At 41.3% G+C, this 57,671-nt stretch carries 35 protein-coding genes and 1 pseudogene; 30 read left to right on the top strand and 6 right to left on the bottom strand.

Features of this window, described 5'->3' with window-relative positions; translation table 11 throughout:
• Positions 1-214 precede the first annotated feature (214 nt).
• Entirely contained in the window at positions 215-397 is a 183-nt protein-coding gene (locus AC1TO6_RS08095) for a hypothetical protein (protein ID WP_482101099.1), read from the top strand.
• 57 nt (positions 398-454) lie between these two features.
• Here the strand turns inward: AC1TO6_RS08095 and AC1TO6_RS08090 are convergent, their stop codons facing one another.
• Entirely contained in the window at positions 455-3,199 is a 2,745-nt protein-coding gene (locus AC1TO6_RS08090) for a DEAD/DEAH box helicase (protein ID WP_482101098.1), read from the bottom strand.
• Complete coding sequence (locus tag AC1TO6_RS08085; protein WP_482101097.1) at positions 3,196-4,776, bottom strand: SWIM zinc finger family protein; 1,581 nt, start codon at positions 4,774-4,776, stop codon at positions 3,196-3,198. Before AC1TO6_RS08085 ends, AC1TO6_RS08090 begins: the two co-directional genes overlap by 4 nt.
• 565 nt (positions 4,777-5,341) lie before the next feature.
• Between AC1TO6_RS08085 and AC1TO6_RS08080 the strand changes: the two genes are divergently transcribed.
• From AC1TO6_RS08080 to AC1TO6_RS07995, 18 genes and pseudogenes are all read left to right on the top strand, one after another.
• Entirely contained in the window at positions 5,342-5,797 is a 456-nt protein-coding gene (locus tag AC1TO6_RS08080; RefSeq protein WP_482101096.1) for a transcriptional regulator, read from the top strand.
• A 419-nt stretch (positions 5,798-6,216) separates the two neighbouring features.
• Complete coding sequence (locus AC1TO6_RS08075) at positions 6,217-6,912, top strand: hypothetical protein (protein ID WP_482101095.1); 696 nt, start codon at positions 6,217-6,219, stop codon at positions 6,910-6,912.
• Positions 6,905-8,203: a permuted SH3 domain-containing protein gene (locus tag AC1TO6_RS08070; RefSeq protein ID WP_482101094.1), complete on the top strand. Its 1,299-nt coding sequence runs from the start codon at positions 6,905-6,907 to the stop codon at positions 8,201-8,203. Before AC1TO6_RS08075 ends, AC1TO6_RS08070 begins: the two co-directional genes overlap by 8 nt.
• A 166-nt stretch (positions 8,204-8,369) precedes the next feature.
• Complete coding sequence (locus AC1TO6_RS08065; protein WP_482101093.1) at positions 8,370-8,840, top strand: general stress protein; 471 nt, start codon at positions 8,370-8,372, stop codon at positions 8,838-8,840.
• Positions 8,841-9,606: 766 nt separating this feature from the next.
• Positions 9,607-13,482: a S8 family serine peptidase gene (locus AC1TO6_RS08060; protein ID WP_482101092.1), complete on the top strand. Its 3,876-nt coding sequence runs from the start codon at positions 9,607-9,609 to the stop codon at positions 13,480-13,482.
• 459 nt (positions 13,483-13,941) lie between these two features.
• Positions 13,942-14,559, top strand: a complete 618-nt coding sequence (locus tag AC1TO6_RS08055) for a 3'-5' exonuclease (RefSeq protein ID WP_482101091.1) — start codon at positions 13,942-13,944, stop codon at positions 14,557-14,559.
• An 86-nt stretch (positions 14,560-14,645) separates the two neighbouring features.
• A complete protein-coding gene (locus AC1TO6_RS08050) occupies positions 14,646-15,863 on the top strand; it encodes a polysaccharide deacetylase family protein (RefSeq protein ID WP_482101090.1) in 1,218 nt (405 codons plus the stop codon).
• A gap of 228 nt (positions 15,864-16,091) precedes the next feature.
• Positions 16,092-17,006, top strand: a complete 915-nt coding sequence (locus AC1TO6_RS08045; protein WP_482101089.1) for a DMT family transporter — start codon at positions 16,092-16,094, stop codon at positions 17,004-17,006.
• Positions 17,007-17,173: 167 nt separating this feature from the next.
• Complete coding sequence (locus AC1TO6_RS08040; protein ID WP_482101088.1) at positions 17,174-18,370, top strand: aminotransferase class I/II-fold pyridoxal phosphate-dependent enzyme; 1,197 nt, start codon at positions 17,174-17,176, stop codon at positions 18,368-18,370.
• Between the two features lie 118 nt (positions 18,371-18,488).
• Positions 18,489-20,702, top strand: a complete 2,214-nt coding sequence (locus AC1TO6_RS08035; protein ID WP_482101087.1) for a 5'-nucleotidase C-terminal domain-containing protein — start codon at positions 18,489-18,491, stop codon at positions 20,700-20,702.
• 230 nt (positions 20,703-20,932) lie between these two features.
• A complete protein-coding gene (locus tag AC1TO6_RS08030; protein WP_482101086.1) occupies positions 20,933-22,444 on the top strand; it encodes an N-acetylmuramoyl-L-alanine amidase in 1,512 nt (503 codons plus the stop codon).
• Between the two features lie 84 nt (positions 22,445-22,528).
• Positions 22,529-24,436, top strand: a complete 1,908-nt coding sequence (locus AC1TO6_RS08025) for a S8 family peptidase (protein ID WP_482101085.1) — start codon at positions 22,529-22,531, stop codon at positions 24,434-24,436.
• 191 nt (positions 24,437-24,627) lie between these two features.
• Entirely contained in the window at positions 24,628-25,689 is a 1,062-nt protein-coding gene (locus AC1TO6_RS08020) for a C40 family peptidase (RefSeq protein WP_482101084.1), read from the top strand.
• A 192-nt stretch (positions 25,690-25,881) separates the two neighbouring features.
• Positions 25,882-27,945 (top strand): S-layer homology domain-containing protein, encoded by a 2,064-nt coding sequence (locus tag AC1TO6_RS08015; protein ID WP_482101083.1) that lies wholly within the window; start codon positions 25,882-25,884, stop codon positions 27,943-27,945.
• A 1,206-nt stretch (positions 27,946-29,151) separates the two neighbouring features.
• A complete protein-coding gene (locus AC1TO6_RS08010; protein WP_482101082.1) occupies positions 29,152-30,885 on the top strand; it encodes a hypothetical protein in 1,734 nt (577 codons plus the stop codon).
• 150 nt (positions 30,886-31,035) lie between these two features.
• Positions 31,036-32,649, top strand: coding sequence for an S-layer homology domain-containing protein (locus tag AC1TO6_RS08005; RefSeq protein WP_482101081.1), 1,614 nt, complete (start codon positions 31,036-31,038; stop codon positions 32,647-32,649).
• Between the two features lie 574 nt (positions 32,650-33,223).
• A complete protein-coding gene (locus tag AC1TO6_RS08000) occupies positions 33,224-33,379 on the top strand; it encodes a transposase (RefSeq protein WP_482101080.1) in 156 nt (51 codons plus the stop codon).
• Positions 33,380-33,604, top strand: a pseudogene (locus AC1TO6_RS07995) (IS3 family transposase); the annotation flags it as partial.
• Between the two features lie 54 nt (positions 33,605-33,658).
• Here AC1TO6_RS07995 and AC1TO6_RS07990 read toward each other — a convergent pair.
• From AC1TO6_RS07990 to csaB, 4 genes are all read right to left on the bottom strand, one after another.
• Positions 33,659-35,248: a hypothetical protein gene (locus AC1TO6_RS07990; RefSeq protein ID WP_482101079.1), complete on the bottom strand. Its 1,590-nt coding sequence runs from the start codon at positions 35,246-35,248 to the stop codon at positions 33,659-33,661.
• A gap of 294 nt (positions 35,249-35,542) precedes the next feature.
• Complete coding sequence (gene murJ / locus AC1TO6_RS07985) at positions 35,543-37,048, bottom strand: murein biosynthesis integral membrane protein MurJ (RefSeq protein ID WP_482101078.1); 1,506 nt, start codon at positions 37,046-37,048, stop codon at positions 35,543-35,545.
• Positions 37,049-37,100: 52 nt separating this feature from the next.
• Positions 37,101-38,276: a glycosyltransferase family 4 protein gene (locus AC1TO6_RS07980; RefSeq protein WP_482101077.1), complete on the bottom strand. Its 1,176-nt coding sequence runs from the start codon at positions 38,274-38,276 to the stop codon at positions 37,101-37,103.
• Between the two features lie 3 nt (positions 38,277-38,279).
• On the bottom strand, positions 38,280-39,401 hold the full coding sequence (gene csaB, locus AC1TO6_RS07975; protein WP_482101076.1) for a polysaccharide pyruvyl transferase CsaB: 1,122 nt from the start codon (positions 39,399-39,401) through the stop codon (positions 38,280-38,282).
• Positions 39,402-39,615: 214 nt separating this feature from the next.
• Here csaB and AC1TO6_RS07970 point away from each other — a divergent pair, with 214 nt between their 5' ends.
• The 11 genes from AC1TO6_RS07970 (at position 39,616) to AC1TO6_RS07920 (ending at position 57,629) form a co-directional block, all read left to right on the top strand.
• Positions 39,616-40,335 carry a WecB/TagA/CpsF family glycosyltransferase gene (locus AC1TO6_RS07970; protein WP_482101075.1) on the top strand — a complete coding sequence of 240 codons (720 nt, stop codon included), beginning with the start codon at positions 39,616-39,618 and terminating at the stop codon, positions 40,333-40,335.
• 24 nt (positions 40,336-40,359) lie between these two features.
• Positions 40,360-41,634, top strand: a complete 1,275-nt coding sequence (locus AC1TO6_RS07965; protein WP_482101074.1) for a nucleotide sugar dehydrogenase — start codon at positions 40,360-40,362, stop codon at positions 41,632-41,634.
• Positions 41,635-41,669: 35 nt separating this feature from the next.
• Positions 41,670-43,079 carry an O-antigen ligase family protein gene (locus AC1TO6_RS07960; RefSeq protein WP_482101073.1) on the top strand — a complete coding sequence of 470 codons (1,410 nt, stop codon included), beginning with the start codon at positions 41,670-41,672 and terminating at the stop codon, positions 43,077-43,079.
• Positions 43,080-43,611: 532 nt separating this feature from the next.
• Positions 43,612-46,296: an S-layer homology domain-containing protein gene (locus tag AC1TO6_RS07955; protein ID WP_482101072.1), complete on the top strand. Its 2,685-nt coding sequence runs from the start codon at positions 43,612-43,614 to the stop codon at positions 46,294-46,296.
• Positions 46,297-46,527: 231 nt separating this feature from the next.
• Complete coding sequence (locus AC1TO6_RS07950; RefSeq protein ID WP_482101071.1) at positions 46,528-46,791, top strand: hypothetical protein; 264 nt, start codon at positions 46,528-46,530, stop codon at positions 46,789-46,791.
• A 445-nt stretch (positions 46,792-47,236) separates the two neighbouring features.
• The gene (locus AC1TO6_RS07945) at positions 47,237-49,705 is read left to right on the top strand and encodes an Ig-like domain-containing protein (protein WP_482101070.1); all 2,469 of its coding nucleotides are present in this window, start codon (positions 47,237-47,239) and stop codon (positions 49,703-49,705) included.
• Between the two features lie 317 nt (positions 49,706-50,022).
• Complete coding sequence (locus AC1TO6_RS07940; protein WP_482101069.1) at positions 50,023-51,279, top strand: S-layer homology domain-containing protein; 1,257 nt, start codon at positions 50,023-50,025, stop codon at positions 51,277-51,279.
• Between the two features lie 277 nt (positions 51,280-51,556).
• Positions 51,557-53,392 (top strand): S-layer homology domain-containing protein, encoded by a 1,836-nt coding sequence (locus AC1TO6_RS07935; RefSeq protein WP_482101068.1) that lies wholly within the window; start codon positions 51,557-51,559, stop codon positions 53,390-53,392.
• Between the two features lie 393 nt (positions 53,393-53,785).
• Positions 53,786-55,186 carry an MBOAT family O-acyltransferase gene (locus tag AC1TO6_RS07930; protein ID WP_482101067.1) on the top strand — a complete coding sequence of 467 codons (1,401 nt, stop codon included), beginning with the start codon at positions 53,786-53,788 and terminating at the stop codon, positions 55,184-55,186.
• A 12-nt stretch (positions 55,187-55,198) separates the two neighbouring features.
• Positions 55,199-56,242 (top strand): hypothetical protein, encoded by a 1,044-nt coding sequence (locus tag AC1TO6_RS07925; protein WP_482101066.1) that lies wholly within the window; start codon positions 55,199-55,201, stop codon positions 56,240-56,242.
• A gap of 67 nt (positions 56,243-56,309) precedes the next feature.
• Positions 56,310-57,629: an S-layer homology domain-containing protein gene (locus AC1TO6_RS07920; protein WP_482101065.1), complete on the top strand. Its 1,320-nt coding sequence runs from the start codon at positions 56,310-56,312 to the stop codon at positions 57,627-57,629.
• The last annotated feature ends 42 nt before the right edge of the window (positions 57,630-57,671 follow it).

Raw genomic sequence — 57,671 nt, 5'->3', positions numbered from 1 at the left:
AGGGGTTCTAACCATGACCAGTTTGAGTGAGTAAAGATACGCGTGCGGATTTTTCAGGGACATCCGTACATAGCGAATCTAGTTGCATAGTAGAAATCCGATGGGGGTCGGATTCTTACGCCTAAAAATAACCACTTAAGAATCCTGGAATCGTGTTCTGCACTTGTTTCCAGGATTCGGATAAGTGGAATCGCTAGAGAGGGAAGTGAGAAGTTTGGAGACACTAACTAAAGATCTGCAGAGGATGGAAATGCAAATTGAACAACTGATTAGCATAGTAGCCAATCAAAACAAGCGTTTGAATCGGATAGAAGATGGCGATAGGAAAAATAGACTCGTAACAATACGTAAAATTCCGTACGCGGATGCGTCTGATGGGATTTATGCAAAAAACTAAAAAGGACTCCAGTGCCAACTGCGGCACGGGAGTCCTACACTTAAATGATACTGCTCATTAGCTTTCGAAAGATAACAAATCGTCCAGTTCCGTGTCGGACAAATCCGACAGCCACTGACTTGATTGGATTAAGTCGGCGGATAGTGCCGCTTTCTCCACAAGCATCTTATCGATTTTCTCTTCAATCGTCCCGATCGTCACAAATTTATGGACGTGGACGAATTTTGTCTGGCCGATACGGTAAGCACGGTCGGTTGCTTGGTTTTCAACAGCGGGATTCCACCATCTATCTGCATGCAATACGTGATTTGCACCCGTTAAGTTCAAGCCAGTTCCGCCAGCTTTCAACGACAGGATGAAAATAGGGAATTCACCTTCCTGGAAAGCCTCCACCAGTCGGTCACGTTGACCCTTCGGCATGCTGCCAGTTAAGAAGGGAACGTCAATGCCATGCAGTTCCGACAAGCATTGACGGATGAGTTGCCCCATGCCAATGTATTGCGTGAAGATCAGGCATTGCTCTTTGTTATTTGCGATGTCAGCCGCCATTGAGACGATCAAATCCAGTTTATTAGACCTTGACATCATTTGCTCAGCAGGAGCTTGTGGCTCCTTTAAGAAGAGCGCTGGATGGTTACATAGTTGTTTCAATCGGCTGAGCATTTTTAAAATGAGACCTTTCTTTTCAAAACCGGTAAGTGTCTGCAACTTGAATTTCGTTTCTTCAAGAAAACTTTCATACAAAGCGGCTTGTTCAGTCGTTAAAGGACAGTATTCATTCTGCTCAAGTTTTTTCGGAAGATTGAGCTGCAGATCAGGATCACTCTTCGTTCTGCGCAATAGGAATGGACGAATTTTAGCTCTTAACTTCCGTTTATCCGCTTCTGAATCATCACGCTCAATCGGGATAATGTAGTTATCAGTAAATTTTCGGAAACTGCCAAAATACCCTTTGTGAATGAAGTCGAAAATTGCCCACAGTTCAGATAAACGGTTTTCAATTGGTGTACCCGTCAAGGCAATATGGTGCCTACCTCGAAGTTTTCGTATGACGCGGGATTGCTTTGTCTGCATGTTCTTGATATTTTGCGCTTCATCAAGCGTAATGCTCGCAAATTCTGTCTCCGCTAGCATTTCACCGTCCTGTGAAGCCGTACCGTACGTCGTCAGTACGACGTCAGGCTGCAACTGGTGAATGAGTTCTTTAAAGTTCTCGTCTTTCGCTCGCATCGGACCGTAATGGGCATGGACTGAAAGAGAAGGTGCAAACCGTTCAAGTTCTTTTTGCCAGTTGCCAAGTACACTTGTCGGACAAACGATGAGTGATGGCGTATTTGTATCGGGTCTTGCATGAATGTTAAGCAGATAAGTAATGAGTTGAACAGTCTTTCCAAGCCCCATATCATCTGCCAGACATGCACCGAAGCTATTATCACGCATGAAAGTCAGCCAGTTGTATCCGTCTTCCTGATATGGCCGCAGTTCAGCAAGTAAATCTTTTGAAATGCCGGCAGCAGGAAGACCTTTTTTATCGGACAGCATTTCCATATAACCAAGAAGTGATTTCTGCATCGTAAAAGCAAATAATGGATCATCTAAATCTTCATCCTCTTCAAGAGGGACTATTTCTTCAGGAATGTCTTGGAAAAGTAAGTCTTTAACAGTCCATTCCCCAGCGTCTGCACGGTCCATCAGATCGCGAATTTTTCTCAGCCACAATGGATCGATATGGAACCATTCATCGCCGGAGCGAATGTATTCACGGTTTTCATCGACAAGCTTACGGAAATCCTCGCGACCGATTGCATTACCGGCAAGTGAGAAGTTCCAATCGAAAGACAGCACTTCGTCTAAACCGGTAGCTGATTTATACGATTGCACACCCGCGTTGGTCCGTATTCTTAATTTGGATTCTGTCACTGATTTCAGCCATGCTGGCAGGATGACGGGGTATCCAAATGATTGAAGCAAAGGCAAGTCATCCTGGATGAACATCCGTACTTCAGGATCAGACATCGGTGTTGCTAAGAAGCTTTCACTAGGAGCAATGTCCACTGAACCTAGGAAAGATGTCATTTCAGATTGCTTCTTCACAATGTCATCCGCGTACGGCTTCCACTTGGCAGGAAGCGCTTCTACAGCAGGTGCATTCACTTTCCGCATAGCAGGAGACCAATGTGCCCCGCGTTCTCCTACAATAACCGATTCAAGAAGCCATTCCGTGTCAGTAGTCTCGACTGCTGGTTCAGTCAAGCGGAATGCAAGATTGACCGGCATTGTCGAAACGGTTTCACCCGGCCAGCCGTATGTCCGTAAATGGGGTAACAATGAAGCAAGCAGTTCAGGATTAATGCCAGATGTTGAAAGCTTACTACTCACAGCATGAGCGATTACGGCAGCTGCACCTTCGGAAATACCTGCTTTCTTGCTATCAAAACGAATACTAGTGCCGTCTACTTCCGCATAGTTCCATAAGTCGGGGTCGCTCCATGAATTTGCAGCTTCCCGAACGGACGTAAGTAACGCGTCGTCTTCAGCAGTAAGCCCTTCGAAGGTAATGTAGGGGTGCATCGCTGAAAAAATAGGCAGTAGCTTGTCTGCTTGCACGTAAGCAAAGTCTGCGTCTGTATTGATAAGGAGTCCAAAAAGCGCACGTTCATTGTTAAAGAACAGGAAGGAAACAAGTTCGTCCGGTTCAATCTTCAACCCATTGCCTTCTTCCGCGGCAATGGAAAATAGTCCATCTTCCAGTAAGCGAATGCTCAAGCGGAATAGGCGATTTAATGTAAATGTTCCGGTCATAAATTTAAATTCCCTTTCTCCATTTCTTCCATCAATGCGCGAAGTCTGCGGTTTTTTTCACGCACTGTATCAATGTATTGATTCCAAAAGTCGATTTTGCCACTTTTTTTCGAACCGGCTTTCATTTGTTTAAACAATTTGACGGCTCGCCGATAACTATGTCGGTTCTTTTCTTTTATGAAACCCATGGCAAACGTATGAAGGAGTGGCAAGACAGCTGCTGGATCTGTACTCAGTGCCAATTTCAAGCCGCCTGCTTCCGCCCCGTCATAAGGAACACCGTATCTGTGCATTAGCGCTGCCCATTCGGCAAAACGTTCACGTTCAACAAGGAAATCTGCATATACATCGACACCCGGTTCCCCGTATTGGGCAAACATGCCTTCACGGAGCTCTTCCGAAAAATCAGCGGCTTCAAATAAACCGTCGATTGTGCGCACAAATGCAGGTCGACCAGCCGAAGAGACAGATTCGTTAACGTAGTCACCAATATAGGGGAGCATTGCATGCATAATAATAGACAGTGATTCTACTTCATCATAACTTTCGGCAAGTTTTGCAAGAGGCAGCCATGTAATCACATTATCAGCTGTTACATTGCTGACCATTTCCGCCAAATCTTCATGTTTTCCTTCCGTTAGATGGAAAAAGGCGATAAAAGTTCGAGATTCCTCCGAGTTTTCTTTCGCAAGAATTTCCAACTCAACGCTTCGCGCGGCTTGATAGGGGAAGAGGTTCTCCCAAAAAAGACGGTAAACATGAAACCTTTCGTTGAACAAACCCGAATGTCCAAGCGCAAATGTCCGGACTAGCTCTTTCACTTGTTCATGAAAAGCGTCTGCTTCAAATAGTTTTGGTTTCGCACCAATGGCTGAAACGCTATCGTTCAGTTTGCCCAGTTGCTCAGTTAGCCAGTTTTGTACATACCACTTACCGTAAAAGAATGAGGTCGGTTCACCGCCTAAATGGGCGTTAACATACGACCACCCGGCATCCAGAACATGCAATCGATAGTAAAGTTCAAATAGAGGTTTCCACTCATACTCAAAAGGAATTAACGGAGCCGCTTTTTGATCAATCAAGGACGTTTCATGGATGAACACACCTGGATTTTCAGCTGGCTCAATCGTGCGAAGTGGAATGGTTAGGCGCTTCAGTACATGAATCCATGCTTCAGGTGTGCGTTCAGATATGGAAAGCACCATCTGTTGCGAGTCGGTTCTGCGCCATTCGTGGAGCCATTCAGTCAGAGAATTCTGCTGTGAATATAAGTGGAATATAACGGCGATCCGGTGGGAACACCAGCCGGAATAGCCGCATGTACATTGGGAACTTTCATTATTGAAAAGAAGGCGGACTTGTTCCGAATCCACACCAAAGAGACTTGCAACCACTGTGTTTTCAGATGGATCGTATACATATGAATCGGTTGCGCCATTTCGGACGAGTGCGACTGCACGTCTAACTACGAGTGCTTCGGCATCTACCCCAGGCCGCAGTGCATGTTTAATGCCATTCATATATTCATCTATTTCATTTTCGTGCAAGTAGGATACACGTTCGACAGTTATATTCAACGGATCACTCCCTAAGAAAAGCATTCCTTCTATTATACCGCTTTTTAGCAGCGAGCGGAAATGATGTTATCCATATCTTGTTCTTTTGCACATTTATTTATCTTTATTCAGCATTCATCTCTCACATCCATAGATGGAAGATGAATGCAGTTTTGTTTTCCTGTTCAGCGGTTGTCCAAACGCCTGCTGAACAAAGAAAGCCTCCGGCAGATGTCACAGATTTTGAAAGGAGTTAATCGAGCAAGCTCGATTCAAAATCTGGACGCAATTACGCCGAGGCGTAATTGATTAGCCTTCTAATCGTTTTGCTCGGTTTCTCAAAGAATTCGGTCATTTCAGTCAACAAGGGAGAATTGAATAGATGCTCGCTAGGACAAACTTGTTTGTATTAGCTCAAGCCCCAAACAGCCAAAGGATTTAAAAGTATTAACAAGTAACAGCATATATACAAGCGGAATATAATAGATTAATGTATAGATGAAAAGTTAACAAAACATTCACAAAACGAGTGTGGGTGTGGTAGAATGATAATAAGTAGAATATTCAATAAAAGGGAGGGAGAAAGATGCTATCAGTACAAAGGATGACACCCTTTTTCACAAGCCAAGAAGATTACCGTCTCCGTCTCGTATTTGCCTACCAGTATTTCTCCATCATTAAAGGAGGAGACGTATTTCAATTCATTCCATCGGAAGGAAAAGAAATCGTTGTCAATATGAGAAGTTTGCAAGTTGAAAATCTAGGAGAAGTATTTGTTTTTCAACGTGGGAATCGCTTTATACGCTTGCCACTCTACCAGTTGCTTCTAATTTCGGATCTTCACATGCATCTAACAGTAATCCTAGAAGGGAAGATGGGGATCGAATCACAAGAAAAAATGCCGGAAGTGATATCACTTGAAGCTGCAGCGATTATAGAACATTTAGAGGCGGAAAACAGAACGCGTATGATTGATTATGCGCTCGAAACAGATGACATACAATTATTCGATGAACTGACGGAAGGACTGCAGCAAAATTGAAAAATGAAACTTGAAACACACCTGTCGTTGGACGTTAACGGTAGGTGTTTTTTTGTCTTCAATCCCAAGTGTTATCTATTCTCTCGCTCTATAACAATATCAAACCTGTCAAACTGAATGAAAAGGGATGATCTCCTTCAAAAACAACAATTCGACCATTGTCGATTTCCCGGGAAATAAGCGAAACAACATTTCCCATAATTTTTTTACTGTGCTCTTTTATAGAAGGATAGACAAAAAGTTCGTTTCTTAAACAGTGAAAGAAGGGTTTCCGTCACTTGCAATTCCCTAAACTAGTAAACTGGACATAATTTTAAGCCCTCAAACATTGCAAATCTCTCAATTTTTGCTAAAGTAAGCATAGGAGTATTTGTGACTTCAACAAATTCAGCCATAGTTAGCAGAAGGGGATTACCGCAATGTTTTTTGATTTTAAGTTTTGGCAATTCTTGACGAATCCGTATAAATTGGCGGACCAACTTCAAAATTCTAAGATGCGCGGATTCAAAAGGCGTTTCTTACTCGTATTCCTAATCGGAGTCCTCTTATTCGCACTACGTGATATATGGGGCATGAATACGGAGTCTATTACATCGCTCCTTTCGACGATGACTACAACCGATTATACAATTGCAAGATATGTTTCACTGCTGGGTGCAATACTTTGGGCACTTATTTATATGGTATTTCATTTCTTCGGATTTGCGTACATACTAAGTCGATTAACTGTGATTCCATTTAAAAAACTAATGCCGTTGCAATTGCTTGTAACAGGTATTCTATTGCTCGAGAAAGCGGTTATTTTCTTTGTGTTCACAATGAAAGGGGCGGCAACAAGCGTGTCTTTTCTATCTTTCGGACCGCTTGCAGCAACTTTTCTTAATAACTGGTACATCATTCTTTTCCTCAATCAATTGACAGTGACGACCGCGATTATTATCGCACTTCAATATCAATTCATCCGTTCTTATACGGGGGGTATTGAACGTAAAGGGTTTTTCTGGGTTCTGATAGGAATACACGTAGCAATGGCACTCATTGTAGCAGCTGTTGGATTTATCCCGCTGGAAGACTTATTCCATTCCCTCATAGAAAGGGGTGTCGGCAATGAGTAAAGTAAAGAATATTGCTGTAACCGTTGCAATCAGCTCGTTTTTGGCGGCAAACTTCTATCTGCTCTTTTCTGATAAAAGCGTCATCACCAAATCAGTCTATGTTGATCAATTTGAACGAATGACAAGCAGTGATTACCAGGAGAAACTACCAAAAGAAGGATTTATTGTGCCTGTTGAAACGTATACGGTCTACATTAACGGAGAAGATACAGTCGATTCATGGCTCGTAAAAGAAGGTGACTTTGTCACGGTCGGGGATAAAATCGCGATTTTGCAAACAGAGCGTGCAGAAGGTCAACGTGCTGTCTGGGAAGCAGAACGTGATGCGCTTCTACAGCAGTACTATTCGGTACAAAGCATGATTTCCACTTTGGAGTCCGAACGCCAAGAAGCGCAATCCGATAGTTCATCGAACGTCAATCGACAAGACAATGTCTCAGAAGGTGCAGAAGACACCAAGCTTGAAGTAGGTTTGAATGTGGATGTCAACGTCGATGTGAAACAGGATGGTTTATTTGCGCAAGCAATTGCAGCCGCTGAACAGGATTTGGCAGAAATCGAACGTCAGCAAACGGTTGTCGAAGCACAGCTGACCCAAAATCCGGACAGGCCCGCATTGATTAGCCCTGTGGACGGTGTCGTTTCAAAAGTGACCCGTGTCGGTTCCACGCTCGCCGTCGATATTTTCAGTTCACAAAAATCGATTGTAACGTATACGAAAAACGAAGAATGGCTCAAAATTAAAAACGGTGACCCAGTAATCATTCAAGGTGCTGGCTTCGAAAATGCTGTGGAAGGAACTGTGCTATCCGTTTCACAAGCACCTGCTTTGGACAATGAATGGCTAAATGCATATAAGGCACTTGACGATACACAGGTTACGAATCCGCTTAGCTATTATGAAGTTCGTATTTTAACGGACGAGGCAGTAGAATCTGTTCCGTACGGATCCAACATCAACGCAGTTGTTATCGTCAATGAAGCCACGGATGCCATCTCTGTAAAAGAAAAATGGCTAAATGACTTGTATAAAGAAAGTGCGTCTGTATGGATGATTAACAAAGAAGGACGTGCCGAAAAAAGAGATGTAAAAACCCCGTTTGCGTGGGAAACACGTGCGGTTGTGACGGAAGGTCTGACACTTGGTGATGTAGTACTCGATGAACCATCGCTGGTGGAGTATGTATACGAACCAAAAGTGTTTCTTCCGATGCCTACCGACTTGCCTTCAAAGAAAGAATGGAGAGCATTCGGATGGAGAAATTACGTAAAATATATACTAATTCGATGAAGTACGAACCTCGCAATTTGCGGGGTTTTTTCTTTGTTTAAAACACATAGATTTACAAACTGTAATCTGTTTGTAACAGTTTGCATGTTTTAGACGCGAGCGAAGGGGTATTTTCTAGACTAGCTAGCCAAATAGCTTTTTACAAAATTCTAGGAGGCGTTATGAAATGGTTACAAGACATGTAGTGGGACATTATCATACTGAAACTGAAGCAATTGCAGCAATTGAAGATTTGAAAAGACAGGGTTATGGATCAGATGAGATATCGGTCATGAGTAAACATTCAGAAGACGTTGAAGCCATTGCAGATGAAACAGGTACACATGCAGCTGACGGTGCAGCAACGGGAGCGGCAACAGGCGGAATTCTAGGCGGCCTGGGCGGTGTTCTTGCTGGAATCGGTGCACTCGCCATTCCAGGAATCGGTCCAATCATTGCAGCCGGACCGATTGTAGCTGGTATCACTGGGGCAGCTGCTGGAGCGGGAGTCGGGGGCCTTGCCGGCGCACTAATCGGTATGGGTATCCCTGAAGAAGAAGCGACACGTTACAACGATTATTTCAATGAAGGCAAAATTCTTGTGTTAGTAGACGGCGATTACAACCGTCCGGACGATCCATATCGCCCACTTATCTAACAAGTAATATATCAAATGCTATTAAAAATAGATGCGACGTGTCGTCAACTAATGACGATACATCGCATCTTTTCTATTTTATTCCGTTTTTTTCTGATAGAGAGAGTTGTGATGCGGAGTGTGGATTATAGATTGCTTGGCGCTTCGCATCCAGTCTCACGGCATCGGCGACCCCTTTGCCGCGCTTGCGCTGGTGTGTTCCATTATTGAAAGAGTTGCAGGTACAGTGTGTGGATTGTAGATCGCTTGGCGCTCTGGGGATGCCTCTCGCCCTGAGCCTGGATTAGCGCTTCGCATCCAGTCTCACGGCTTCGGCTACCCCTTGTCGCGCTTGCGCTGGGGTGTTCCATTATTGATAGTAATTCTGAGATGTATGCACTGAGATTATAATGTGATTACTTTTTGATACTAATTTCGTTGAGATAGACGCACTATAGAATGCAGGTCTAATCCCTGATAATGAAGCACGCTTTCTTACATAGACCTTCCAGCGAAGGCGCGACTTAGTGGTAGCCGAAGCGATAAGACTGAAAGTGCTCTTCTTTCCGGCTTATCGCGAGAGGCATCCACATAGCGCCAAAGCGGTATTAGCAGAATCTCTAACTCCATCCCATGCCGAAGCAATATCAGCACAATCTCCACTCCACAAAGTTCCTTTGAACGATTTATCACAAAGTGTATTTTGTATCATTACCACACTAGTAAACTTATGGTAAATTAATGGTGTTACACTATTCTGACTAATTTGGCAAAGGGGGACTCAAATTTGAAGAAGAACACGTTCACAAAGCGGTTCAGTGCTTTCTTGGCTATCGCAATGATTCTATCATTACTGACACCGTTTTCAGCGTCAGCAAATGCAGAAACAGCAAGTGCACTGCCATTCAAGCCAGAAAATGCTAATGAAAGCATCATGCAACAAAAAGCGGCCATCGCGGAACAACTAAACACACTTGAAGGCGGTTCCAAGCTGCACAAAGACCTACAAGGATTAACAGGAAGTGAGCAAATAGCCATTATTGTTCACCTATCCGAAAAACCCGTAGCCCTCGAAAAGGGGATCAAAGAGCTAAAAGGGAAAAAACTAACAGCAACAGAAAAAGCAACAATAAAATCAAAAGTGAAAAATCAACAAGCAATGGTGAAAAAAGAAGCTCAAATTAAAAACATTAAAATCAACGAGAAATTCGTCTATGATACGGTCCTAAACGGTTTCGCTGCAACAGTTAAAGCGGAAGACCTCGAAAAAATGCTCGACCTTACCGGCGTTACGCTAATTGAGCCGGATACGGAAGTACATGCACTCGAGGAAACAGTCACACCTGTATCCGGAACAGTCGATGCAGCAATGGATACAAGCATTTCATTCCTCGGAATCGAAAAACTATGGGATGAAGGCATTGAAGGGCAAGGCATTAAAGTCGCGGTGCTCGACACAGGCATCGACAAAGACCATCCGGATTTCGCTGAAATTTATAAAGGTGGAAGGAACTTTATTCCGGACTCTTCCACATATACGAAAACGCGTGCAGCGGACGACGCATCAGAAACATTACCGTCTGAACGTCCTGCAGGAACGCCTGAATTCAATGCGAATGGAAGCGCTTTCTATACGTCTCACGGTACGCACGTAGCGGGTACAATTGCTGCGATTGGAGACAATCCATACAATGTTAAAGGGATTGCACCGAAAGTAGATTTATACGCATACCGCGTTCTGGGTGCGTACGGCAGCGGAGCCACGTCAGGTATCGTTGCAGCCATTGAAGAAGCAGTGATTCAGGAGATAGATGTTATTAATCTATCACTAGGTGGCGGAGCAAACTCTGAAACAGATTCAGGCTCATTTGCCATCAATAACGCCATGATGGCAGGGACAATCTCAGTAATCGCAACAGGAAATTCTGGTCCGAACCGCGGGACAATGGGGACACCTGCAACAGCGCGACTCGGAATCGCAGTCGGGAATACAACTAATCCTGAAGCACATTTCGACAGCAATGTAACAGTGACTGTGGGAGACTACAAATTATCAAAAACAATGAACCTCATGGGAACGACATTTGGAGTAGATGTAGCATCGCAATTAGCAGATGAATACGAAGTCGTAGCAATACCTGGAATGGGTACAAAAGCCAATTATGCAGGCTTAGATGTAAATGGAAAAGTAGCACTTGTCTCACGTGGGGAAATTGCCTTTGTGGACAAAATTGATGCAGCAAAGGGAGCGGGCGCAATTGCAGTCTTGATTCATAACTTTGCGGGTGGCACAAATGCGCCACAAGCTTCAGGCACATTCCTGGGCGATGCATTTGAATTCATCCCAACATACGATCTTTCTCAAACAGATGGCGAAGCAATTCGCGCAGAGCTTACGAATGGACAAGGCACAGTAACATTCTCAGGTTTCAATAAAACAATGACAATCGGAGACGAGGTAAACACATCCAGTTCACGTGGACCGTCAACACCGAACTTTGATATTAAACCGGACGTCAGTGCACCTGGAACGAATATCATGTCAACAATTCCAATGTACAAAGACGACAACCCAACAGCAAATTATGACCAAGCATTTTCACGTGAAACAGGTACATCGATGGCAACACCGCATATCGCGGGTATCGCAGCACTTGTTAAACAAGCGAATCCTTCTTGGAATGCGTTTGACGTGAAAGTTGCTTTATCCAACACAGCAAAAGTCTTGGACACAGCTAAGTATGATGTTATGGCTCAAGGCGCGGGGCGTGTAGACGCTTATGCGGCAGCACATCCATCTGCACTTGCTTATGCAATTGATACAGCGGTACTCGACAATAGCAATGTAGTTGTCGAAAACAAAAAAGGGACAGTCACATTCGGTCCTCAGCCAATTAAAGACGGCGATATTTCCGTGACAAAACAGATTCTAGTGAAAGACGTCAAAGGCAGCGGTGGAACGTATAATGTAGCAGTCGATGTTATGAAATCCTTCGCAGATGCACAAGTAACGGTCGATAAATCTTCATTCACATTGAATAATGAGCAACTACTGACAGTTACATTGACCGCTTCCCAACAAGCAAATGCGGTAGCGGGTTCTGAACTGCTTGGTTATATCCAGATCACAGGCGGAGACACTGAAATGTCATTGCCATTCGCAGCGGACTTCAGCGGGGTAGCTGCCGTAGAATTCAAAGACTTTGAAATTACGGAAACGGACTTGTCATTTGACGGGGACGGCGTGCAAGATGAAGCAATGCTTTACTTCACCGTAACAGGCAATCTCAAAACGAACTACCTAGAAATTTGGGATATCATGAATCCAAATGGCGGCTTTTACGGTGACGGTTATATCGGTTACCTCCATTCGGGGACATCACTACCAGCAGGTTCATACCAGCTTGGAGTGAAAGGGCAGTATATGCCTTGGACTCCGGGCGCAGCGCTTACAAAAATACCCGATGGATTATACACATTTGACTTCTCAGCACTAACGGTTTCAGGTACACCACCTACCGTCGGCGGTTACGTCGGACCGATTGTCGTAAAAACAACTGATCCAGAAATTGCAGGTTCGGTTACAAATGGACTAGCAACTGGGCAAGTGACGGACAAATACCTGGATTATAATCCGGAACTCGCAAAATATGGTCTAAACTATGAAATTAATACAAAACTAAAAGCATCTTATGTCTTAACTCAAAATGGCGTAACAGGTGAGCCTGTTGAATTCAAACTGGCAGCAGACGGGTCGTATTCATTCCCTGTACCTGCATTTAATGAGACAACAGATTCACTTAAAGTAGTAATTAATGATGCAGCAGGAAACAGCGGTGAAGAACTGCTCGTCGGCGTCCCATCTGACGAAGTAACAGTCACTGTCAACACCGAAAACCTAGCACTTGAAATCGGTGCGACGGAACAAGTAACAGTAACTGAAACGATAACAAAACCGGACGGAACTAAAGAAGACAAAGACGTCACAAAAGATGCAACATTCACGTCTGCTGATGAAACCGTAGCGACCGTCGAAAATGGTATCGTTACAGCAATCGGTGCAGGTAAAACAGACATCACGGTCAGCTACAAAGAATTTACTGCAACGATTGCTGTTGAAGTAGCGGCGTTAACGGGAGTTCCAAAACACTTAGTAACGGAGGATGAAATCGCGGGTCAAGTAAATGATAAAAAGGCAAAAGAAATCCAAATTATAGTTTCGCCGTCCGAACAGGAATCCACAATCGAATTCAGTGCTGCAATCTGGCAAACGATTGAAAAATCCCGTAAAGACTTGCTCATTACCAAAGGCGATGCTTCATACAAATTTTCGGAAAAAGCAATCGAAAAACTCGGAAAAGAAGCTGGCGGTGACGTGACAATCACACTCAATACGGCTGACGCGTCTACTGTCGCTGAAGCAGTATCCGAAAACTTCACACTTGGTCTAGAAGGCGGGAGCGGAGAGAAACGATTCGCATTGACTCAATTCAATGAAAAAATCGAAATCAACCTTCCAATCGATGAAACCAAAGTGAAAAAGACAAACAAAGTGGCTGTCCTCGACCTTAATTCAAATGAAAGATATAAAGCAAAATACAAAAACAATAAACTCGAATTCGAAACAAAAGGTGCAGGTAGCTTCGTAGTCGTCAATGACTAACTATGTAAGACACCTTCGAAAAAATTGCACATAAATCTTTGCTGTATGCTTTCCAATTAAGTAGCTGCAGTTGCTTGGAGTGCAAGCGCGAGACTCCTGCGGGAAAAGCGTTAGGTGAAGACCCCGCAGGAAAAGCCGTAACGCAGAACGGCTTTTGCGACCAAAAGCGTTAGCGTTGGGAGCACGTAATGAGCAACGAGGAGGCTGAGGCAACGCCCGCGGAAAGCGAGTGCTGGAACGGAAAGCAACAGCCCGTATCATAGGTTAAATTCTTAAATTCTTAAATTCATCTTATTACAATATCGTTTTAAGAAAGTGAGATTCCAATTCATCGTATCGGAATCTCGCTTTTTTATTTCCAATAAATTAATGAGTAACCATTGAAAAAAAGGGTATTAAGTAGTATAAGTAGAATTACTATTAATCAGAAAAGGAAACTACTGAAAAGGATGTGCCTATATGGCTGACTGGAATACAAAAGCATTCGAATTACTCGAAAGAAAGCCGAAACAACAAAACTGGGGTGCTAGAAGAGCGGCAAAGGATAAGAAGTATATAACATCATCAGCCTCCGTAAATAATTACATCGTACTCGACTTTGAAACGACAGGATTAAGAGCAGGTGCGGACAAAATCATTCAAATCGGCGCCATAAAATACATTGATCATCAAATGAAAGACATGTTCAATACATTCATTAATCCATACCGCCACATTCCACTAGCTGTGACACGCCTAACAGGCATTTCAAATGAATCGGTTCAATGGGCGCCAAGCATAGAACAAACAATTGACGAACTGCTCGAATTCATCGGAGACCTTCCGATCATCGCCCACAATGCCTCATTCGATATGGGTTTCCTCTATGCACTAGACAGCATAGATGGCATCACAATCCCGACATTTACCGTCATCGATACAGTCAAGCTGGCTCGGAAGAAAATCACACAAACACAAAATCATAAGCTCACAACATTGACCGAGTTTTTGCAGCTCGAACACGATGCGCATGACGCAATCGGTGACTGTCTCGCCACCGCCGCAATCTACCAATACTGTACGCAAAGTCATTTATAATAATCCCCCGCATAATCTGCTAAATCAGCAATAACGGTTAGCAGGTTTTGCTACGATGAAAATATGCACAGAAATGGGGCAGTGCGATGAAAAAAACTGTATTTGCCATCTGTACGGCGCTAGTGGTAAGTTTGGTATTCGGCATACCTATGGGAGAGGCAGCAGTCAAAAAGCCAACCCGCCATGTAGGACTCCATGACCGATTACTCGATTTTCAAGACGTCCGCGTCATTGACAAAGATATGAAAGTACCACTCAAAGACATCGCAAGAGTACTTTACCTTACCGTGGAAAAGGAATCAGACATCACCCACATCCGGAAGCACGGCATCGAACTCAGCTATGACGACACCACGAAAAAAACAACGAAAAACGGCATAGAACTCAAATTTATACCCATTGTAAACGTCGATGGCGAACTTTTCATCAGCGTCAAATACATCGCCCGCGAAATTGGATTCAAAGTACAATACTTCCGCAACCTGCAAACCCTGCGCATTTACCGAGACGACTACAAGCACATGAACGCCGAAACCTACGAAATACACATTAAAAAGTTGTTGGATGAAAAACACAAGGTCAAACCACCAGCAAAACCGCCAGTAGTCAAAACGCCAAGTAAACAACCAGTAAAATTGCCAGTAGTCAAAACACCCATCAAACAACCCGCAAAATCGAAAACAAATGTCTACTTAACCTTTGACGACGGCCCCAACAAATTCACCACTGTTAATAACGCCACACTGAAAAAATACAACACACAAGGTTCATTCTTCTTTCTAGGAAAACACATGAATGACAATGAAACCATTGTTAAAGCCGTCGCCAAAAACGGAAACTACATCGGCGCGCACAGCATGACGCACGACGCCAAAAAAGTATACAAAACACCGAAAGCATTCATCGATGAAATGAACGAAGGCACGAAACTCATCCACAAAATCACAGGACGCAACGCCAAACTGCTCCGCGTCCCATATGGCAGCAAACCACACGTCACGCCCTCCATGCAAAAACAACTTAACAAATTCGGATACAAAATGTGGGACTGGGACGTTGACTCCTTAGATTGGAAATACACTGACAAAGAAACAGACGCCATCATCAAAAATGTCCGCTCCGGCGTCGAAAAAGCCTACAAATCCGGTGACCGCAACATCATCATTTTAATGCACGACCGCAGCCAAACAACAAAGGCACTCCCACAAATCATCGAATGGCTGCAAAAGGAAGGCTACACCCTAAAAAAATACGAACCCGACCACCACATCATCCAAAACTTCCTACAAGACACATCACTTTAAACAAACACCGCCTCGCATCACGAGGCGGTGTTTGTTTGGTGGAATAACCCCGTATGGCGACCGCCCATATAATCCATCGAACCGCCCAAACAAACTCCCCCAAATTCCACCAAAAACCCAAAAACTCAGCTATACTAAAACAAACAGCTTCACACACAACAAATACAAACATCAAAAACCAAAATCACAAAGGTGTCCGTCACCAAACAAAGAAAGAAGGCCACGAACATGTGGAAAATATACGCACTCCTGACCACCGCAATGCTAATCTGGGGATTCAACCTACCGCTCCTCAAATACCTGCTGCTATACGTGGGGCCCGTCACCATGACGACATTCCGACTTTTGCTAGCGGGAATATCCGTCTTCATCATCCTGGGCGCATTCAAACTGCTACGACTGCCAACCAAAAAAGAATGGAAATATATCATCGGGGGCGCAATGCTCAACGTCGTCCTCCATCACTACTTCCTAAACATGGGCCTCGTCCGTACATCTGGCACAAACGCTGGACTCATACTCGGCTTAGGCCCCGTCCTAACAGCAATATCGGTTTCGCTCATCATGCGTATCTCGCCATCTAAAGTTCAATGGATCGGCTTCATCGTCGGCTTGGGCGGCGTTAGCTCAGTCGTCCTCGCAGGTGGGGGACTCGCCAGTCTTGCACTTGGCGATGTATTCATATTCGTCTCCATCGCTACACAAGTACTGTCATTCCTAGTCATCGCCAAAGCGGCCAAAACACTCGATCCGCGCATCATGACCGCCTATATGATGATTGTCGGTAGCGCCGTATTATTCATCATCAGCCTGATTCAAGAACCCGGTGAAATCAAAGCATTCGCCAGCGTTCCGCCTATGTTCTGGCTTGGCTTCGCGACAAGTGCTGTCATTGGTACAGCCGTCGGACACATGCTCTACAATTACTCTGTCGGAAAAGTCGGCCCGTCGAAAGCCGCCATCTTTATTAACTTCAACACCCTATTTTCATTACTCGGTTCGGCACTATTCCTTGGTGAAATCATCACCTATCGTCATCTTTTAGGGTTCGTCTTAATCGTCGCCGGCGTTATTTTAGGATCCGGTGCTGCCGAAGAACTATGGAAGAAACGGCGCAAAAAAACTGAAGAAAATATCCAGTAAACGTAAGCACAACAAACCATCCGCCGTCCAACACACTGGGCGGCCTTTTTCATCCAATTAACCGTCCGAAATGTTTCCCTCTAATCCTGCATATACTTTACTCACCAATAAAAAAAGACGGCCACCCACACAACCCACGCCGTCACCAAAAAGGGGGAACCAACCGAATGGCACTCACCATCAACCCGCGCGTCCAGCAAATTGAACTTTCTGGCATCCGCAAAATCTCAAACCTACTTCCAAACTACCCTGACGCCATTAACCTGACCATCGGACAACCCGATTTCCCAACACCCGAACCCGTCAAAAAAGCCGCCAAGCAAGCCATCACGGACGATAAAACCGGCTACTCACATAACGCAGGCATGTTAGAACTCCGAACGGCAGTATCTAACTTCTTCACCACAAAATACGGATTCACCTACAATCCACAAACAGAAATCATCATCACATCCGGCGCAAGCCAAGCGATGGATACCGTATTTAAGACCATTCTCGAAAAGAATGACGAGGTCATCGTACCCGCACCCATCTATACCGGCTACGAACCGCTCATCACACTCGCCGGCGCAGTCCCGGTCTTTCTCGACACCACAACAACCGACTTTATCCCGGATCCCAAAGAACTCGAAAAACGCATCACCAAACAAACAAAAGCAATCATCTTCAATTATCCATCCAATCCAACAGGCGTCACGATTCCACGCAAGACAATGGACGAACTTGCCGCAGTCCTCGCCAAGCACGAAATCTTTATCATTTCCGATGAAATCTACAGTGAAAATAGTTTTGAAGGAGAACACCGCTCGTTCGCCCAGTACCCCGAGCTGAAAAACAAACTCTTCCTCATCCATGGCCTATCAAAATCGCATTCTATGACAGGCTGGCGCATCGGCTTCCTACTCGCAGCGAAAGAGTGGATGCAGCAAGCCGTCAAAGTACACGCCTACACCATTCTTTGTGCAAGCGTTCCATCCCAGTACGCAGCCATCACCGCACTGACGGACTGCCAAAATACACCCGCTGCTATGAACCCGGAATACATCCGCAGACGGGACTACATTTACAACCGGCTCACAACCATGGGGCTACCAACCGTCAAACCGAACGGTGCTTTTTACGCATTTCCTTCTATTAAAGAGTTCAACCTAACTTCCGACCAATTCGCCCACACACTGCTCGACGAAGCCCGAATTGCCGTCGTCCCGGGTACAGCTTTCACATCCTACGGCGAAGGCCACATCCGGATTTCCTACGCATACGCCTTTGACCAACTCGAAATCGCCATGGACCGCCTAGAAAAGTGGGTAACCAACTGGCGCAACAACGAACGCCATATTGTCCCGGATCCACCACTTATGTAAGAGATACTATTCAACTGTTGAAATTTACAATAACTTCATAGTCTATTTTTGATAAATCTGGTAAAGTAGAATAAACAGATAATAATACTACCAAACTACTTTATCAGGGGGCCGACACATGTCGAAAAAATTGTATTTATCAACCGCTGCGGCTGCAGCGGCAATGGCAGTAATGATTGTACCAGTAGCGTCTGCAGACGAAATCACATTCACCGACGTATCCGAAAAGTACGAAAGGGCAGTAGCATTCCTTTTCTCGAATGGAATTACGGAAGGGTCTAATGAAACGAAGTTCGGCACGGAAACAACCATCAAACGTATCGATGCAGCTGTTCTAATTGCAAGAACAATCGGGTACGATGAGTCCAAAAAGTATAAGGACGCAGGTTTTACAGATGTTCCCAAACGAGCGGAACAGGCTGTCAATTTATTGGTGGAACTTGGGGTTGTTGATGGGAAAACAAAGACGAAGTTTGGCTCTGATGACAAATTGACACGAAACGAGGCTGCAAAACTGCTTGCAAGTGCTGGCCTGCTGGATGTTGACAGTTCTGTTGCGAAAACGAAATTCACTGATGTCAATAAACGATTTGCCCCATTCGTTTCGGCACTAATAGAAGGGGGAATCACACAAGGTAAGTCTGAAGCAAAGTTTGGTGCCGAAGATCCATTGAAACGTGGTGAACTTGCACTATTCATCGACCGTGCGAAAGCGCATTTCGGCTTTATGGATCTAATGGTTATGCATATGAACGATTCACATGCCTACCTTGATAACTTCCCTTACGTTGCTACGGCAGTGAAAGAAACCCGTGAAAAAAATAAAAACAACGTTCTTCTCCATGCGGGCGACGTGTTCGCCGGAGACTTGTACTTTAATACATTCAAAGGACAAGCGGACGTTGAACTCATGAACTACCTGGGCTTTGATGCAATGACATTCGGAAATCACGAGTTTGACCTCGGTTCTTCTGGAGAAGGCCATCAAGCACTTGCGGATTTTGTGAAAGCAGCGGAATTCCCTTTATTGACAGCAAATATTGACTTCTCTAAAGACAAGTTATTTGAAGGATTACAAACAAAATCTGTCTCAAAAGAGTATGAAGATGGTCAAATTTATAACGGTGTAGTTAAGGATGTCAACGGCGAAAAAGTTGGCGTGTTTGGTCTGACTACAGAAGAGACGCCTTTCATTTCTAGTGTTGGGTCTGTTGCATTTAGTAATTACATTAAAGAAGCAAAAGCCGCTGTTAAAGCGTTTGAAGATCAAGGTGTCGATAAAATCATTGCGCTTACACATATCGGATTTGATGATGCAATTGTGTATGACAATGACAAAGAGCTTGCGAAGTTAGTAGAAGGAATCGATATTATAGTTGGGGGACATACGCACTCAAGCATTGCAGAACCGTATGTCTCGACTGAATTTGATGCACCAACCGTCATCGTACAAGCGAATGAGTACGCGAAATACATTGGAACGTTAGACGTAACATTTAACCAATTTGGAGAAATTACATTATATCAAGGCGAACTTCTAAGCACGGACGCGAGTGAAGGGGCTAGGGATAAAACTCAATATGAGGCCGATCCGAAAGCTATAGAAATTTTAAAGCCGTTTGCTGATAAAATCCAAGAAATCAAAAAAGAGTCAATCGGTGTGGAAGCACTTGTGAAACTTGATGCAAGCCGTGACAATGACAGTTCCGGCACGCCGAGCATCAGACATAGTGAAATGAACCTTGGAAACCTAATTGCAGATGGTATGCTTTATTCCGCAAAAACGCTTGTTGATGAAAATGCAGTTATCGCTCTTCAAAACGGTGGAGGAATTCGTACCTCAATTGAAGCAGGGGATATTACGACTGGAGATGTATTGAAAGTATTGCCATTCGGTAACGGATTAGCGACTGTCAAACTTACAGGTACAGAAATTATTGAAGTACTTGAGCATTCGGTTGCAGCTGATTTAAGGGCAGATGGAGGCCTTAAAGAGAATGGCGCTTTCCTTCAAGTGGCAGGAATGAAATTTACTTATGACAGCTCCAAGGAAGTCGGCAAACGCGTTCAGCAAGTTTCCGTCAAAAATGGTACTGACTTCGAATCGTTAAATAATGAAAAGGAATATCTAGTTGCGACAAACATCTTCACAGCTAAAGGGGGAGACGGCTTCACTACGTTCAAAAAGGCATACGAAGAGGGCCGCGTATCAGAACCTGGATTCTTAGACTACAAAAACCTAATTGAATACATGACAACGTTTGAAGATGGGGTAGAACCTAAAGTTGAAGGTCGTATTATCAATGTTAATGCAACTGAAAAAAATAAGTAGAACCTAAACTGTCCGATTGGCTAGTAAAGCTATCGGATGGTTTTTTCTATGAATTTGATAATTATAACAAAAAGCTGAGAGTTTAATAGATGGAGAATAGCTATGTGTAGAGGCGGATTTGCATGGTTTAATTACTAAACTAGTAATATATAGGTAGATAGTTATATAGAAGAATATTACTATTTAATGTATTCTATGGAGAGTAATGCGTATTAAAAGGAGGAAATTGAGTGAAAAAATGGTTACTCATCATATGCGTAGCATTGATGGCAGTTGTTCTTACTCCAATAAATCACGGGAAAGCCAGTGCAATAAACTTCACTGATGTCGGTTCGTCACATCGTGCACAGGCTGAAATATATTATTTAGTTCAAGGTGGTATTACAAGTGGGGTCACACCCACACAATTCTCCCCAAATCGGGAAGTAACACGCGGTGAAGCGGCGATCATGTTGGGACGAGCGCTTGGTCTTAATGGGGAAAGAGTTAACACGAAATTCCCAGATGTAACAACAAACAGTTCTGCTTCAGGATACATACAAAGACTTGTGAATCTTAATATTATTTCAGGCTACCCAAACGGGAACTTTAATCCTAACCGCACCTTAAGTAGGGGGGAAATGGCTGTCCTAATCAGTCGTGCATTTGAATATAACGCGAATTCAGTAAGCGTTGCGACGTCAACACTACTTAACAAAGGCATTGCGGAAGGTTTAGCTGATGGTTCATTTGGTGAATCTTTAACGATTAAACGCGCAGATTTTGCCGTATTCTTGACAAGGAGCATCAATGCGGATTTCCGTACAACGCAAAAAGAAACATTCAATGTAGAGATGTTCGTGAATACGAAAAACGCTACTACGTTAAACGTTAGGTCAGGCCCTAATACATCTTACCCTTCAATCAGTAACGTAAGTACAGGGAAGAATGTAAAGTATGCTTATTCAGTTGGGGATTGGGCTTTCGTCCAGTTCGACGGTAAAAAAGGATTTGTCCACTCCGCATATATTCAAATTGACAAACCTTCGACGGTTACACCAACACCAGCGCCAAAACCAACGCCAACACCAACACCAACACCAACATTACCGGGCGGTAAAGCATTGAAAGACCTTGTCGTCATTATTGATCCTGGTCATGGTGGAAGAGATCCAGGTGCTGTAGGAATTGGTTATTTAGAAAAGAATATGGTATTAAATATTTCAAAAAAAATGAAAACATATTTTGATAAGACCCCTATTCAAGCTAAAATGACGCGTACAACCGATAAGTTTGTAGAATTATCAGGCCGTACTAATTTTGCAAAGGCGAATAAGGGCGATATATTCATATCTGTTCACACAAACGCTTTCAATGGTAGCGCAAATGGACAAGAAACGTTTTATTATGCCAAAACAGCTGCAAATAATCCGCATGTGAAAGAATCACGTGCACTTGCAATATACATTCAAAATCGGATGTTGGAGGCATACAATCTTAGAAACCGCGGCGTGAATCCTAATAACCATACAGGAAATTTCCAGGTACTTCGTGAAAATACAATGCCAGCCGCACTAGCGGAAATCGGATTCATCGATAGTCCGAAGGATATTCAACAAATGAATACAGAAGCAGGTCGTGAAAAGATGGCTAGAGCACTTTTCCTGGCCACGCTAGACTATTACTTATACTATGAAAATAGGCAAGATATCATACCATTATATAATACGGTCAATGCTAAACCGAGCGGTAAACTTCATTAATCATCCCCCCTACTTAGTCCACGACTAGCTGGGGGAGTTTTTTTATATCCGCAATACCATTACATATGAAAATGAGGGATTGTATTGAAAAGTATCATTACCGCGGCATTTCTATTACTATTGACCGTATTACCAATCTCTTCGTATGCAGAAGAGCAAACAAATTATTTATTGTATTCTCCCGATGGGGATATTGAAACTATTAAAAAGGCGTTCCCTGATTTTACAAGAGCATTCGAATTACTGCCGATGGTGGAAGTTGCATTAAGTGATACAGAGCTTAAGGAAATAAAAAACAATGATACCACTATGCAAATTTTTCCAGTGAATAACTATGGATTAGCGGAACTACAGGAGACCATACCGGCACAATTTGCACTAATTAATACGCTCCCTAAAAACACCTCGCCTTACACGGGAAAAGGTGTCAAAGTAGCGGTGCTAGATAGCGGGATTGATGTCAGTCATAATGATTTGGAAGTGACAGGTGGAATTTGCACATTGCCAATAGAAAATTGTGCAGTGGGAACGCCCTATTCAGATGATTTAGGGCATGGCACACATGTAGCGGGAATCATCGCGGCAAAAAATAATGGCATTGGAACAATCGGGATTGCGCCTGATGTAGAGCTATATTCCATAAAAGTAATCGACAAGAAAAATAGGGGGAAAACTTCGAATATTATCGCAGGTGTAGAATGGGCGATTAAGAATAACATCGATATACTTAATATGAGTATAACGACAGATAAGGATGATCCCGCATTGAAACTGATGCTTGAAAAAGCCTATCAGTCAGGGATGATTTTAGTAGCTTCTGCGGGAAATGAGGAATTTGGTGATTTAATAGATTCTGTCCAGTTCCCTGCTAAATACGCTCATGTTATTGCTGTTTCGGCTATCATGCAAAACAAAGTCCGTCTTTTTCAATCCTCAATCGGCCCGGAAATAGAATTGGCTGCACCAGGCGACAAGATTAGAAGTACTTACCCAGTCTTACTAGATAATGACGGAATCCGTGATGGTTATATGGAGTTATCTGGCACGTCAATGGCATCCCCGCATGTCGTAGGAGTCATAGCACTTCTAAAAGAACGATTACCGGGAATTTCGAATACGAAGATGAGAGCCATTTTGGCGAACACAGCAGAAGATCTTGGTGTGAAAGGGCGCGATAAGGAATTTGGATACGGTCTTGTGCGTTATCCAGCGTCCATTGCAGAAATTCCAATCGCATCTCATTATAGTGAACGCAATAAAATCGTCGTGGAACTATCAAATGCAGATCGAACCACGAACCGAAAACTACAGGCGGGGGACATTGAAATAAAAGAACTTGAGCCGGGAGTATGGGAACTATACCGGTTCAAGGGCAATCATAAGCTAACGCTGTCTTACCAAGGTGTAAAAGGAAAAGAAATGACTGAGCAGGTCAATGTAGATGTAGACACTGCCCAATATAAAGATATAAACCAAAATAAATGGTATATCGGACACATAGCATATTTGGCATATAACGAAGGAATAAACGGCTATTTAGATAACACATTTCGGCCTGACGCTCGCATCACACGTGCAGAAGCTGCAGTTCTGCTAGGTAGGATGCTTGGACATAACGGCGAGAAACGAAAAACTATTTTCACAGATGTAAATCCGAATAGCTTCGCTTCAGGTTATATCCAATCTGCGGTTGAAGCAGATCTTGTCGCTGGTTTCACAGACGGTACTTTCCATCCTGATGATGCCGTCACAAGGGCAGAAATGGCATTATTACTTCAACAAGCATTCCAGTTTCCCATTGATAAATCACGGCCTTCTCAATTTCCAGATATGACTCCGAATGTAACAAGCTACGAAGCTGTCCGCGCATTAGCACAATCGGGTATTATAGAAGGCTACCCGGATGGCACCTTTAGACCTCAAGAGCCGATGACCAGAGCAACATTTAGTGTGTTTCTCGCTGGGGCAAAAAGACCCGATTTGTTCAATTGAATGACAAAAAAGGCTCAACCATTACCTAAAAGGTGATAGTTGAGCCTTTTTGTCATTAAACCTCTGTTACGCGATTGTAATAGAACTGTAATCTAATATAGGCCCATCTTCTGATACTATAAAACTATGAGAAAGTACAAAGGAAAACAAACTAATAGATAAATAGACAAAAAATAACGCGGGGTGTAAATTTGAGAAGAAAGTTCATACTTGTCGTCCTTACGGCTTTACTACTAACGATCGCACCAGTCACACAAATGCAGGAAGTGAGTGCCGCAACACCAAACGAAGTTGTCACTCAAGCTAAAAAGCTCCTGGGCATCAAATATGTCTATGGCGGAACGACAACATCAGGCTTTGATTGTTCCGGCTTCACAAGTTATGTCTATAAAAAATTAGGCATTAACTTGAATCGGACAGCCGCCGAACAATACAGTCAAGGGACTACGGTTAGCAAAAGTAATTTACAACCGGGTGATCTTGTTTTCTTCGCAGGCACTGGTGGAAAAGGTAGAATATCACATGTAGGAATATACGTTGGCAATAGCAATATGATTTCGGCAACATCAAGCGCTGGAATTAAGATTGATAATATCGACACGAATCCTTACTGGAATCCAAGATATGCAGGCGCAAAACGTCTTGACTCTGTGAATAATACGCCAGTTAAATCGGCAACACCAGCACCAGCACCACAACCAGAATTAGCGCCAGTCACGGATGGCAACTTTGCTGACGTTAAGGTCGCCCATGCAGCTTATGATGCGATAAAAGAACTTAATGTAGAAGGAATCATCAGTGGGTTCCCAAATCAGGAATTCCGTCCCGAAGCACAAGTAAGCAGGGGACAAGCTGCCGCAATGGTAAATCGTGTTTTGGAACTAAAACCAAAAAGTAACGTTATTTTCTCGGATGTAGGAACAACACACTCATTTGCAAAAGACATTGCAGCGATGAATGAGGCAGGAATACTGGCGGGATACTCGAATGGTAAATTCGGTGTGAATGACCCATTAACGAAAGCGCAACTAGCGGCAATACTAGAGCGTGCATTCAACATTTCAGATTCCGTTGAAGGTCAAGTGAAAAGCGCATCAATTTATACAGATGTACCGGCTTCGTACTGGGCATATGATTCAATTGTTGCATTGAAGCTATTGGATAAGACGACGGTTTTCCAAACAGCAAGCTTCTCAATCGATGCCAACACAACACGTGCAGAATTCTCTGCAGCACTCTATAGCGTTAAATAAGAAATGGTAAAGTTGTAAAGATAGCTACAAATAGAAGGGAGTCGCTCGTTACGATAAACGAACGGCTCTTTTTCTCTATTTACTTTTCTTACATCAAAAGGTTAAACTGATAGACAAGTATAGTAATAGAGATACAATAATAATAGATTTAGATTAAAGATAGAAAAACTACAATTATACAGGAGGAAAGAAATGACTAGAATTAGTAGTAAATTAATTGCAACCTTGTTAGTAATATTTACCCTTTCAGTTGGCCTTTCAAACATTTCTGCAAATGCGGATGAATTGACGGGACGCTCTCTCGAACTAGAAATGCGGGAAATGATTGAAAAAGGATACTTGAGCGGTTATGAAGACGGAACGTTTCGACCGACGGAAAACGTAACACGCGCGCAGTTTGCGGCATTCATCTCCAGAGCGCTTGGCTTGCCAGAAGCAAATGGCAGTTTCAAAGATGTTCCGCCTACATCGAAATTAGCCTCCGCAATCCATAAAGTGAGCGGCGCGGGACTCATGGTAGGCTCCAGTGATAATACATTCAAGCCAAATGAGCTCATCACTCGTGAACAAGTTGCACTCACAATGAAGAACGTATTGGACTATAGTCAAATGGCTACAGTAGAAAAACAAATCGTGTTCACTGACAGAAAAGATTTTGTCTCATCCGGCGGATTCCGCGCCGTACTTTATAGCATCAATTACAATATCATTAGTGGATTCCCAAACAACGCAAAGGATCCTAAAACAACTTTTCGTTTCGAACCAAAGTCCAACGCAACACGCGAACAAGCAGCAGCATTCATTTCACGCTTTTTAAAAGCGAAGGAGTCGTATGGCGGCCCGGTAACACCGCCCGTAACACCGCCCGTTACACCACCTGTTACGCCACCCGTAACACCGCCCGTAGTTTCTAATGTATTCCAGATGGCTTCTATAGTGAATGGGAAATTGGGGAAAAGTGGTGTAACCTATAAAGATTACGAATCGGCAGTAACGGCTTATAACGGTAGCTCAGCTTCTATCGTGGGTCTATATAATGGCAATGATTTGATTCGCGTCAAATCAGGAATTGCCTATGGAAATAATACAACTGTAAATGAAAATGGTAAAATAGTTCCAGAAGTAACGATTATCTATTCTCGCTACGATGGTTCTAAACCAAGCGGACAACTTACTTACACTGAAAATGGCCGTGAACTGCGTTATATTGATGCGAATGAGCACTTTGTTAAAGTACAAGCTGGCGGCACAATCGGTTATGTTAAAAATGATGAAGTCAATCTTATCCCAAGTAATCTAATTACGAACCGTGAATATTATACGGTAGGGACAGATGGACTACTTTACCATAGCACGGTTAACCACGAAGCTAATTCAAAGAAACTGCCAAGATATTCAATTGGGGAGGCACCTTCGTTCATGAAGCCAAACGTTAACTATTTCAGTTATGACGGTGTCCATTTCTCGAATGCCCAAGGTAAGCTGCAAGGAACGCACTACCCATACTTCCAGTTCCTGTCGGTTCGTACCAAAACGAATTATACAGCTAAAGAATTAGAAGCATATATCGCTACAGCACCCAAAACATCAAAATTGATTGGCATGGGTGAATATATAAAAGACATGGAGACACAGTACAATGTGAATGCGTTATTTATTCTGAGTGCTGCAATCCACGAGAGTGATTCGGGAATGAGTAACAATGCACAGACCAAAAATAATCTTTTTGGTAGTAATGTTCATGATAGCAATCCCCAAAATGGCGACACGTTTGCGAAGCCAGAGGACAGCATAAATGCATTCGTAAAACGGTATGTCAATTCTAATTATTTAGAACCACTAACAGGAGGCTATGCGAAAGGTGCCGCACCAGGGAATAAAACAACGGGTCTAAATGTACATTATGCATCAGATCCTAACTGGGGTTCCAAAATCGCGGGTCACATGTGGCGTGCAGATGAGTTTCTTGGTAAGAAAGACACAGGAAAGAACGAATTGCAACGTGCACTTACTGTATATGGAAAAAACATCAATGTACGTAGTGGTCCGAGCACAAGCTCAACTAAACTATTCTCGTTCAAGCCCCGTATTTTAGGAGTTAACGATGCATTTGGATATCCATTAGTAATCGTCAGTGAGATTGAAGGTGCAGACGGTACTTGGTATGAAGTTCTATCAGATTCATTAACTCATAAGACTGGCTGGATTAGTGAAAAAGATGGTAGCCTTCTACTTGTGAAAAAGATTCCAAAGTAATAGAAGTATTGGTTCATAAAAAACGTACACTTTTTATCTTTGTAAGTGAATTTTAAGAGGCGACAATTAGTTCGAAATCGAACTAATTGTCGCCTCTTTCTTTACGCTTTCTCACACTGAATCTTTCATTCAGGGTCATAATTCGTTTGAAGTTTGCTTCGAATATGATAATGGACCTCTGGTGTATCGGGAGCCCATCAAACTATTCCTCTAGCAATTTCGTAACCTTCTCAATCAATTCCGCGTCTTCACTTTCCAAGTACCCAAGCTTCTCATCAATCATCTCATCGAAATACGCATTTCGTGGCAACTTCATCTTCTCCAACAACTTCTGCGTTTCCAGAAAATCCTATAACGTCAGCTGTGGATAGTCATCACCAGAAAACGTGCCATCCGGCCTCGCTTGATACCACAACCACCACTTATATTCCAACCGCTATGAATGTAACTTAGTATGGAAAATTGGAGTACAACCACTCAATAATTTCAACCATCAGCTAATCATCAATCAAATCGAAAAGATATATATCTTTGTCGGCAACATCGCCACTACGAATACAGATGGTGTTACAAAGCGTAAGTTCCGTAAGATCCGAGAAGATTATGAGCGACTAGAAAACTACTATGCAAAAGAAAAGCGTACTCTAAAATAGATTGCAGTCGCCAATAAAGAACCACTGGATCAGTATTACAATAAACATAAAGAGCGCCTATTCAACTTCTTAGCACTTCTATATCATGTAGCAGAATCAAACAGCACCACAGGCAGTGGCAGTGACCTAAGAAGCTAGGCTAAAAGCGGCATCCTACGACCAACTAATGAATGAATTCGAGGTGTCACAACAATGGACAAGCTAATCCATCTGCATAATCAAGACAAATTAAAAAACTCACAAATCGCTACTCTTCTTTTATTTCCAACATATTTAGCCAAACAACCTATCAACCATCAAAAGAATGACTTTATGTATTCTATTCCTGCAACCCTGATAAACATTTAGTAGTTGTGGGAAAACTCTGAATCTTGCCTGTTGACTTAATTTGACGTATGTTATATATTTTGGTATTGGAATATCCTGGTTTTAATAACCTGTTTGCAATTTTTTATATTGGACTAGTAAAAAATAGATAAAGGGGAGTATAAAAGATAAGTGTTTTTGAGTATTAAATTAGAAAAATAAGCGAGATTTGAAAGGACGTTTTATAATGTTTGAAAGATCAATAAAAACTTTATTAGCTTTTACTTTGTTTTTTGTTTTTGTGCTAAGTGATACTTTGCTGGTTTTAGCATCTTCAGATATAACTCCACCAATAGTAAAGAGTATAAGTTTTGATAAAGCGATAGTAAAGCCAGGAGATAAGGTGCTTATACAAGTTGAAGCGGAAGATTTGGAATCAGGTATAGGAGAAGGTAGCACGGATAGATACTTAATGTTAAGCAAGTCGGGTAGTTCTAATGTAACGGAAATGATTTATTTGACTCACAACCCTACAACGAAAAAATATGAAGCGGGGTATACAGTACCGAGTACTGCAACAAATGGTACATGGTCTACGTACTTAATAGCCTTTGAAGATAAAGTCGGCAATACGTTTTCTACATTTCTACATGAAGGTGATTACCTTTATAATACTTTTACAGTAGTGGATGGAAATAATGATATAACTCCACCAACAGTAAAGAGTATAAGTTTTGATAAAGCGATAGTAAAGCCAGGAGATAAGGTGCTTATACAAGTTGAAGCGGAAGATTTGGAATCAGGTATAGTAGAAGGTAGCACGGATAGATACTTAATGTTAAGCAAGTCGGGTAGTTCTAATGTAACGGAAATGATTTATTTGACTCACAACCCTACAACGAAAAAATATGAAGCGGGGTATACAGTACCGAGTACTGCAACAAATGGTACATGGTCTACGTACTTAATAGCCTTTGAAGATAAAGTCGGCAATACGTTTTCTACATTTCTACATGAAGGTGATTACCTTTATAATACTTTTACAGTAGTGGATGGAAATAATGATATAACTCCACCAACAGTAAAGAGTATAAGTTTTGATAAAGCAATAGTTAAGCCAGGAGATAAGGTGCTTATACAAGTTGAAGCGGAAGATTTGGAATCAGGTATAGGAGAAGGTAGCACTGATAGATACTTAATGTTAAGCAAGTCGGGTAGTTCTAATGTATCAAAAATGATTTATTTGACTTATAACCCTACAACGAAAAAATATGAAGCAGGATATACAGTACCGAGTAATGCAACAAACGGTACATGGTCTACGTACTTAATAAGCTTTGAAGATAAAGTCGGCAATACGTTTTCTGCATTTCCAAATGAAGGTGATTACCTTTATAAAACTTTTACAGTAGAGAATGGAAATAATGATATACCTCCACCAATTGTCGAGGAACAACCAGTAATAGAAAGTATAGAAGTAAGTCCGAATAAGGTAACTGTTGAAAATCAAGTAGATGTTAAAGTGAAAATAAAGGATGATCTTTCCAGGGTCAAGCAAATGAGTGTTTCTTTTAATTCACCTTCAAGTAAAACAACAGGTAATATGACAGATTTTCACTTAACGTATGATAAAGAACTAAAAGAGTGGGTTGGAAATAAAATAATTTCCAATAATTCAGAAAATGGGAAATGGGAATTTTATAAAATAATGATGGTTAGTGATTCTGGCGTGACACAAAATATTACAGCAGATTTACTACCAGAAGGAGTATCAGTTGATTTCAATGTAGAAAATAAAGATGGTGACTGGACATCTCCTAAAATTGAATATGTTGAAATTAATTCTAATGAAGGAACTGTTGGTGAAATTATTACTATAAAAGCAAAAATTAGTGATGATAAATCTGGTGTTTCTGGAGCCTACGTACAATTCTATTCACCGAGTTATGAACTTACTCAAGAATTTAGAACTGTTTTTTAAAATTATGATTCAAATCAAGATTTCTGGATTGGCAATTATAAAATAAGTGAAGAGGATGAAAATGGAATATGGAAATTTCAATCACTCCAGACGAATGACAAAAATGATAATAGCGCTTCTCTATCAGAAACAAACTTTTTAAATGGTGAAATGGACTTCAATTTAATCTCAGATAATGTTATAGATATAAATAATACTGCTTCAATTTTTTCTGTTACTTCGTTAGGTAGTAGAGAGGAAATGTCATTATCATTTAATATTGATCAAAGTATACTTAAACTGATAACACATGAAACAACAGGAAATATTAGTATAAAAAATGAATTGGGTCAAATCTTAAAGTTGGATTTAAAATCATTTATTAAATGGGGTTTGGTAAAAGCCTCATTTACATTACCTACAGAAGTAATAGAGGGGAATTGGGAAATTATTGATATTAGTTTAAAAGTTAATAATAACTATTATACTTTTAATAATTTTCAGGGAATACGTTCTGTAGAAAACTTTTATATTCCATCCCATGAAGCGGACAGGTGGGTAAGAAAATCATTAGAACAAAAAATAAATAATGATTATATAAATGTGGCATTAAATAGTTATTATGAAATAAATGAATTTATTAAAAAATTTAGATTAGCATTACCACCATTTGTTGAGAGCGTTACTTATGATGAGTTAATGAAATATGCTACTTGGAAAGAAAATCCTGATGGAGATGCAGTCTTTTTATATGAATGGTGGAAAGAAGGAATTATACCAGCCTTAGCGACTCCATCTGTTCCTATTTTCATCTATAATCATTACTTTGAAGATATATCATTTAAAACACAAACTAAAATCGAATGGTACGTAGCAGATGTATTACATTATGTACCAAATTTAAATAAAGAAAATAGTAAACTTACTGCGATAATTACAAGTCCAGATGGAACAGAATATGAAATTAGAAATTTTCAATATGATAAAAGATTTTCGTTATATGATGTGTCGTATAAAGAAGGTGGTTGGAAGGGATCATTTGAATTGCCTGCTTTACCATTAAATGGCATTTGGAAAATTGATCGCTTAATAGTTGAAAATGAAGGTGGATATTCTAAAACTTACTTTAATGGAATCGACTTTTATGGGGCAAGTATTAAATTAATTGATGCATTTGAGCCGACATCAGATAATTCAACACCAACACCAACACCAGAAGAACCTGAACTACCAATATCAACGCCACTAAATGTATTCAGAGATGTATCGAATAATTATCGTTTTATTAATGAAATCATCTATCTTTCTAATAAAGGTATTATTAGTGGATATAAGGATTCTACATTTAGACCAAATGAAGTCGTAACAAGAGGTTCTGCAGCAATTATGATTGTTCGTGCATTAGGACTAGAAGAAGTTGTAGGAGAAACTGCATTCACAGATGTTAACCAAAGTTCAGTAGCAGCTGGCTATATTGCTGCAGCAGTTAAAAAAGGGTTTATTAAAGGTTTTAATGATAATACGTATCGTCCTGATGAAATAGTTACTCGTGGTCAAATGGCAATTTTAATTAGTAGTGCATTTGATATTACTTCAGCTTCACCTAATTCATTCAAAGATATGAACTCAAGGATTTCATCATTTGATGCTGTATCAAGAATAACTTCTTTAGGAATTGCCAGTGGCTATACAGATAATACTTATCGTCCAAATGAATTACTAACTAGAGGACAATTTTCTGCATTTTTAGCAAGAGCTGTAAATCCTTCTTTTATTAAAAAATGAAAAATAAGAGTTGATTATTATTTTTGTATTTTCTTTAGTGAATGTTAATTAATTAAGAGGGTGGCGATTAAACTACTCTCTTTTTTAATGCCATCATAAAACAAAGATTTTACAGCGATAATAGTACTTTATGACACCTGTTTAACCCCTATAAATCGGGCTTTGCAGCATGTTTATATATTGGGGTAGGCGGTACGGGGCTATTTTCCGTTAATAGGTGCTTTCTATCACTGTCAAACATATTCCACCCCCAATCACGCATCCAGTTTCAAAATAACCCGAGATAAAAGTTAGATGGCACATTTTTAGCGTCAACACGAACGCCGCCGCTCACCATTACCGCTATATGAACGCCTCTATTTACTGACAGTCGCACAGCCGATTACCGTCTATGATTGTAGTTTGAAAATTAAAATTTTTAATTGAATCTAGTGTTACAATTAAGAAAGATAAATAAGTAGAGTATTGGTATAGGGGGCGATCAAAATTGAAAAACATTGAATTATATACCCAGACTAGAATGTTGTGCACCCCAAAAGTTAGAGTCAAAATCTAACTTTTGGGGTATTTTATTATGGCTAAATATAGCGATGAGTTTAAATTACTGGTTGTGAAAGAGTATCTAGATGGTCCACTTGGTTTAAAGTTGCTAGTGCGTAAATACGAAATAAAATCACATACACCGCTTAGTAATTGGGTGAAGACCCTTAAGGCTCACCATGTGTTCTAAAATATGTCCCGTAAAGGGAACTGTCTAGACAATTCACCAATGGAGAACTTCTTTGGTCTTTTGAAGCAGGAGATGTATTATGGCGTAGCGCTTCGCACATACGAGGAGTTAAATAGAGATATTGAGACTTACATCAATTATTACAATAACAAGCGTATCAAGAAAAAATTAGCTGGCATGAGTCCGGTTCAATACCGTCTGCATACCAGCCAATTAGCTGCATAATATAAAACTCTAACTTTAAGGGGGCACAACAAATCAAATCCGGAGCCCATCAAACTATTCCTCTAGCAAATTCGTAACCTTCTCAATCAATTCCGCGTCTTCACTTTCCAAGTACCCAAGCTTCGCATCAATCATCTCATCGAAATACGCATTTCGTGGCAACTTCATCTTCTCCAACAACTTCTGCGTTTCCAAAAGATCCAATAACGTCAGCTGTGGATAGTCATCACCAGAAAACGTGCCATCCGGTCTCGCTTGATACCACAGATCCCCAGTTTCTCGGATCCACCCGCCATCTGCCTGACCAAACGACTCGATACCCGTTATGACATGCTTTGCAGCTTCCATATACTTCTGTTCACCTGTATCGCTAAAGGCGGTCAATAAAATCTTCAAACCACCCAGCTCATGATTCAAGGAAGCATGCGTCACCGGCGTCTTCGGATCTTCATCGAAATAATCGACAATGAGATAGCCATCGCCAGCTTCGATGATTTCACCAGCTTCAATGCGAGATAGTAAATAATCCGCATACACAGGTACGTACAGTTCTGCGCCTGTTACGTCGCCTTTAAACGTTTCGGCGGTCTTGTCCAAGAAGAACGACACGAACTCATTGTAGCGTGTATCCACATAGGGAGCACGTACACCATAAGCATTACCCAACCAAGTGCTCGTATACTCGGAAGGCCAGCGCGTCCCTTCAAACTCATCGATATAGTAGAGCAGATTGATGCGTGAATTCAACACCATCGTTTCGAAAAATACAGAACCTGATTTCTCGTACCACTCTAGCGCCACGTCATCTTCAATCCGGCCGATGACACGCCCATAGCCCATTTTAGTAGATGGCTCGATTGAGAACGGCAACTTCGTGTAAGGACCGTCCATCGTTAACCAGTTCAACTGCGAAACCTGATTATGTAACGCGAAATCGATATAGTCATCCTCTTCAACCTCAGAGGAGAAGAGAGGCTCTTCCGCTACAAGTATCCAAGACTCTGCAATGTTTCCACTTCCGACGCTCGCTGACCGTGAAATCGCGTCATCATTGACCTCTATATCTTGGAATTCACGGTCCAACTCACGAATCTTACTCGTATTTCCGTTTTCATACGCTTTTACCATCACTTTTGAAACGTATTGGTTTCCAATAAGCAATTCAAGCGTATGATCTTCACCGGTAGCCGTAATCCTGCCGTAAGGATTAACCGTCGGATCTTCCCCGAAAACATTATGATGCGGGTGGTCAACCGTAACGGGATTCCAACTTTTCGTGTCGAGATCCACACCGGCTTTAAAGTCGATTGTGGTACGCATGTTAAACCCTATCAGACCATCATTCTCTAACCGTTCAAAGAGGAAGACGGCCCCGTTACCTAGCGTTCGTTCTACGATCGAATAGGTTCCTATATCTTTGCCGAACAGTTTTACATCAAATTCCCGAATAACGTCAACTGTGTTTTCCATTTTCCGTGTCTTCTCACCCGAAAACTCGGTCTTCACTGCGGAAGATGTCATAAGGGAGGCAGAGTAATCATCCCCTTCATAGACAATCGTCTTATCTTTTATGAAATTGGGCAAAACGGCGACACCCAAGATTACAACTAGCAATACTAACAAACCAACAATCCATTTCTTCAATCGAAAACACACTCCCAAAATTGATTCCCTTTAACTTCATTCAGCAGAAGTCTCCCACTTCTATAAGTGGTGAGATGAATGCGAACGAAGCCTACAATTCAGCGGGGGTTCAATCCCATGCTGAATAAATTTAAAGCCTCCGGCGGATGTCAAAGATTTTGAAGGGAGTTACTAATAGGCAACCTAAGTTCGCCGCGTCCTGCGGCAAAGGTTGCATACCTGCGTCCTGCAGGCACAAGCTCAATTCAAAATCTTGACGCAATCACACCGAGGTGTGATTGATTTACTTAAAATTCATCTCCGTATAAGTCCAACAAATCGTCTGACCCCTTCACGGTAAAACAGGAACAGCATTCCTGCATAGACAGCAATCCCTGCTGGTACAAGCACAGCCAACTGTAACAAAGCTGCCCACTCACTAGCCCCAAGGACAACCTTTAATCCCCAAACGGCGAGTCCCATTACAATAGCAGGACCGATAACCCGCGAACTCATCCGGGCAAATCGCTTAAACTCAGCAATCCCTAAATCGCGGTACACGACAACCATCGACACAACAAAGTAATAAACACTCACAACAGACGCTGAAATCGCAAGCGCTGGATACCCATACTTATCAACCAACAACCAGTTCAGCAAAAAGTTCACGGCAATCGTCGTAACACTGATCCGAAAAACAACCGCCGTCTTGCCACGTGCATACATCGACTTCGACAAAATGAGTTGCATTCCCTGAAATACAATAATCGGCAAATACAACAATAATGCCAGATGTGTATTCGCTGTATCTGCTGCCGTAAATGCACCTCGTTCATAGATGAACGCAACAACCGCATCGCCGACAACCAACAATCCAATCGCAACCGGTAACAGCGTCACCAACGAAATTTCCATCCCGCGAAACACCGTATCTCTAAATTTTGCTACATTTTCCGTCTGCTCACTCATCAGCGTAAAGATAATGGCAGCCAAAGTCGTCGCGTAAATCGCATTCGGAATACTGATGATGAGCGAAGAGTTATTCAAATACGTAACTGACGCATCTCCCGTACCAGAGGCGAAAAATCGGTTGACAAATAAATTCACTTGCCCAACGACAGAGTTTAGTAAGGAAGGAACAATCAAAATCAAAAACGCTACCCTGAAATCGCGCTCCATTCGAAACACAGGCTGCCATTTATAATCCGAGCGGATAAGGGCTGTAACTTGAATCACTACGCCCATTATCGTTCCGGCGATAAAACCGTAAACCAAAGAGAAAATTCCCCATATATCACTGAAAAACAACGCGAAAAGGGCGGCCATTAATGTCGCAAGCAATTTCGAAACTTGAGAGGGGACAAAAATTCGTCGCGATTGCAAATAAGAATCGAGCAAACCACTAAGCGCAATCATCGTCATAAACGCAAAGAAAATCTGCGTCATTTGAACAGCGAGAACAGATGTCGCTTCAGTCATATTGCCGTAAATGAACGGTACAAATGCATTCGCGAAAAACCAGCCAAGTAAACTGACGCCGACAAAAATGAGCATCGTCCAATTCAATAACGCATTGGCATTCTGATCTCCGCGTTCACCGGCGGCCCGACTTTTCACATACATCGGTAAAAATACATTATTGAACCCTGTTGAAATCATAGCAACAACTAAGGTGATGAAGCCGAATGCAAGGAAGTAGGCATCGGTCTCGGAAGAAGCACCGAATTCTTTTGCAACAATTGATTCGCGGATAAACCCAGATACTTTTAAAACGAGCGCAAGCGCTGTCGCCCATAATGCTGTCTTTTTCAATCGGTTCATAATAGCCTCCAAAATAGAAGAAAGCTCCCAGCCGGGGCAGGGAGCTTCAAAATTATTTATTCAATGCTTTAAGGTAAATTGCTTCATATTTCTCAGCTGCAGCAAAATGTGAATACTCGGCAATAATCTTCGCACGAGCCGTATCTGCCAAGCGCTGACCTTCTTCAGGATCGCCAAGCAAGCGAATCATTGCGTCGCTTAAGGCTTCTACGTTTTGCTCTTCAACAAGCAGCCCGTCCACACCATCCTCGATAATTTCCTTCAAACCACCAACCGCACATGCAATCAATGGAACACCGGAGCCCATCGCTTCAAGCGCCGATATCGAAGTCGCTTCCTCAACACCCGCAGAGTAAATTGATGGCACAAGCGCAACATTACTCGCCGCATAATACTCAACCATATCCGTATGGTCAACTGCACCAACCATTGTCACGCGGTCAGCGATACCCAGTTCTGCGGCTTTCGCTTTCATCGTCTCCATCATTTCGCCTGTACCCGCAAACACAACCCGCGCTTTCGGGAATTTCTCAAGTACTGCCGGCAATGAAAGAATCGGATAAATAACACCATTTTTCTTCGTCAACCTGCGGGGCACGAAGAAAATCAAGTCATCTTTCTCTAGTCCATACTTTTCACGGAATTCATCCCGACGTTCAATCTCAGGCTTAAACGACTCGACATCGATGAAGTTCTTAATCATATTGCCGACTACGCCTGTTTCCTTTTCGATATACTCCTTGATGCGCGTATCGACAGTGATTACTTCGCGCGTCGCTTTATACGATGCCCGCTCATCTTCCATCAATTCCTTCGCTTCAGGGGAGCCATCTATAACGGACCCCTTGGAAATACCTTCAAACGTCAAGTAACCGTGAACCGTGCTGACAACAGGGACATCGGAAGACATAGCAGCAAACGTAGTAAAGACATCCTGCGCATTGACCAAGTCATACGAGCCATCCGCAACTTCGGCTTTAATGATTGCCTCAAGTCCTTCTTTCCGACGTTTCAACGACCAGACATAACCAGAGCCTTGTTTCACTTTATTCAATAGAAAAGCAGGGCCTCTTACGACACCTTCTTTTTTCCACTTAGGCACATCCGTAAACGACACAATACGCACTTCATGACCGCGTGATTCGAGTCCCGACTTCAATGTCGTTAAATGAACCGACAATCCACCTAAATGAGGATAATCATACGCAGTTGCCAATAAAATCTTCATTACTCATCGTCCTCCATTCAAAAACGTATCCCGTAACAAGTCAACATTGCGCAGCGCTTCAGAACGCAAAACGTCAACATTTGGTTCAATCATTGCTTTTAGTTCATCCGAGTGATCAAGCGCATATAACGAACTTTCAAGCAGTTCCTCTTTTGTGAACTCTCCAAGTGGGAACGACTTGTCCCACATACCTGAGCGTTTCAAAAAGCTCTCCACTTTGCGGTCATAGCTTAACCCGATATGCGGCACGTTCGATAATGCCGCGAATATTAATGCGTGCAATCGTAGTGCAAGTGTTAAATCTGTCTTAGCTATGAAATTATAAAACTCATTGGGTGTAAATGATTCACCAAGCAAACGCGTCTGATTCGCGTGTTTCATCTTGGCCATCACTTTTTTCGAAACGTTTGTATCATAAGGCGGTTCCATTGGGACGAACACGGGCACAACACCACGCTGTTCGATCAATTCATCCAATACCCATGCTAGTTTTTCAATATAGACATCTTCATGTTCAAACCAAGGACGTGGTGCAACGGCGACAAGACGTTCATCACCTGTCAAACCAAGCGACACATACGCAACATTATCTTCATTTGGTTTAAAGGCGAACACAATATCTGCCGTCACAATCGTTTCAGGGCGTTTCACCCCTAATGAAATCAAATAATCTTTCGAATACTGATCACGTACTGTGACCAAATCTGCCATATTGGCAAACAACCGCATTAAAAACTTGCCCCATTTACTCGTCACAGGACCGATGCCTTGTGAGAAGAACATTACCTTCGTTCCGCATAACTTCGCCAAGAAGACAATAAGCAAATAATAGGGAAGGGGACCAAACAAAAATTTAGTCGGATACGTATCCTGCAATAGGCCACCCCCACCAGAAATTAGCAAGTCCGCCTGACGCAATGCTTTCACTTTGTCCTTATTCCCATGACGCCATCCACGATAGACCGACTTTACACCATGTTCTTTTGCTGTCTCTTCAGGGGACAACGAAAACACCGTAATGTCCGGATTATCAAGTTCCGCACGTAAATTATCAACAATCGCCTTCAAAATCGCCTCGTCACCCGTATTGCCAAGGCCGTAAAAGCCGGAAAGTACAATTTTCAATACCCGTTCCTCCTCATAACAAAAGCATAAGCGCCTTGCCCAGCGCTTGTCGGGGCTAGGCGCTGAAGCTAGATGCAACAATAATAAAAGCCTCCACGTACCCGTGAAAGCATCATCCTCCTCAGATTTTATCACTCTTACAGATAGCTATGCAACCGCTTTGAGTTTCTGCTATACTAATACAATTGAAAGCGATGGAATTGAGGGTTCAACTATGAAGGATGCATACCTTGGCGTACACGTATCGCCACTTACATATGAAGGAATTGTGAAGGCTATAAAACTGAGAATGATTCGCGGGGATAAGTCGACAATTATCGCAGTCAATCCGGAAAAAGTGATGGCTGCGCAAAAAAATCCCGAAGTGAAAGAGCTTATTAACGGCTCCACATTTCAAATAGCGGACGGGGTAGGTATACTACTCGCATCCAAGCTGAAAAATGGGAATATCAAAACACGTGTAACGGGTGTCGACATGATGGCACGCCTGTTAAAATTCGCGGCAGAAGAAAGCCATCCGATCTACTTATACGGCGCAAAGAGAGAAGTTGTCGAACAAGCTGCAGAAAACATTACAAAAGATAATCCCGGAATTGTGATTGCAGGAACGACTGACGGCTATGAACAAGACGAAAACGCACTCATCGAACGCATAAACGACAGTGCTGCCAAAATCATTTTTGTCGCACTTGGCAGCCCGAAACAAGAATTATGGATTAAACGCAACATGGACAAGCTTTCAAACGTCTTAGTATTCCAGGGAGTCGGAGGCAGTTTTGACGTGTTTTCCGGAACAGTCAAACGGGCACCAGCTTTCTTCAGGAAAACAGGTACCGAATGGCTTTACAGGCTCATGAGCGACCCGAAACGCATTAAACGTCAGCTCAACTTACCACGCTTTTTAATAAAATTACTATTTAATAGAAGAAACTAAGTGAAATGTAAAAGGAGCATATAAATGAAAAAATCAATTTGCGTAGTTGGACTGGGCTACATCGGTCTACCAACAGCTGTCATGTTTTCGAATCACGGACACATCGTACATGGTGTCGACATCAACGAAAGTGTAGTCGAACACATCAGTAATAAAAAACTTCATATAGAAGAGAACGGCCTGCAAGAACGGTTAGACAAAGCAATCGATTCGAACGCTTTTACAGTGTCGACAGAACCTGTAAAAGCGGACGTCTTCATTATTGCTGTACCTTCACCTATTAAGGAAGACAAAACGGCAAATCTTGAATACATCCGTAGCGCAGCCAAAGCAATCACGCCGTTCGTCGAAGAAGGAAATCTTGTCATTCTCGAATCGACAGTGCCACCTCGGACTGTACAAGATGTCATCATTCCTGAACTTGTTCAATCAGGACTCGAAATCGGAACTGAAATTTTTGTCTCACATTCACCAGAACGGGTTATTCCCGGTCGTGCTTTCGAAGAACTTGTTTCGAATGATCGGATTATCGGAGGTGTGAATGTAGCATCAGCGCGCATGACATCTGAATTATATCGGTCATTTGTCAAAGGGCAAATGCATGAAACAGACGACACCACAGCAGAACTTGTCAAAGTGATGGAAAACACCTATCGCGATGTCAATATTGCTCTCGCAAATGAGCTGGCAAAAATTTCAGCCAACATTGGTGTTGACGTATGGGAAGCAATACGGCTTGCCAATTACCATCCGCGTGTCAATATTCACCAACCGGGTCCAGGTGTCGGCGGACACTGTATCGCAGTCGACCCATGGTTCCTAGTTGAATTAAACCCGGAACTTGCACAAATCATACACTTATCACGCCGGACGAATGATGGTATGCCAGAATACACGGCGCAATTGACGGCGGATATACTAAAAGAAAAAGGCGTAGAACAACCAAAAGTAGCTGCACTTGGCCTTGCATTCAAAGGGAATATTGATGATATGCGGGAAAGTCCTTCCGTCGATGTCGTTAAACAAATGCTGAACAAAGAGCTGAATGTCGTCGCATACGATCCACATATCAAGACAAACAACATGGACGCGCAAACGCAAAATATAGATGAAGCATTAGATGGCGCTTCAGCAATTGTCATTTTAACGAACCACGAGGAGTTCAAAACAATGGATCCGAACCAAGCAGCGAAGCATATGGCCTGCAAAGTCGTCATCGATACGAAAAACTGCATCGATCGACGTAAGTGGGAAGAGGCAGGATTTGATGTCCATGTCCTCGGAGATTCTAAAAACTAACATAGAAAACCTAAACGAAAGAGGAACTAGTCCCCATGGAATTTAAACAACATAAAATAATGCTTGCACTCGTTGCGTTCATTATTATCCAACCAATCATTGATATCTTGACGACTGCTTCAATTTTATTCATAGATATTCCGTTAACAATCGGTGTCATCATCCGTCTAGCCTATTTAGCAGTCATGGCTGGATGGATTGTCTATGCCGCTACAAAAAGTAAACGTGCAAAACTCTATTTACTCTACTTAATCGGATTTGCAGGACTCGTTATTGTTAACTTTGTAACAAGTATGACTGTGAAAGAACCGTTTTTCGTCGTTGAAGAATTGACATTTTATACAAAAGTCGTTTATTTCCACGTACTGTTTTTCGGTTTCCTTCTATTAATAGAGGCACTAGCGAAAAATGGAACCGATACTAAGAAACAGCTCGTTAACTATTTCCTTATTGCATCGGGCATAATCAGTGCCGTATTCATCATTGCGCAATTGACTGGAACTAGTCTAGCGAACTATGCAAGGTCGAAAGAGGGATGGACAGGGTGGTTTTACGCGGGCAATGAAATCGGTGCAACAATGGCCATATTATTGCCTATCACCGCCCTATACGCAGTAAACAAAATGACTGCTCCGAAAAAGTTCATTTACTGGTTGCCGTTCATTTTGCTCTCGATATCGATGCTTGCGCTCGGAACAAAAGTGGGATACGGAGGAATTATCATTGTTCTCCTTTCCGTTTTGATTGGCAGTTTAATCATGCTTCTTATGAAGAACAAGGATACCAACAAACAAGTGGTAAAAGCGAATGTACTTGTTTCTATCATCCTACTCATTGCACTAAGTTTCACGACACCATTCACCCCAGTGTTTGGTAACATGTTCGCCCATTTAAACATACTAGGCATTTCAATGGGGGACAAACCCGTTGAACTTGATGAATTTGGGGAAGAAATTGAGATTGATGAAGAAGAAGAGGAAGACCCATTCATAACGGGTAAACAGTTTGAAAATCTAGTGTTTAGCAGTCGAGAACAATACGCAGCGGATTATACAAGACAATTTGCAGAAGCACCGATTAGCCAGAAATTATTCGGTATGGGCTTCGCAGGTAACTATGACTACCCTCAACAGCACAAACCGCTTAAAATGATTGAAATGGATTTTCACGACTGGTTTTACTCTTTCGGTATCATCGGTTTCCTATACATGATGGCACCGATTCTGTACTTCGCTCTAAAATACGTCTGGCAGTTCATCACCAACTTCAAAACTAGATTCACATACTTTGGAATCTTGACCGGAGTCGCATTCCTAATCGGAATAGGCATTAGCTATACGGCAGGGCATGTACTGACAGCACCATCCGTATCAATCTATCTCGCATTTCTTTTTGCGGTCCTGGTTTTCCAGGCACGAATTAGTACAGATACGATAACCAAATGACAAATTGAAAAAGCCCGCATCTCAAGTGTTTAATAACATACGAGATTCGGGCTTTTTTAGATGACAGGAATCTAATTGACCCAAATATATCGGTAGTAGATTCAAGATAATACGATAATATAACAATGCGTAATCTTACTAATTATTTAGAAGGATGTAAAAAAGAAAGTGCTTACGAATGTGTTAATTCGTAACTAGTAGATTTGTTTTAGTGAGACAAATTGAACGAAATCTATATAAATCCAATGTTCATGTAGAGTGGCTTGCTGATATAAAAGTTCAATATTTTATCTCTCTATGATTTTATTAAAGTAAGTATTTAGAAATTAATTCAGTTTCTGCTTGATAAATATAGACTAAGATGTATAATAGAATGAGAGTTTAGGTACTATGACATTCTTGGTAATCTATGAAATGTTTAGTAACATTTCATAGCCTAACGAATGAACTGATGGTATACTAAGACGGAAGAACATCGCTGATACTTATCAGCCCAAAACAGATACACCTAAAACAGGGAGGAATACTACACATGGCTTTACAATCAAATTCTTACAAAAAATTCGTCACAACAGCTGCAACAGCAGCACTAGTAGCATCTGCACTTGTTCCAGCGGCATCAGCATCTGTAACAACAGCAGCATTCACAGACGTACCAGCATCATACACTAAAGCAGTATCATTTCTTGTTGAAAATAACTTTGCACTAGGTCTTTCTGATACACAATTCGGGATCTCTGCACAAATCACTCGCGGAGACGCTGCAGTCATCATTGCTTCAGCGGCTGGCAAAATGGACGAAAAAGCTGCAGCATCTGGTTTCACTGACGTTCCAAAACGTGGCGCTATCGCAGTTAACTCATTAAAAGCTGCTGGCGTTATCAACGGTACATCAGCTACTAAATTTGGTTGGGATCAGCCTATCAAACGTGGAGACGCGGCTATCATGTTCGCTAAAGCTTTCGGTTTGACTGAAGGTTCTGCTACAGACGTGAAATTCACTGACGTACCTGCTCGTTACAAAGAAGCGGTTGCTGCATTATTAGCACATGACGTTACTAACGGTATTAACGCTACTCAATTTGGAACTGACAACAACATCAAACGTGGCGATTTCGCTAAATTTGTTCATGCTTTGGAAGACCAAATCATCATTGGCGTTGCAGTTCAATCAGTAACAGCTACTAACGGATCTGTAGTTGCAACATTCAACACGGCTCCTGAAGTTGCTCCAGTTGCTGCTGATTTCATACTTACTCGTTCTATCAATGGTGGAGCTACTGAAACTGTAACATCATTAAACGTTACTTACAGCGAAGCTACTAAAGCTGTAACATTCACAGTTCCTGAAGTTGCTCAAACGAGTGCTGCTCAAACTGTAACTTATACAGTTAAATACAAAGATGATGCAGCTAAATCAGCTTCATTCACAGTAGCTGCAGCAGCAATCCCTGCTATTCAAGCGGTGGCTAGCGCAGACACTCAAACAGTTACTTTAGTATTCAACCGTAAAGTAGATATTACATCTGCAGAAGTTGAAGCAAACTATAGCTATGATGCTGACGTTTCAAGCACTTCAAACACTCCAGTATTCCCTATTTCAGCAGTAGTTAATAAATCTACAGTTGGACCATATGCTGGAAACCAAATTGTTACTCTTACATTTGCTGCTGGATCTATCGTTGCTGATGACGATGTATCTCTAACTATCTCAAATGTTAAAGCTGACGGCGGAGCTGCTATTCCAACAACTACAGTAGAACTTACTCCAGTTGCTAACTTGGGGTCTACTCCATCTATCGTAACGGAATTGAAAAACGGAGCTCAAACTGGCAAAGTTATCAACGCTAACGCTGGTAACCAAGTTACTTTGAATGCTGCAGTTGCAAGCGGAGTAGAAGTATCTTCTGTACGCTACCGTTTACTAAAAACAGACAACACTTACACTAGCTGGACTAGCGTTCCTGCTGAAGATGGTTTGTTCGATGAAACTACCGAAACAGCAGTTGCAACTATCAATACAACTGGTTTCACTGGCGGAAGCTACAAAATTCAAGCTGAAGTTGTTGACGTAGCGGGACGTGTTGCTACTTCATCTGACTCAACTTTGAATATTGTTGCTACTGATATCACTGCACCAACTGCAACAATCACTTCTAACGCTTACAAATCTGCAACTAGCCGTGTAACGGTTGAAGGTACAGCTACTGATGCTCAAAGCAACGTAACAAATGTTCAATACCGTGTTCAAACTTATAACGCTGCTACAAACGCGTTCACAACTTCAACTGATTGGACTAATGCAACTTCTGCTGATGGAACATTCAATGAAGGATCTGAAGGATTCTCTTTCAACTCTCCACAGTTGAAAAACTCAACTTCTTACAGAATCCAAGTGCGTTCAATAGACTCAGCTGGTAACACTTCAACTCCAGCAACTGTTGGAACACCAACTGGCATAACTACTGTCGGAACTGAAGCATTCTTCACTACTCCTGCTAACTCTGGCGACACTACTGCTCCAGGGGCAACTGTTTCTACTGTAACAGTAGGTGGAATAGCTCATGTTAATGACGCTGCTACTAACAAAAGAGAAGTTCGCATGACTGGTACAGCTACAGATGATTCTGACGTTAGTGCGGTTCAAGTGGCTGCCTACCGCGATGCTGATGGAAACGGAAGCTACGAAACTGAAGTTCAAGCTTACACTTCTACTGGCGTAACTGCTGTAGACGGAGGTTTCAACTCTACTTCAGAAAACTATGTTATTAACTATAGCCTGCCAACTACAAACGGAGACTACCGTATCCTTGTACGTTCAGTAGATGCTGCTGGAAACAACAGTGCTCCTGTCGCACATGACATTACTCTTGATACTGTATTACCAACTGTATCAGTAGCACCAAACACTGATACTACTGCTGTAAATAGTGACTACGTCTTCACTTACAGCGAAGATGTTGTTGATTCAGGTGCATTCTTAGCTGCAGACGGGGTAACTTCAGCAAATGCATTTGACGCTGATAACTACACTGTTCAGCAAAATGGGCAAGTTGTAACTACAAATACTGTTACTAGCATTACTCAAGTTGCTGCAAGACAATTCGTTGTTACTTTCTCTTCTGCTCCAACTACAGCTCAGACACTTAACGTGACTACTGTACGAGACGCTGCCGGTAACGCGATTGCACCAACTAGCTACAAAGTATCTCAATAATAAGAATTACTCTTATTTTTTAAAAGAAAAAAAGCCTAAAAAGTTATTTATTGCTTTTTAGGCTTTTTTTTGAATTCTAAGGCACCCACTAGCGTTGCATAGCTGTAAAAATACTTACAAATGATAGTGGTAGACTTTCAAAGTGTTTGAAAAATGCAAAAAGGGAGCTCCACCTGTAAAATAATAACTGACGACTAAACCAGTTTTTATCACACAGAAAGGAGACTCCCTATGGGAAGCATAGACCAAAACTTAGTCTTTCGTCAATATTTATCATTGCTGCCAGTTACTAAATTGGCGTGTCCATTGATTAACTACGACGAAAAAAAGTTAACGGATCTTGCCTTGGTAAAAGCATTTATAGTTGGCACATTAAGCAAGTGGGATAGCCATCGTGAAATCAGTGAAGTGTCAGGTGCATGTGCACGTTACTACTCAGTAAATTCACTACAATTGCATAAAAAAAGAAAGCTCAGCCATATTCACTTTGGTTGAGCTTTCTTTTTGTATTTATAAAATTCTGTGAATTGTCATGATTGCGTCTTGCACAGGTACCCAAACAATTTATATAAACAGACTCACTTAAACGTAAGTTTGATCGTTATAGGCTCTTGTTGTAAAACAACGGCTATCAAAAGACAAAATAGCATTACGCCACTAAGGACGTAAAGGGAATTGACTAATTCTCACAGCTCGGACTTCTCAAAGGCAGTTATCTGAATTGTGGTAGAATCTGGTACCCGAACCCGGTGGCCGAAACCGAAAGATACATTACAGTTTAACGCAAAGAAATCAATAACCTTACATTCTTTACAGTTCTACTATTTCGGTTTAGTAAACTCTACTTAGGCAATAATAGAATTGTAGGCGATATGATTACTTACTAGTTGATAAACATCAACAAAAATAGAATTGCCTAAAATAGGGAGGAATATGACAAATGGCTTTACAACCAAAATCTTATAAAAAATTCGTAGTTACAGCTGCAGCAGCTTCACTTGTTGCATCTGCACTCGTTCCAGTCGCATCAGCTTTTGTAACAACAGCATCTTTCACGGATGCTACAGGAAACTATAAAGCTCCAGTGGAATACCTAGTGTCTAATAATCTTACAAGCGGTTTGACTCAAACATCATTCGGCGTACAAAAAACAATTAAGCGTGGAGACGCGGCAATCATTCTCGCTAAAGCGCTCGGACTACAAGACGAAAAGGCTCCTGCAAGTGGATTCTCTGACGTTCCCGCACGTGCAGCTCTTGCGATCAATTCTTTGAAAGCAGCTGGCGTCATTAACGGTAAAACAACAACGAAATTCGGCTTCGAAGATAATTTGACACGTGGCGAAGTTGCGCTTATTTTAGCGAATGCTAAAGCCTACGACCTTAAAGGTGATACATCTAAATTGAAGTTCACTGATGTTGGTGCACGTTACGAATCTGCAGTAGCAGGCATGGTGGAAGCTGGAATCACTTCTGGTAAAACAGCAACTAGTTTCGGTACAAGCGCTGATATTAAGCGTGGAGAGTTTGCTGTATTCGTATATAAAGCAGAAACTCTTGAAGCAGGTACACCTGAAGTCAAATCGGTAACGGCGATGAACCATAAAGAACTAAAAGTCACTGGTTCAGGATTAGACCGTGTAAAAGCTGAAAACTTCAACTTAGAAGGTAATAAGGTTGTTTCTTACAAAGTAAGTGAAGACAAACTGTCTGCAACATTGACATTTGAAAAAACTTTTGAACCAGAAAAAGAATTAAAAGTGAAATATACAGAGAAAGTTGAAGGTGAGAAAGATAAAGTAACTGAATTTGCTTTCGCTTACTCGTTAGATGTAGCCTCAATTTCAGCTTCAGATGTTCGTCTTGATGAAGAGAAAGATAAACAGTACCTTTCATTTATGATTAACAACGAAAGTGTTTCAGCTAATGTTGAAACATTAAAGCAAGCTGGATATACTGTTGAGTTTCAAGCAACTTCTGACGTATTAGTTGACGCTTCAACAGGGGAAATTGATGAAGCAAAAATTGCTACTGGTAATAAATTTACTTATAAAGTTGTAATCACTAAAGGTGATAAGAAAGTTGAATCTGAACTTAAAGAAGTAAAAGTTCTTGATTTTGCAGCATATGTATCAACAATTGGAGAAACGAAAGTAAGCCAAGGTAACGTTGCTGTGAAGAGTGGTAAAGTTTCTGTTCAAGATGGTGCAACTACTTTAGATGTAGGTAAAGTAACATCTCTAAGTGGTGCCACTATTGCAAATCCAACTTTAACTTACAAATCATCTAATCCTTCGGTAGCTACTATTGATGGAAGTGGAGAAATTACGCCAATAAGTCCGGGTTCAGTAGTTTTTACAGTAACTTCAGATGATGCAAAAGTTGAAGTGCCATTAACTGTTACAAGTGGTGCTCGTGTTGCTACGACTGTAGATCTAAGTTCTACTTCAGTTAAACTTTACAATGGAAACAGCGATACAGTTGCATCTACTGTAGTTGACCAATATGGTGACGAGTTTGAAGGCACTGTTAATGTAGTATCTAAAAATACAGATATCACTAACGCATCAGACCAAGCTATAAAGGTAGTCGACGGAAAAGCGGAATTTGAAGTTACACCAGTTGCTGCTGCTAAAGGAAATACAACTTTAGAAATTAAAAATGCAGATAGCACGAAAGTTTTAAACACAGTTACAGTATCAATCTCTGACGATGCTAGGGTAGCTAGCAGAAAACTTGAAATAGCTAACTCTGGAAATGACTTAAACCTAGATGTGGTATTTGCTTCTGATGATAACAAAGTAAATCTTCTTTGGAACACATACAATAAAGATGGTTTCAAAATTGGTTCTGAAGACATAAGTGGTGGAGCTTACGCTGTATCTTCTTCTAATGCTGCTGTTGCAGAAGCGGTAGTGGATGCTGATACTAAAACAATTGCGGTTACTGGTAAAAAAGCGGGTACTACAAATATCCTTATTAAAGAAGGAACTGTAACAAGAGCTTCAGTAACAATCACTGTTTCAAATTCTACTCCAACTATCAAAACAGTACAATTTGAAGAGGTTAAAGATATTACAACAGCTGCAGCGTTATCAGATTTAGTTGTATTAAAGCCATCTAATATTACATTAAGCGATAGTACATTAAAAGCTCAACTAGATAAAAATGGCGATATCTTTGTAGACCTTAATAAAGATGAAATTAAAGATGCTGAAGAAGTATTAGGTACTTTAGCTGTTAAATATTCAGGAACTGCATCTGATTTTACAACAGCACCTTCTATCTCCTCAGGTATGGTTGAAGGGACGGTAGCTAATAACGCAGAAGGAACATTAGTAGCTTATGTAACTGGAACTGGTGAAGTAGTTCCTCTAGCAACTTCAACTATCAATGTGAAAACTAACTAATTTTTAAACACTAAAGCCCTGTTGTTTTGGGTACCAGGTTCTAATATAACTCAGACAATTCATTACCGATGATACGGGATAGGTTGTTGAATGGGAAACAGTCCTTTGATCCTCTATGGGTCAATGGACTGTTTCTTTTGCCTTAGATTCTTTACCTCTATTATTGTAGCTTATACTCGCCACATTATAAGATAAAACGTTAGCATCCAAAACTAGACCTGTTGAATTCATAGAAAAAACTACCAATTGTCGTAGCTAAATTGGATTAATTTCGGTATAATGGTAATTATAATCCATAAAAGAGGAGAGGGTATTAGGTGAAAAATCGTTGGATGTGGCGATGGATTGGATGCATAGTTGTCGCAACAGTTATGTCACTCAGTATACAGGCGAAAGCTTTATCGCAGTCATTTAAGGACGTTCCTCCAAACCACCGTTTTTGGGAAGTAATTCAGAGCATGCAAGAGAGAGGACTGATTAATGGCTATCTGGATGGCACGTTCAGGCCAAATGAAAAAGTTTCACGTAAACATGTTGCCCAGTTATTGGACAAAGAATTACAATTGGAAGTGAAGAAGGACACAAATATCCGTTACAAGGATGTGCCTACGAGCCATCCCAACTACGATGCAATTTTAAGAGTTTCCCAAGCGGGTATCTTTAGCGGTGATCACAATGGAAACTTCAATCCTGACGCTCCGCTCACACGAATACAGATGGCTAAGGTGCTAGATGTAGCATTTGACTTGAATATTGAATCCTTCACAGTAATTCCGGACATATGGTATTACTATTGGGGCTTTATGCATGTTCAGGCTTTGTATTCAAACGGGATCACAGTTGGAGATCAGGGGTATTTTAAACCAAACGATTCCGTGACACGTGCTCAGTATGCAGCGTTTATGTATCGTGCGTTAAAAGTACCTAAGGCTCCGGAAGTTGATTCCAATACACCCTTGAGAAAAGAAGAAATACTGAATTTAGTCTACAGGTTACCAGTTACAATCGAAACTACGATTAACAGTTTTAAACATCAGGGATCTCAATTCAGCATGGTTCGCACAGAACTATTGAAAAATGCCACTCAGCAGTTTATAGATTCTGATTTAAAAAATTATTATGCTAGTATGTGTACAAACTGTGATATGGGTCTTTTTCCAACTTTAATGGTTGAAACAAATTATCGTTTCGAAATTCTTGAAAACACATCAAATCTAGTCCGAATTCGTACGATTTCCTTTGATGCTCCGCTTGCGGCTGCCGGTTATTTGGAGTATACGTTTGAAAAGCAATCGGGCAAATGGAAACTGTCAGGATACGACTGGAATCATGTAGGGGCGGGAAGCTTTGAACTTTCAAAAGAGGAATCACTCCAAATCGTAAAAAATGAGTACGAACGCTATGAATCGTCTCCTGTACGCGTGAAGTTGCTCAATTCTAAGTACGAGAATGTATTTGATATATACACGGACAAGAATTATCGTCGGCTTGTGTATCGGATGCAGGTGGATAGTGGAAAAAGTAGTTTCAATATCATTTTCTATCCACATAGCGGACTTATCATTCAAGAGTAAACAGAAAGTTGACTCTATTTTACGGACAATAAATAACAGAATAAGAGAAGGGGAAATGAGCTCAATAATGGCTCATTTCCTCTTTTTTAAATTTAAGGCATGCATTCAATTTGACGAATTAACGTTTCTAGGCGAATTGCGGCTGGGATAATACCAATTAAAGGTGGTTTGGACGTAAAGTTACCATGATCTATTCATTAGGATTATAGTACAATTAGGAGTGATTATTTTATTAGTTTAAAAGAATTATATAACGATTAATTGGGGGATATATTAAATGTCTTTAAAATCACATCTTTTTTGTAAACTACTTGTTCCAGCAGTATTGGCGGTACTTGTTTCATCAGCTGTAGTACCGGAAGTTTCCGCGAATGGTGAAACATCCGCTTTCACAGATGTTTCAAAGATTTACTCAGAATCTGTAAATTACCTGGTCAATAACAACCTTTCACTAGGGATTACTGAAACGAAATTCGGAATTGATAACCAAATCAAACGTGGTGATGCTGCCGTCATTTTGGCAAACGCATTAGGAATGGTAAATGCTGATGCTCCTAAGGCGGGTTTCACTGATGTCCCACTACGTGCTACTGGTGCAATTAATGCGTTAAAAGATGCGGGTATCATTTCTGGGAAAAGTGCAACAAAGTTCGGATTCAATGATTTACTTAAACGTGGGGAAATTGCTTTGATGCTAACGAATGCCTCTGCATATGACCTTAAGGGAAATACGGAAAATATTAAGTTTACTGACGTTAATTTACGATACCAGGAAGCAATAGCTGGTTTGGTTGATAACCAAGTTACAAGTGGTAAGTCTGCGACAAGTTTTGGAACGAACGACAATATCAAACGTGGAGAATATGCCATTTTCGTTTATAGAGCTGAACTGATTAAGAATGAAAGGTCGTCTGATAAGGTAGCGCCTGAACTTAATACTATTGGAGAAACGGAAGTTACTATTAGTTTTGATGAAGAATACGTACTTCCTAATGTTACTGCAACAGACGATAAAGACGAATTCGTAGCAGTTACACATGTAATTATGCTTGAAAATGAGAAACAAACTAAAGTGGATACCTCTGTGCCAGGAGTTTACACAATTACTTTCAGCGCTAAAGACAAAGCTGGCAATAAGGCTGAAGATCTCATTATTAAAGTGACTGTTGAAAAAGAGGACACATTGACACCTGCTATTGAAGCGGCGGAATTAGCAATATCCGAACTACCTTCTATTGATGTTATAAAAATGTCTGATTCAGATGATATTCAAAAAGCGCGGCTACTAGTAACCAAAGTTCTTGAAATAGATAGTAAAGCTGAAGTAAATGGTTTGCCCGAGCTTATTGCTGCAGAAAAACAGATTAAGATATTGATAGCACAAGAAAAACTTATAAAGGCCATTGAAAACGCAGAAAATGCAATAGCAGCAATACCTGAGCCAAGTCAGGTGACGCTTGAAAATGAAATGGATGTGACGAAAGCTAGAGATTTTGTGAGCGCAGTTCATACGTTAGATGCTCAAGCAATTATCGTCGGTATTGAAAAGTTGGAAGAAGCTGAAGTGGTAATAGTTGAACTTAAAAAAGAGAGAGAAATTAAAGCGGCGATTACAACAGCAGAAGATGCAATAGAAGCATTACCTGCTATTGAAAACTTAACAAACAATGATGTTCGAGCAGTGAAGACGGTCAGAGAATATGTTAATGCGGCCTATACTCTGAATGCTCAAGCGATTATAAGTGGACTAGACGTTTTGGAAGCTGCAGAAGCTAAAATGATAGAAATATACAAACCTGAAATATTTCTAAACACATATGCATCAATTACAATTAATAATCGAATTGATGCGTTAAGTACTTCTTTTCAAAACCTTAGTTCTGATGTATTAACTGTGAAGAACGTGGAGATTTTTAGTGGGACTGCATCTAGAGGTTCATATAATAAGGAACAATTAGAATCTAGTGGAATCAATACAATAATACATTCATACGAGCGATTTCAAATTTCTGTTACTTTTGGGATTGGCATATGGAAAACAGATAATAACTATGTTAAGTATACAATCAATGATGGAAATAAAGATTATGAGTATATATCACAAGTGAAATAAGTGAATTGAAATTCGCGTCCCAGGGATTAAAACAATATTTTTAGGGTAAATTGGAGTTCCCAGTGTTCTACGAAATGCTGTCGTAGGTTTTGTACGGGTATTTTATCGACACCGTGACCATTAAAGAATAAACAAAAGTTACTGGAAGACTGTAAGACGGCTAATAGATTCCAACACAATTCATGTCTATCATTTCCAATGACGCAAATTAGTATGAATGGAGAAGTAGCTCTTTGATCCTTAACTGTGGATCAAGGGGCTATTTCTATTTCCTCCTATTCCTTTCATTTTTTAATTTCGACAAAAACACAATCAATCACAACAAGATTTTATTTAACATTCCTGTTAAGATAAGATGTACGCAAACTTTATAGAGTAAAGGTGACTTGCATCGTGATATTTAATTCATTTGAGTTTATTTTTCTATTCTTACCTATCGTATGGGTGCTTTATTACATACTAGGAAGACTTCATATCCCATTTGCAAAAGCATGGTTACTCGCAGCTTCGGTATTTTTCTATGGCTTTTGGAATCCAGCTTATTTACCGCTCATTATCACTTCGTTGCTTGTGAACTTTACAATAGGGGCGTTTTTGGGCAAGGATAAGGGTGGCAAATTTCGTAAGGTAGTCGCGACAATCGGAATTCTTTTCAATGTATTATTACTCGGATACTTTAAGTACTTTGACTTTTTCCTTGAAAATGTCAACTTCTTTTTCGATACGAATGTTCCATTGAAAAATATATTATTGCCTTTGGCGATCAGTTTTTACACGTTTCAACAAATTGCTTATATAGTCGATTCATATAGATTGGAAACGAAAAAATACAGTTTTCTGAACTACAGCATATTCGTCATGCTCTTCCCGCAGCTTATTGCGGGTCCTATCGTCTATCATGGTCAAATGATGCCACAATTCAGCGATAAAAAGACGTACTCAATCCAATTTGAAAACATCGCGAAAGGTCTTATTATTTTTGCGATTGGTCTATTTAAAAAAGTGGCGATTGCTGATGTATTTGCTAAGTATGCGAATAGCGGCTATGGCTCAGTTGATTCACTGACGTTTATCGACAGTTGGATTACATCATTAGCCTATACGCTACAGCTCTATTTTGACTTTAGCGGATACTCTGATATGGCGATTGGACTGGCATTATTATTCAACATTAAAATGCCAATCAATTTCAACTCACCTTATAAAGCGCTAGATATCCAAGACTTCTGGCGCAGATGGCATATTACATTGTCGAAGTTTTTAACGACGTATTTATACATTCCGCTTGGTGGGAACCGGAAAGGGAAATATCGGACGTATATTAATATTTTCATAATTTTTTTCGTCAGTGGAATTTGGCATGGCGCTGGTTGGACGTTCATCGTTTGGGGAACGTTGCACGGTGTCGCAAGCATCATCTGCCGTTGGTGGAAACTGGCCGGCTTTAAGATGAATAAAGTACTGGCATGGATGACAACATTCCTTTTTGTTCACCTGGCTTGGGTGTTTTTCCGAGCAGCTACATTTACGGATGCGATAACGGTGCTGAAGGCAATGTTCGGGTTGAATGGTGTTCAACTTACAGGGCTTTATACCATATTTAATGAAAAACTGTGGATCATCGGGCTCTATTTGATATTTGGTTTACTTCTATCGTGGTTTGCAAAAAACTCGGTTGAAATTATGGATAGCCAAAAACGAAACGTGTTATTGGCTCTGTTTATTTCGATACTGTTATTTTATAGTACGATGCAGCTGCAACAAGTGAGCGAGTTCTTATATTTCAATTTCTAAGGGGATCATCTTATGTCGGATAAAAAGTTTACAGGTACGATTGTCATTTTATTCGCTGTGTTCATAGCGAGTGTTGTGAGCTTCAATTTCTGGATAGACCCTCTCTGGCACTACAGTCATGCACATGCGTACAACGACGTTCAAAAAGTCATTAATGAGCGGGAGCAGAAAATAGCACAGTTACAATTCGAAGAAAAGGATTTCGATACACTTTTAATTGGGAGTAGCAGGTCCACTTATATTCATCCTACTGCATTCGGTAAATGGAATGTCTTCAATGCTTCAGTTGCGAACCTTTCTATGCGTGAGTACCATAGTTATATTTTATATGCAAAATCGCAAAATAAGGATATTGAACGAATCATACTTGGAGTCGATTTTTTCAAGTCAAGTGAAGAAGAAGCAGGAGCAGCGCGGTCTGTGAACAATTACGAAGTAAAAGTGAATCAACCTTTTTATCGTGCAAAAAACCTATTATCTCTACAAGTCTTGGACTACTCCATCAGTAATTTTAAGCTTTCAAGAGGAAATCTAATTACTGAAGATAGGCTTTACAATAGGCAAGGGGAAGCATTCGCAAAAAAACTGTCTGAAAATGAAATCGAAAAAATGACGGGTGAAAAAATCAAGAGATTTGAAGATACTTTTTACGGAGAACACTACACGTATTATCCGAAATATGCGGAAATCATGGCTAAAGTGAAAAATACGATGCCTGATGGTGAGATGATTGTGTTTACGACGCCCATCTCCACGGAACTGTTCAAAGCACTCGTAGATACTGATTTGTATGATGACTACGAAGTATGGATCCGTGATTTAGTAGAAGTCTATGGAGGCGTTTGGAACTTTATGTATCCGAATACTGTCACGAATGATCTCAATAACTACTATGACGGGCATCACTTCTATCCTGAAATCGGGGACTTGATTGCTAATCGTATTGAGAACGGGGCGGTAATCCCAGCTATAGAAGATTTCGGCGTTTACGTGACGACTGAAAACATTGAAAAGCATTTGAAGGAAGTCCGTTCATTGGTAGCGGAATTTGAATAACAGGTTGAAATGAAAATAGTTGACTATCTAATATCTAGGATTACGCATAGAAAGGGGAATCGGGTACATGTCGTTTAAAACAACGGTTTTTCGTGGATTTGTTTCATCAGCGATTGTAATGATGGTGCTTATTTCCTCAACTGTTCCTGCATTTGCGGCAACATCATCCTTTAAGGACGTCTCGAGCAGCTATGCTGAATCAGTGGATTTTCTCGTTGCGAACAATTATTCAAAAGGTGTTACTGCGACGCAATTTGGCACGGACCAACAAATAACGCGTGGGAGTGCGGCCGTTATTTTGGCGAATGCACTTGGTTTGACGGATTCTGGGGCTGAGAATACAAGTTTCTCCGATGTACCCAAACGAGCGACAGCTGCTATTCATTCATTGAAACAAGCAGGTATTATAAATGGTAAAAGTGCAAGTTATTTCGGATTCGAAGACAATTTAAAACGTGGAGAAGTCGCGTTGATGCTCACCCAAGCAGCGGCTTATAATTTGCAGGGAAATGTGAAGAATATTCATTTTAAGGATGTAAATTTTCGTTATCGGGAAGCTGTTGCTGGCATGGTTGACCACAATATTACAAATGGAAAAACTACTGAGCGTTTCGGTACAGATGATCAGTTGAAACGTGGTGAGTTCGCAGTTTTCATGTATAGAGCTGAGATGATTAAACTGACTGATTCACTCCCGAATTCTTACAGCGATTTGTCTCAGAAGCTGAAGAATAAAGAAGTTTCTTCTATTAAGCTGATTGGTGATAGTATCACGGCGGGGATGGGGGGGCAAGAGCATTTCATTCCGAAAGACGGCCGGATTATTTTCAGTGATGATAAAGGCCAAGTATACCGCGAAGCGACTCATGCGACAGACGTTTGGGCAAATCGATTAAGAGCGTATATGAAAAATCCGGAATTCGGTACGATTGATGTGATGAATGCAGGAATTAGTGGGAAATCTGCAGCATGGACATTGAAAAACAGTGATCAATTAATGAGGCAGAAAGAAGATGTCATTGTTGTTATGATTGGTACGAACGACCGGATTGACAGTAGTTTACAGGAGTATGAAGCGAATATCCGAGAATTGCTCAAAATTGTCGACGTGCGTTCAGAATATATGATTGTCATGTCACCGCCACCTTCGACGAACGGGACGCATGCTTATCGTTTTTCAGCACAAAGTATCGACAATGTGCTGAAAAGGATCAGTAAAGAAAAAGGGTATACGTTCATCTCTCAATTTGACGCCATCAATGAGTATCTTGCCAATAACCCCAAAGTTGCGTATGAAGATTTGATGGAAACAGGAAGTCCCCATCCGACCAAAGCAGGCTACAAAGTCATGTGGCAAGAGATGATGGAGAAGTTGGAATTGAAGTGAATAAAGTAAGATGCAAGTACCCCTCGCCGTTATTGGTGAAGG

It is taken from the genome of Sporosarcina sp. Y352 (assembly GCF_056786535.1).
This window is presented reverse-complemented; position numbering and strand designations above follow the sequence as displayed.

Excerpts from the sequence above, each read along its gene's own strand:
- AC1TO6_RS08010 (WP_482101082.1), top strand. The coding sequence starts at position 29,152 with ATGTTTGAAAGATCAATAAAAACTTTATTAGCTTTTACTTTGTTTTTT.
- AC1TO6_RS07935 (WP_482101068.1), top strand. The coding sequence starts at position 51,557 with ATGTCTTTAAAATCACATCTTTTTTGTAAACTACTTGTTCCAGCAGTA.
- AC1TO6_RS08055 (WP_482101091.1), top strand. The coding sequence starts at position 13,942 with ATGGCTGACTGGAATACAAAAGCATTCGAATTACTCGAAAGAAAGCCG.
- AC1TO6_RS07980 (WP_482101077.1), bottom strand. The coding sequence starts at position 38,276 with ATGAAGATTTTATTGGCAACTGCGTATGATTATCCTCATTTAGGTGGA.
- AC1TO6_RS07920 (WP_482101065.1), top strand. The coding sequence starts at position 56,310 with ATGTCGTTTAAAACAACGGTTTTTCGTGGATTTGTTTCATCAGCGATT.
- AC1TO6_RS08040 (WP_482101088.1), top strand. The coding sequence starts at position 17,174 with ATGGCACTCACCATCAACCCGCGCGTCCAGCAAATTGAACTTTCTGGC.
- AC1TO6_RS08090 (WP_482101098.1), bottom strand. The coding sequence starts at position 3,199 with ATGACCGGAACATTTACATTAAATCGCCTATTCCGCTTGAGCATTCGC.
- AC1TO6_RS07925 (WP_482101066.1), top strand. The coding sequence starts at position 55,199 with ATGTCGGATAAAAAGTTTACAGGTACGATTGTCATTTTATTCGCTGTG.
- AC1TO6_RS07955 (WP_482101072.1), top strand. The coding sequence starts at position 43,612 with ATGGCTTTACAATCAAATTCTTACAAAAAATTCGTCACAACAGCTGCA.
- AC1TO6_RS08075 (WP_482101095.1), top strand. The coding sequence starts at position 6,217 with ATGTTTTTTGATTTTAAGTTTTGGCAATTCTTGACGAATCCGTATAAA.
- AC1TO6_RS07965 (WP_482101074.1), top strand. The coding sequence starts at position 40,360 with ATGAAAAAATCAATTTGCGTAGTTGGACTGGGCTACATCGGTCTACCA.
- AC1TO6_RS07950 (WP_482101071.1), top strand. The coding sequence starts at position 46,528 with ATGGGAAGCATAGACCAAAACTTAGTCTTTCGTCAATATTTATCATTG.
- AC1TO6_RS07970 (WP_482101075.1), top strand. The coding sequence starts at position 39,616 with ATGAAGGATGCATACCTTGGCGTACACGTATCGCCACTTACATATGAA.
- AC1TO6_RS08080 (WP_482101096.1), top strand. The coding sequence starts at position 5,342 with ATGCTATCAGTACAAAGGATGACACCCTTTTTCACAAGCCAAGAAGAT.
- AC1TO6_RS07960 (WP_482101073.1), top strand. The coding sequence starts at position 41,670 with ATGGAATTTAAACAACATAAAATAATGCTTGCACTCGTTGCGTTCATT.
- AC1TO6_RS08000 (WP_482101080.1), top strand. The coding sequence starts at position 33,224 with ATGGCTAAATATAGCGATGAGTTTAAATTACTGGTTGTGAAAGAGTAT.
- AC1TO6_RS08045 (WP_482101089.1), top strand. The coding sequence starts at position 16,092 with ATGTGGAAAATATACGCACTCCTGACCACCGCAATGCTAATCTGGGGA.
- AC1TO6_RS08035 (WP_482101087.1), top strand. The coding sequence starts at position 18,489 with ATGTCGAAAAAATTGTATTTATCAACCGCTGCGGCTGCAGCGGCAATG.
- AC1TO6_RS08050 (WP_482101090.1), top strand. The coding sequence starts at position 14,646 with ATGAAAAAAACTGTATTTGCCATCTGTACGGCGCTAGTGGTAAGTTTG.
- AC1TO6_RS08015 (WP_482101083.1), top strand. The coding sequence starts at position 25,882 with ATGACTAGAATTAGTAGTAAATTAATTGCAACCTTGTTAGTAATATTT.
- AC1TO6_RS08070 (WP_482101094.1), top strand. The coding sequence starts at position 6,905 with ATGAGTAAAGTAAAGAATATTGCTGTAACCGTTGCAATCAGCTCGTTT.
- AC1TO6_RS08005 (WP_482101081.1), top strand. The coding sequence starts at position 31,036 with ATGGACTTCAATTTAATCTCAGATAATGTTATAGATATAAATAATACT.
- AC1TO6_RS08065 (WP_482101093.1), top strand. The coding sequence starts at position 8,370 with ATGGTTACAAGACATGTAGTGGGACATTATCATACTGAAACTGAAGCA.
- AC1TO6_RS07945 (WP_482101070.1), top strand. The coding sequence starts at position 47,237 with ATGGCTTTACAACCAAAATCTTATAAAAAATTCGTAGTTACAGCTGCA.
- murJ (WP_482101078.1), bottom strand. The coding sequence starts at position 37,048 with ATGAACCGATTGAAAAAGACAGCATTATGGGCGACAGCGCTTGCGCTC.